The sequence below is a fragment of the Stutzerimonas stutzeri genome, assembly GCF_024448715.1.
GTDB classification, from domain to species: domain Bacteria; phylum Pseudomonadota; class Gammaproteobacteria; order Pseudomonadales; family Pseudomonadaceae; genus Stutzerimonas; species Stutzerimonas stutzeri_AR.
Genome location: NZ_JAMOHZ010000004.1, coordinates 1 through 56,141, shown reverse-complemented (window position 1 = coordinate 56,141; position 56,141 = coordinate 1). Strand labels below are relative to the sequence as shown.

Sequence of the window (56,141 nt, the reverse complement as noted above, 5' to 3'; positions counted from 1 at the left end):
ACGATCGCCAGCAATAGGCAGCAGGCCAGCACCAGCCCCAGCAGATTCCCAAGCGGCACCAGCTGCCAAAGGCCTTCGACCACCGCGCCACTGAAGGCCACGTAGATCACCAGCAGAATCGAGCCCTGATCGACGGTTTTCAGCCAGCCCTTGTTACGCGTCACCCAGGCACCGATCCAACGCCGCGCGATCTGTCCGGCAACGAAGGGCACCAGCAACTGCAGGACAATCTTGCCGATGGAGTCCAATGTCGAGCCGGCCTCGCCCTCGACGCCCATCAGAAGCAACACCAGCAATGGCGTGAGGAAGATACCGATCAGGCTGGAGGCGGCCGCACTGCAGATCGCAGCCGGAATGTTGCCACGCGCCAGCGAGGTAAAGGCGATGGCCGATTGCACGGTAGCGGGCAGCGCACAGAGATAGAGCATGCCCAAATACAGCTCATCGCCCACCAGCGGCGTCAACACCGGTTTTAGCGCCAGCCCCAGCAGCGGAAACATGACGAAGGTGCAGGCAAATACCAGCAGATGCAGACGCCAGTGGCCAGCGCCCGCCAAGATCGCCTCACGCGACAGCTTGGCGCCGTGCATGAAGAACAACAAGGCAATCGCCAGCGTGGTCAGCCAGTCGAAGAACACCGCGCCCCGGCCTTCGCACGGGAACACCGTAGCGATCGCCATGACCGCGAGCAGGGCGAGGGTGAAGTTATCGAACAGTATGCGGAGCTTGGACATCTCGAATCCTTGGTCTTGCGAGCAATGAGGATCGACCTTAACGTGGGCGCTATCTTCCGGCTAACGCCAAGCAGGCACTAAATGTCGCCAACCGGACAAAACATCGCATTGATCACCCGCCTCGGCGAGCTCAAGCAGCTGCCACGACCGGTGTACGGCCAACTGGATTCGCCGCCCAACCTCAAGCTTGGCTACCGTCACAGTCACCCTTGGGTGCAGCTGTCTCATGCGGTGGAAGGCGTGCTCGAGGTGCGCACCGACAGGGGTCGATTCATCGCGCCGCCACTGCGGGCAGTGTGGATTCCCGCTGGAATTACCCATCAAGTGTTCTGCGCGCCGGATACCTGCATTCGCAGCCTGTACATCGATCGTAGCGTAGCCGGCGATGCGTCCGAGCATTGCCGGGTCCTGCAGGTCAGCCCGCTGCTGCGCGAACTGATCCGCCACTTCAGCACTCTGCCCGAAGCTTACGCCGAAGAGGGCGCAGATGGACGACTGGTGCAGGTATTGCTGGACCAACTGGACAGCGCGCCGGAAGTCGAATTGGTACTGCCGCTGCCGGCCGAACCGCGCCTGCACCGACTGTGTAAGAGCCTGCAAGCACGGCCCGATTCACAGGAGGGCCTGGCCGACTGGAGCCAGACCCTGGGCGTGTCCGAGCGCACCCTGAGCCGGCTGTTCCTGCGCGAAACCGGACTGACCTTCCGGGCTTGGCGTCAACGCATGCGTCTGCTCAGCGCGTTGCCAGCGCTGGAGCGCGGCGAGCGGGTGACCGACGTGGCGCTGGGCTGCGGTTATGAATCTCTGTCGGCCTTCATCGCCGCGTTCCGCGAGCAATTCGGGGCGACGCCTGGCGAGTTCTTCCGCCCCGGCGTTCAGGGCGCGGATAGCCGTGCCAGTTGACGCGATCAATCAATCTTTTCGCCGGAAGCTTCCACGCTTACCGGCCCATCAGGAGACAAGCATGAACATCAGATCCCATCAGGGCCTTACACCGAAACTCGGCGAGCGCGTCTTTGTCGATCCCAGTGCCGTGCTCATCGGCGATATCGAGATTGGCGAAGACAGCTCCGTCTGGCCGCTAACCGTGATCCGCGGCGATATGCACCGCATTCGTATCGGCGCACGCAGCAGCATTCAGGACGGTAGCGTGCTGCATATCACCCACGCCGGCCCGTTCAACCCGGACGGGTTTCCGCTGATCATCGGCGATGAGGTTACGGTCGGCCACAAGGTGACCCTGCACGGCTGTACCCTGGGCAGCCGCATCTTGGTCGGCATGGGCTCGATTGTCATGGACGGCGCCGTGGTCGAAGACGAAGTGATCATCGGTGCTGGCAGCCTGGTGCCACCGGGCAAGACGCTGCAAAGCGGCTACCTCTACGTCGGCAGCCCGGCCAAACAGGCCCGTCCGTTGACGGACAAGGAGCGCAGCTTCTTCAGCTATACCGCGGGCAACTACGTGAAGCTGAAGAATCAACATTTGGCCGAAGGCCTTGGCTGATGAGCCGGCGATGCGCGGCCAAAACGCTCGCACCCGCGCAGAACCGGGGCGCAAAAGATCTGCGCCCGGATTGACCATCAGAGAAACATCCCGCCGGACGCCTCGATGCGCTGACCGTTGATCCAACGCCCGCCCTCGCCAAGCAGCGCGGCGACGGCAAGGCCGATGTCGTCCGCCTGGCCGACCCGTCCCAGCGCCGTGCTGCCGGCTACGAAGGCGTTGAGATCGGCGTTGTCGCGCACCGCACCACCGCCGAAGTCGGTCTCAATAGCCCCGGGGGCCAGCACGTTAGCGCTGATGCCGCGCGCACCGAGTTCACGCGCCTGGTAGCGGGTCAGCACTTCGATGCCGCCTTTCATCGCCGCGTAAGCCGCGTAGCCAGGCAGTGAGAAACGTGCGAGTCCGCTAGAGACGTTGAGAATGCGTCCGCCGTCGGCGATCAGCGGCAGCAAGGTCTGGGTCAAGAAGAACGGGCCTTTGAGGTGCAGATTCATCAGCAGGTCGAACTGCGCCTCGCTGGTTTCGGCAAAGCTGGCGTGCTGGCCGATACCGGCGTTGTTGACCAGAAAATCGAAGTCCTGCCGGCCGAAGCGCTCCGGCAGCGCTGCACGTAGCCGGTCGGCGAACCCGGCGAAGCTAACGCTATCGCCCACATCTAGTTGCAGCATCAGGGCCCGCGCGCCAAGGCGTTCGATCTCTTCGGCGACCGCCTGCGCCTCGGCGGCCTTGCTGTGATAAGTGCCGATGATGTCGACGCCCTCGACGGCCAGGTGCAGGGCGGAGCTGCGGCCGAGCCCACGGCTGGCCCCGGTGATCAATGCGATTTTGCCTTTCATGGTGATTCTCCTGAACGGTTTGGTTGGAGTCCCGGACACTCTATTGGCCTTTCATAGCCGGATAAATCATCGAGCAATGGATACACTGTTCGGGACTTCCGATTAATGGGGACAGCTCAATGAACCTGCTCGACCTGTTGCGCACCTTCGTCCGCGTCTATGAATTGGCTAGTTTTACTAGTGCCGCCGACCATCTTGGCCTGCCCCGCTCGACCGTCTCCGAGCAGATCCGCGCGTTGGAACAACGGCTCGGTGCGCGCCTGCTGCAACGCACCACGCGCAGGGTTCAGCCCACCCAAGACGGCCTGCTGCTATACGAGCGCTGCCGCGAAATGCTCGATCAGGCGGAAGAGGTCGAAGGGCTATTCCGCGACGGCAGTACGCTCTCTGGACGCTTGCGCATCGATCTGCCGGTCGCGCTCGCACGCAATTTGGTAATGCCGCGACTGGCCGAATTTCTCGATCGGCACCCGAACCTTGAGGTAGAAGTCAGTTCAACCGATCGTCGAGTGGATCTGGTGCGCGAGGGGTTCGACTGCGTGCTGCGCATCGGCGAAGTAACCGACACGGGGCTAGTGGCGCGGCGGCTCGGCAGCTATCCGCTGGTCAACTGCGCCAGCCCTGCCTACCTGAAGGCTCACGGCACGCCCAAAACACTCGGTGACCTGTCCCGCCATCAGTTGATCCATTACGTGCCGGTGCTAGGTGCCCGTTCGGCCGGCTTCGAGTACCAAGAGAACGGCAAGGCGATGTGCCTGCCCATGCAAGGTCGGGTAACGGTGAACAACAGTGACGGCTACAAGCAGGCCTGCCTTGGCGGTTTCGGCCTGATTCAAGTGCCGCTCGCCGGTGTGCGTGAAGCACTCGACCGGGGCGACCTGCAGCTGGTATTGCCCGACCATGTGCCGGCGCCGATGAGCGCATCGTTGCTCTATGCCCATCGGCGCAACCTGCCGCGGCGGGTTCGAGCATTCATGGACTGGCTGGGCGGCTTGATCGAGCAGGACATCGCCGCAGCGCAAGCGCTCGCGCAGCGTCTGCAAGCTACGGCGCGCTGACGCGACTCGCCACCTAGGCGCGCATTGCCCGGACGCCGAGGAGTGGGGACAATTGGCGGCCATCCAGCTGCCGGCCCTCCTCCATGCATCAGTCCACGATCCTCTTCGACCTTGACGGCACCCTCACCGACCCGCGCGAAGGCATCACCCGGTCGATCCAGTATGCGCTGGCCAGGCTCGATATCGACGAACCGGACCTGAGCAAGCTCGAACCCTTCATTGGCCCGCCTTTGTTGCAGGCGTTCATGCAGTTTTACGGCTTCGACGAGGCTCGGGCGTGGGAAGCGGTGGAGCATTACCGTGACCGCTTCAAGGCCACCGGCATTTACGAGAACCTGCTGTTCGACGGTGTGTTGGACATGCTCGAACACTTGCGCGGACAGGGCCGCACGCTCTACGTGGCGACGTCCAAACCCTCGGTATTCGCTCGCGAGATCGCTCGGCATTTCGCTTTCGATCATCACTTCAAGGTCATCTACGGCAGTGAGCTGGACGGCACACGCACCAACAAGGTCGAGCTGATCGCTCATTTGCTGAAAGAAGAGAAGCTGGAGGCGGGCCACACGCTGATGATCGGTGATCGCAAGCACGACCTGATCGGCGCCAGGGAAAACGGTTTGCAGGCCGCCGCGGTGGGTTATGGCTTTGGCAGCCACGCCGAGTTGATGGCCGAGTCGCCAGCCTATTACTACGCCACGCTGCAGGAGTTGCGCACGGCGTTCGCCTAATTCCGGAAGCCGCCGAGTCGCGCCTCAAGGATCCGCTGCTAATCGCGCTCGGGGGCGAAGCTCACCGGAGGCGAGCCATCGGCGTTGATCTGCTCGACGCGCGCCGGGCGACCTTCTGCATCGAGTCGAACCCGCCCGATACCCGCCCCGTTCCACAATCGCTCACCGGATCGGCTACGACTCGGCAGCCACGGCTGGACCCGCACACGACGGCGCTTGGTGAACCAGTTCAGCGGTGAGCGCGGCGAATAAAGCCAGCGGTTGAGCCGGTCGAAGATATCCAGCAGGCGGCGCGGAAATTCGTTCTTCACGCCGCTGCTGGTGATTTGCCACAGCCTGGGCCCCTCATCCCGGCCGCGAATATGCACCTCGTAGGCGAAGGAGTAATGCACGTCGCCGGAAAGGATCACGTAGTTACCCGGCGTGCGGGTATGGCGAAAAATGTTGAGCATGACCTGGGCAGCGCCCCGGTGGGCCATCCAGTTTTCGGCATCGACCAGCAGCGACTGCCCCGCCCAGCTGAACACCCGCTGCACGGTCTCGATCAGCTTCACGCCGAACATCGGCGCCGGCGAGACGATAATCACCGAGCGGTGGTCGAGCAGATGCTGCTGGAAGTCGGTCAGCGCTTCCCAATCCATCAGGCCCGAGGGGCGGCTGAGGTTACGCTCGTTGCGCCAGCGTCTGGTACGAGTGTCGAGCACCACCAGCGCCGGCTCGCTGGGCAGCACATAGCCCCAGTCGCCTCGCTGCAGCAGTTCATCGATCACCTCGTTGTGCAAGCCGCAGTCGAGTCGTCCATCCACTCCACTCGTCAGCAGATATTCGACCGCTTGCAACGCTGTACCGTAAGCCTCGGGCTCGTTGCCCCAGGCCTGGCACAAGAGGTAGCCGAGCAGCGCGTTGCCAATGATTCGCCGGGAAAAAGGATGGCCGTATGCGGTTTGCTCCCACCGGGCGCTGAGATTCCAGTCGTCGGTGATGTCGTGATCGTCAAAGATCATCAGCGATGGCAAATGCGCCAGCACCCGCTCGACCTGCGGCAACCCGGCGCGAAATGCTTCCAGGCAGCGCGCTTCGCGGGCGTACCGCTCGGCCAGTTCCTCGTCCAGTTCAGGAGGGCGTATCTCGATCAGCTTCCAGGGCTCCGGCGACCAGATCAGCAGGTACATGGCCAGCACTTCGGCCAGCGAAACCAGGTGGTTGTGCGCATTGGTCGTGGTGAAAACAGGCTTCTCAACGCCACCGAAGAAGCGCTCACGCAACGCCTCGTTGGACTTGAACGCTGGCAGCAGCTGCTCACGTCGATAGTAGGTCGCCGGGTGCGCCATCAGCTCGTCGCTGTCGGCGACCACTGCACCCTCCAGGCACTCGCCATACAGCCCAAGGCGGCGGATCAGCGCATGAATCGCTACCAACGTCGGGCCTGCCACATCATCGACATAGACCTGATCGCCGGTCATCAGCAACGCCGCCGGCCAGCGCTCGGGGGTCTGGCGCGCCTCGCCCAGCAGGGCGTCGGCCGCCGCCAGCCCGTCTGCCGCCGGGTGGTGCGGTTTGCGGCAGGAGCCATGCAGTAGATCGTCGTATCGCGAGCGGACAACGAACGCTGGCCGACGGGCACCGTCGTAAATCAGCTGTGGCGCCCAGTCGGCCACGCGCTGCTCTGAATCGTTGCGAATGATCAGCAGGTCGTATTCGATCAGTTGGTCGCAGGGCAGTGGTGAGTCGAGATGCACATCGATCAGATGCAGCCACGCCGCGGTGCCGATACGCAGATAACGGCAGGCATCGCCTTCCAGACTCCGTGTGCGTGGCGCCTCGCCGTCAGGGTGCAGTTCCAGGCGTAACTTCAGGGGCTCGCTGCCGACCAGCCACAGCACCAGCCGGTCCGCCTCCAGCCGGCGCAGCAAGGGGCCGGCGAGAACTGGCGGAAGGGATAGCGGCGCTTGGGATACAGCGGAATCGTTCATTCAGCGACTCGTTGGACTGCGGGCGAGGCTTGGAGTGTACCGAACGCCCCGCGCCACTCTCTAATTAGGGGAGACTGATGAATAGCTATACGAAGGCTATAGCCACTTTTTATTCTTTAAAGATATATAAATGTTATTAAACGATATTTTTAAGAATATCGCGCCTTGCCTAGTATCCGCTCTACGCCTCCTCACGCACCGGACCTTCGACCAGCAGGGAGACACGGAGAAAAACAATGAACACGCGCCTTCGCAACACAGAAGATCAGGACGAAGCCGGCATTCTGCGCGAAATCCAGCGCGCATTGACCGGCCTGATGTTCGGCTCGGTTGAAATCACCGTACACAACGGCCAAGCCGTGCAAATCGAGAGAAAGGAAAAACTACGCCTGCAGCCATCCGGCAAGCAGGCCTGACCCAACCCCAATCCCCACCCCGACCGGACCACCGGAGGGCGTGACATGAGCCAACGCCAGGAAAGCCAAACATGTACACGCCGACCCCGAACACCCTTCCGACGCAGCGCTGTCGTTGCCGAATGCGTTCCTGACGCACCTCAGCCACACGCCAGCCACCTCATTACGTCAACGCGTCCGCACGGATGCGAGAAGGAGCAATCATGTCCATCGGAAAATTCGCACTGGCCGTTCTGGCCAGTACTGTCATCGCTGGCCCAGCGGCCGCCGCCAGCGAACTGCTCAACGTGTCCTACGACCCGACCCGCGAGCTCTATGTCGATTTCAACGCCGCCTTCAACAAGCAGTGGCAAGCGCAGGGCCACGAGCCGCTGCGCGTCCAGCAATCGCACGGTGGCTCGGGCAAGCAGGCCCGCGCGGTCATCGACGGCCTGCGTGCCGATGTGGTGACACTGGCGCTGGCCGGCGACATCGACGAGTTGCACCGGATCGGCAAGCTGATCCCCGCCGACTGGCAGAGCCGCCTGCCGGATGCCAGTACGCCCTATACCTCGACCATCGTGTTCCTGGTGCGCAAGGGCAACCCGAAGGGCATCCAGGACTGGGCCGACCTGATCGAGCCTGGCGTCGAAGTGATCACCCCAAATCCGAAAACATCCGGCGGCGCGCGCTGGAACTTCCTTGCCGCCTGGGCTTGGGCCCGGCAGGAATACGGCAGCGAGGAAAAAGCCAAGGAGTATGTGACGCAGCTCTACAAACAGGTTCCGGTGCTTGATACCGGGGCGCGCGGCTCGACCATCACCTTCGTCAACAACGGGATCGGCGACGTGCTGCTGGCCTGGGAGAACGAGGCCTTTCTGGCGCTCAAGGAACAAGGCGGCGACCAGCTCGAGATCGTCGCGCCGTCGCTATCGATCCTCGCCGAGCCGCCGGTTGCAGTCGTCGACAAGAACGTCGAGCGCAAAGGCACCCGTGAAGACGCCGAGGCCTACCTGAACTACCTCTACAGCGACGAGGGTCAGCGCATCGCCGCCAGGCACTTCTATCGCCCACGCAACCAGGCGATCGCGGCTGAATTCGCCGAGCAGTTCCCGGCACTGAAGCTGGTGACCATCGATGACGACTTCGGCGGTTGGAAGACCGCGCAGCCGAAGTTTTTCAACGATGGCGGCATCTTCCACCAGATCTATCAGACCGAATGAAGCGACTGCGCTTGCTCCTACTGCGTTGAAGACCGGCTCGGGGCTGCTCATTTACCGCCCGTAAACTCCGCGGCCCTCGCCGGCCTTCGCCTTGTCTGAGCTGCGCTCGTGACGCTTCAGCCGACACATTGTTCGAATAGACAAGGCCGATCCATGTCCCGTCAAACCTCCCCCGTCATACCCGGCTTCGGGCTGACGCTGGGTTACACCCTGGTGTACCTCAGCCTGCTAGTGCTGATACCCCTGGGTGCCATGCTCGTTCATGCGGCGCAGCTTAGCTGGGCCGAGTTCTGGGCGATCATCACCGCGCCGCGCGTGGTCGCCGCGCTGAAGCTGAACTTCACGACCGCCCTTATCGCCGCCCTGATCAACGGCGTGATCGGCTCGCTGCTGGCCTGGGTGCTGGTGCGTTACCGCTTCCCCGGCCGCAAGATCATCGAGGCGATGATCGACCTGCCCTTCGCACTGCCCACCGCCGTGGCCGGCATCGCGCTGACCGCGCTTTATGCACCGAACGGGATGATCGGCCGGCTGGCCGCCGAGCTGGGTTTCAAGATTGCCTACACGCCCATCGGCATCACCCTGGCGCTGACCTTCGTCACCCTGCCCTTCGTGGTCCGCACGCTGCAGCCGGTCCTGGCCGACATTCCGCGTGAGGTCGAAGAAGCCGCCGCGTGCCTCGGCGCCAAGCCGCTGCAGATCGCCCGCCATGTGCTGTTGCCAGCGCTGCTGCCGGCCTGGCTGACGGGGTTTTCCCTGGCTTTTGCCCGTGGCGTCGGCGAATACGGCTCGGTGATCTTCATCGCCGGCAACATGCCGATGAAGACCGAGATCCTGCCGCTGCTGATCATGGTTAAGCTCGACCAGTACGACTACCACGGCGCCACGGCCATCGGCGTGCTGATGCTGCTGGTGTCCTTCGTGCTGCTGCTGGCGATCAATCTGCTGCAACGGAGGATTGCCCATGGCTGAGATGACCACCACCACCCTGTCCGCCCCGCTGGCCGCCAAGCCACGCCAGGGCAACCCGCTGGCACGACGTCTGCTGATCGTCGCCGCCTGGCTGACCTTCGCTCTGTTTCTGCTGCTGCCGTTGCTGGTGGTGCTGAGCGAAGCCCTGAAGCTCGGCCTGGGCACCTTCTTTAGCGCGATCTTCGAAGCCGATGCTCTCGCCGCGCTGAAGCTCACCCTGCTCGCGGTCGGCATTTCGGTGCCGCTCAACCTGGTCTTCGGCGTGGCCGCGGCCTGGTGCGTGAGCAAGTACGAATTCACCGGCAAGAGCCTGCTGGTGACACTGATCGACCTGCCTTTCTCGGTCTCGCCGGTGATTGCCGGGCTGATCTACGTGCTGCTGTTCGGCGCTCAGGGCTTCTTCGGCGAATGGCTGGCCAACCGTGACATCCAAATCATTTTCGCGTTGCCCGGCATCGTGCTGGCCACGGTGTTCGTCACCGTGCCCTTCGTCGCTCGCGAGCTGATCCCGCTGATGCAGGAACAGGGCACGCAGGAGGAAGAAGCGGCGCGGCTGCTCGGCGCCAACGGCTGGCAGATGTTCTGGCATGTGACCCTGCCCAACATCCGCTGGGGCCTGGTCTACGGCGTGGTGCTCTGCACCGCCCGCGCGATGGGTGAGTTCGGCGCGGTGTCGGTGGTGTCCGGACACATCCGCGGCTACACCAACACCCTGCCGCTGCACGTCGAGATTCTCTACAACGAATACAACCACGTCGCCGCCTTCAGCGTGGCCAGCCTGCTGTTGTTGCTGGCGCTGCTGATCCTGCTGCTCAAGCAGTGGAGCGAGTCCCGCCTTCAACGCCTCAAAGCCAACGCTGGCGAGGAGTAGTCATGTCCATCGAAGTGAACAACGTCAGCAAGCGATTCAACCAATTCAAGGCCCTGAACGAGATCGACCTGAACATCGCCAGCGGCGAACTGGTCGCCCTGCTCGGCCCGTCCGGCTGCGGCAAGACCACGCTGCTGCGGATCATCGCCGGGCTGGAAACGCCCGACAGCGGCCGCATCGTGTTTCACGGCGAGGACGTGTCCGGGCGCGACGTGCGCGATCGCAACGTCGGCTTCGTGTTCCAGCATTACGCGCTGTTCCGCCACATGACCGTATTCGACAACGTCGCCTTCGGCCTGCGCATGAAGCCGCGCCGCGAGCGCCCCACCGAAAGCCGGCTCAAGCAGAAGGTGCATGAGCTGCTGGAGCTGGTGCAGCTCGACTGGCTCGCCGATCGCTACCCGGACCAGCTCTCCGGTGGTCAGCGCCAGCGAATCGCCCTGGCCCGTGCCCTGGCGGTCGAGCCCAAGGTGCTGCTGCTCGACGAACCCTTCGGCGCGCTGGACGCCAAGGTGCGCAAGGAGCTGCGCCGCTGGCTGGCGCGCCTGCACGAGGAGGTGCACCTGACCAGCGTGTTCGTCACCCATGATCAGGAAGAGGCGATGGAAGTGGCCGACCGCATCGTGGTGATGAACAAGGGTGTGATCGAACAGATCGGTTCACCGGCCGAGGTCTACCGGCAACCGGCCAGCGACTTCGTCTACCACTTCCTGGGCGATGCCAATCAGCTGCAAATAGGGAATCGGCAAGTTCTCTTCCGCCCCCATGAGATTTATCTGGCGCGCGCTGCAGACGAAGGCCATCAGCCCGGTGAGGTTCGTGATATCCGCCCCCTCGGCGCGATTACCCGCGTAACTCTAAGAGTTTCCGGACAAAACGCCCCGATCGAGGCGGAAGTCGCCAGTGATCACGCCAGTCTGACCGATCTGATTCGGGGCGAGACGCTGTATTTCAAGCCGACCATCGCGGTTGCGCCACCTCATTCACATTGACTCTTGCGAGTAAAACGCTGCAGCAAAAAAAAGCGCGCCCAGAGGCGCGCCAAAGTTGAAGCGCACGCGGTATCTATTTGACCTGGGTAATCAGGTCCCGACGGATCAACGTCTTGATCTTTACCAGATGGTCATCCTCCTGGTCCTTCGCCTTTTTAAAGCCTTTGGCGATGTTCGGATGGCCGCCTGCTTCGGCCAGCTCGATGAGCAGCTCCCAGGCGGCGTTATCCTCCAACTCGATAGTGAGCAACGCGCCCATGCCTTGGGCGATGTTGGTGCGCGGGTCAGTAAGCACCTGCATCACGCCCATTGATTTGACCGCAGCGACATCCGCGCAAGGCGTCTGCGCCGTCGGGTCGGCACCCAGCGTTTCGATCGCTTCGGCGACCATGTTCATGTGTTCGAACTCTTCGTCGCGGATATGCTGGAGCGTCTGAATCAGGTCCGATTCGGCCGTGCCCAGAGCCTTGGCTTTGGCAATCATCGCGTCATACAGGCGCACGCCGCTACGCTCGAACGCCAACCGCTCGCCAAGCTTGTCGACCAGCAGCTCCGGGCTCTTGCCCAGCGCCATGTCGAAGGTGGACTTGAGCATGCCCTTGGCCGAGCCAGGGACCGGCACCGAGCCGATGCGGTCAGCCTCTTCGGCACGGGTGGCGCGCTCCAGCATGATTCCCTTGGAATCGCCTGGTACGTCCGGATGGATTTCGTTGACGGCGTCGAGCAAGAGCTTGGTGTCCTTCGGGGACATTTGTACGCCGGTAACGTTGGAGCCTAATTTCGCTGCAGTTGCCATGTCGATTCTCCTCAAGAAGCCTTGCGCATGCGCATGAGTTCACCACCCGGGGCCCATTGGTATCCGGCCGATACGATGTTCGACGCGATGCCCTCAGAGTTGAGCTGGTTGCGGTAATCCAGCGAGTTCTGCGGCTCTTCGCTCTTGTCGACGTACTGAGTGCCGCTGGTGCGCAGGTTGACCTCAGCGGCGAGGACCTGACGGACGAACTCGCGCTGGCTCTTGAACTCGATCATTTTCGGCAGCGGGCCGCCGAGAATTTCCGCCGGGTCGCGGCGCTCGATGTTCTTGAAGTGCTCGCAGGCGATGTTCAGGTGGCCCAGTTCGTAGTCGAGGAAGCGCTCCCACATCGCCTTGATGCGCGGATTGGTCTCCTGCTCGGCGCAACTGGCGTAGGCGTAAACTTCCATCGCCTCGTGCACCAGCCACTTCTCCATGAACGACTCCTGAGGGTCGGCCAGCGAGCCGTACTGGGTCACGTGCTGTTCTTCCACCGAGGCAATTTCGGCGTAGAGCTGACGAGCCAGCGGATCGGCGAACAGCGGCCCGACATTCATGTAGTAATCATGGGTCTGGAATTCCGCCGCGGTGATCATCGCGCAATGAATCTTGGTGATCAGTGCGGCCTCTTCCTTCGCGTAGCTGTCGCGAAGGTCGTTGGACGGATGGCGATGATGTTCGGACGTCTGCCGGCCGGGGACGATGTCGGTGTAGCCCTGAAGGATGTTGTTGGCATCCTTACCTTCGAGACGATCGAGCATCGCCGAGTAGCGATACAGGTGGTCGAAATCTTCCAGCAGACCGAAGCGATAGGTTTGCGCCTGGTAAGGATCGGGCTCGGTCTGCGCCACGGCGGCGGTGACTTCGATAGCGACCTGCTCGTAGGCGACCGTGGTCTCCAGCGGCGAGTGGTCAGCGGAAATCAGCCAGTTGATCATCGTTGCCTGGTGCTGCTCGACGCGGCGGATTTCCGCGAGCGGGCCGCGCAGTTGGCCGGTGATGCGCGCAATGCCGTGCTTGAGGCGTAGCGCATCGATCTCGATACCGTTCATCAGGATGATGCGCACCCGCGTAAAGGCGTCATCGTCGAGCTTGCTGATTGGCTTGCCGGCCATTTCCTTCCAGGTGAACTTCTGCTTTTCGAGCGGCGTGCCCTTGTTATCAAGAATGCCGGATAGGTTGTCCATGGAGCCTCCGTTTGAACGGCTTGTATTGGCTAGGCGTACGCATCCGTACGGCTAAATCACGGGTCAGCTGAGCTGACGGCCTAGAAAATGGACGAAGGCAAGCGGAAAAGAATTCCGCGGATTCTGTTGCGAAAACTCAAGGAGACGACAAGCGGCAGCTGCCAACCTCTTCGAACAAGCGCAGATCCATCGAGGCGAAATCGGGCGCGGCGCCTTGCCTGATCTGGCTTGAAACGAAGCGGCAGACGGCTTCAGCGAAGCGCTTCAAGCAAACGCTTCCGCTCGTCGGCGGGCAAGCGGCCCATGGCTTCGACACGTGCGTAAAAACGCTGCCAGTCGCTGTCGACCTGCTCGAATAACGCGGCGAAGGCAGGCACCCAACGATCATAGAGGCCGAACGGCACCAGGCTGGCGTTGTTCAATGGCTGGGCCATCCAGCGATCGAAACGGCTATCGCCCTTCCAAGGACCCTCACGCAGCTGCCGGTAGGCCTGACGCATCCGCTTGAATTCCGCACGCTTGGCAATCCGCATCTGGGGTTCGCTCAAATCGGACGCATACAAAGCGGCCAAGCGCTCTCGGGTCGCCAGCACCAGCCTGCTGAGATCCACGTAGTGGTCACGCGCCGCGTCGCTGGTCGGTGGCAGGCCCCGGCTAGCCCGCCACTGGCGCAGCCCTTCACGCTCGACAAAGGAGGCGAAGGATTCATTGAAGGCCGTGTCGTCGGTGACATACAGCTGCTGGTGTGCCAGCTCATGGAAGATCAGCCCGGCGAGGCGCTCGTCATCCCAGCGCAGCATGGAACTGAGCAGCGGATCGTCGAACCAGCCCAGCGTCGAATAGGCCTGCACGCCGCTCACCATCGTGTCGTAGCCTTCGGCCTTGAGCAGCGCAGCCGCACCCCGAGCGCGGCCTTGCTGATAGTAGCCGCGGTAAGCCACACAGCCGGCAATAGGGAAGCAGTGGGTCAGCGGCGCCACCGAAAACTCCTCGGTAGCGAAGACATTCCAGACGACATACGGCCGCTGGATGTCGGCATAGACCCGGTAACTGCCATTGTCCGGCAACGCCAACACGGTACTGGCGAAACGTCTGGCCTGCAGGGCGAGGGCGAGTCGCGTGCGCAATTTCGGATCGGATTCGGAATTGTCGATGATCGCGGCGATAGGTTCACGCTGCCGTAAAAGGTCCAGCTGGCCGACCGCCAGTTGCCCGTAATAGGTGCTGCAACCATTCAGACAAACGGCCAGCAATAGCGGAACCCAGAACAACCCTCGGGGGTCGACTGGGACGGTTTTCGGCTTTGAAATAAACAAACGCTCACCCGCCTACATGACCCACCGGGTCGGTGCGATGAGCCTACAACGACATCGAAGCCCACCCAACCACCGAGCACGCAGATGCCAAACAGCCAGACCGCCCACGGTCGGAGACTTTGTTCCATGCGAATCCTGATTCTTGCTCTCGCGCTAACCAGCCTAGGCGGTTGCGCCCTGTGGATGCCCAAGCCGGACCCCAACCAGGCCTGGGTCGAACTGGCTCCGCATGGCGAAACCGAACTGGTAGCCGTCGCGGTAGACCAAAAGCCGCTGGACGATGACCGCTATTTCCAAGTAACACCCGGCAGCCATCAGCTGGGCATGCGCTACCGCTTCGAAGTGGGGCCGGCCGATGTCGGCCGCGACAGCGAGGCATTGGAGCGCGACTGTCGCCTGACGCTGAGTTACGACAGCTTCGATGCCGGTGCCCGTTATCGCCTGGTCGCCGGAGGTTACGGTTTCCGACCCTGGGCCAAGCTCTACGACCAGCACGATCGACTGCTGGCCAAGGCGAGCGAACGCGGCTGTGGTGGTGTCGCCACGCGCTGATCGTCGCTGCACGTTGAAAAATCGGCCAGGCTGGCTCAGTCTCAGATGGCCGCGGCAGCGCAATGCTGAGCCAGCGGGCTTGCCGAGGAATCGTTCATGCGACTGCCGCTTGCTCTATCCGTGGCGCTTGGCCTGTCCGGCTGCGCCGGTCCCCTGCCCGCTCCCGATCCGAACATGGCTTGGGTCGATCTGACTGCACAACCCAGCGACATCTTCATGTCCGACCGCCTGGACGACAAACGCACGCCCGATGGTCGCTATTTCCAGGTCAGCCCCGGCGCGCATGAACTCGAAGCACGCTATGAATTCGAAATCAGCAGCGGCGGCTTCGGCATGTTCGGCGAAACCCAGTACCTGCGCTGTACCATGGTGATCCGCTATGACGATTTCCAGGCCGGGCGGCGCTACCTGTTCCAGGCGCGCTCGCTGGGCTTCACGCCACAGGGTTGGCTGCGCGACGAACAGCACAACGTCCTGGCGCGGGCCGAGGCCGAGCACTGTTACTGAGTCGTTCCGCCGGCCTTCCCTGCCAGCAAACCCGACAGCAAAGAGATAAACGATGTCCCGTATCGAACACACCCGTTTTTCCACACTCGATCTGGCGCCGATCCGTGATGACGGCGACGCCGGCCTCGCCCTACGCAACTCTCTGGCGCTGGCCCAACATGTCGAAAAGCTCGGCTTCGAGCGCTTCTGGGTCGCCGAGCACCACAACATGGACGGCATCGCCAGCGCCGCCACCTCGGTGCTGATCGGCTACCTGGCCGCCGGCACGTCGCGGATCCGCCTGGGTGCCGGCGGCGTGATGCTGCCCAACCATGCGCCATTGGTCATCGCCGAGCAGTTCGGCACGCTGGAAGCGCTCTATCCCGGCCGCATCGAGCTGGGGCTGGGCCGCGCGCCGGGCGCCGACCAGTTCACTGCCCACGCCCTGCGTCGCGATCGCATGGGCAGCGCCGACGATTTCCCAGCCGATGTCGAGGAATTGCAGCTGCTGCTAGGGCCGCGTCAACGAAATCAACGCGTGATCGCCATGCCAGGGGTCGGCAGCAATGTGCCGATCTGGCTGCTCGGCTCCAGCCTGTTCAGCGCGCAATTGGCGGCCGCCAAAGGCCTGCCCTACGCCTTCGCCTCGCATTTCGCGCCGCGTTACGCCCATGAGGCGATTCGCCTGTACCGCGAGAATTTCCGTCCGTCCGAGGTGCTCGACAAACCTTACGTGATGCTCGGCGTGCCGCTGATGACCGCCGACACCGACGAGCATGCCGAGTACCTGGCAACCACCGCCTACCAACGCATCCTGGCGTTGATCCGTGGCCAGAGCCTGGTTCTGGTGCCGCCGGTGAAAAGCATGCAGGGCAAATGGCTGCCGCACGAGCAGGACGCGGTGGGCAGTTTCCTCGGTATGGCATTGATCGGCGGACCGGAAAAGATTCGTGCGCGGCTGGACGTTCTGCTCGAGCAGACCCAGGCCGACGAACTGATCTTCACCTGCGATTTCTACGAGACCGCCGACCGCCACCGCGCCTTCGATATCCTCGCCGGGCTGCGCCAGGGCTGAAGAAAGGCTGGTGGGCTGAAGCCCACCCTACAGTGCTTAAGCGGAGCACCGCTCGACCCACCCTACAGGTCGGCGGCGTTCCGTTTCGTAGGGTGGGCCGGGCGGCGCTCCGCTTCAGCCCACCATTTGATCGTTGCTCTGCGAGGGAACGCTACTCCGGCGCTCCGCTTCCGTTTTCCGTTCGGCGAATGCAGCTGAACCCCGCCGAGCCACGCTGTTCGAACGTCCATGCGCAGTTCAGCGCGTCACGCTCGCTTCGGAAAACTGCATGAATTTCCTCCAATGGATGGCCGTGCTTGGCGTCCTGCTGTTGATCCTCGCCCTGGCGTCGGCCTATCTGCGCTGGCTACCGGTCACCACATCGCTGATCTACCTCGGCTTCGGCCTGCTGATCGGGCTCGGCATTGGCCTGTGGGAGATGGAGTTCATCCATATCGCCGGCTGGATGGTGCACCTCACGGAAGTCGCCGTGCTGGTGTCGCTGTTCGTCAGCGGCCTGAAACTGCGCATGCCGCTGCGCCACCCGGCTTGGAAAAGCGCCTACGTGTTGGCCGGACCGGTGATGCTCGCCTGCATCGCCGGGGTGGCGTTGTTCTGTCACTACCTGCTGGGCCTGAGCTGGGGCATTTCGGTACTGATCGGCGCGACTCTGGCCCCTACCGACCCGGTGCTTGCCAGCCTGGTGCAGGTAAACAATTCCCGTGACAGCGATCACTTGCGCTACGGCTTGTCCGGCGAAGCCGGTTTCAACGACGGGACCGCCTTCCCCTTCGTGGTGTTCGGCCTGCTGCTGATCGAACAGGGAGGGCTGGCGTCGGGCTGGGTCGGCGAATGGGCCGTGCATCGTCTGCTCTGGGCTGTCCCGGCGGGGCTGGTGTTCGGCTACCTGCTGGGCAAGCTGATCGGCAAGCTGGCGATCTACCTGCGCGCTCGATACGCCGATACCTCGATGTCGCCCAACGATTCGCTGGCGTTGGCGCTGATCGCTCTGGCTTACGTTGGTGCCGAGCTGATCGGCGCCTGGGGGTTTCTTGCGGTCTTTGCCGCCGGCCTGGGGCTGCGCCACGCCGAAATATCCGTGGCGAACAGATCCGAGACGCCCTCCGAAGAGCTCATCGCCCACGCCGTACCGCACTTGGCCGAAGGTGGCCTGGTGCCGCGTGAGCTACCGCTGAAAAACGACTCCATCGCCGAACCCAAGGTCGCCGCTGGCGTGATGATGGGCGATATCCTGACCTTCGGTGGGCAACTGGAGCGCAGCCTGGAAGTGCTGCTGGTCACCATGCTCGGCGTACTGGTGTCGGCGCACTGGGACTGGCGGGCAGTGCCGCTGGCGCTGGCGCTGTTCGTGGTTATCCGGCCGCTGAGCGTATGGGTGCTAATGCCGCGCCGCTATCTGGATCGCACCCAGCGGCTGACGGCTGGCTGGTTCGGTATCCGCGGCATCGGTAGCCTCTACTACCTGAGTTACGCCGTGACCCACGGTCTGCTGCCGGACGAGGCCGACGACATTATCCAATTGGTTATTTCGGTGGTGGTGTTGAGCATCGTCGTGCATGGGCTGAGCACCCAGCCGCTATTGCGGCGCTATGAACGCAGCCGCGGCCAGGCGCCAACGAACCATGTCTGATGCAGCGAGCGAGGCAGGCGCGCCGGGCAGCCGAATGGACCGCCGCTGCCGGGTGGCCTGAGCGATGACTCAGCTATCGGCGAGACGGAAGCCGACTTTCATCGTGACCTGGAAATGGCCGATCTTGCCGTTCTCGACGTGGCCGCGAATTTCGCCGACTTCGAACCATTCGACATTGCGCAGCGTTTTGCTGGCTTCGGCGATACCGTTCTGAATTGCCTCGTCCACGCTGGTGCGCGAAGAGCCGACAATCTCGATCTTCTTGTAGATGTGATGATCCGACATAGATTTCCCCTTCCGATCTGAAGAGCCTCCGCTCGGTAGTGACGCATCCTGTCTGCTTGAGGCCCGCGTAGCGTCCCGGAAGTTCAGCGCAACGCTTCAATAGAAGCCGTGATAAGGAACGTCGCAGGCGCGAAATAGCGTGTTCAGCAGGTGGGGTTTCGCTTTGCAGTAGGGTGGGCTTCAGCCCACCAGTGGTGTCAGCCAGTTGGTGGGCTGAAGCCCACCCTACTGCGGAACGTCGCCGGCCCGGCCCACCCTACCGAGCATCCCGGTCGATACGCTGATAGCGGTAGTGCTGCGGCTTGAACACCTGATTGAAATACCGTCCCAGCGAGTCCGCTTCGAGCAGCGCCTGTACCACCTCGGCCGGCACACGTTCGTAGCGGTACACCGAGCCGTTGTGGAATTCGACCTCCAGCGCCTGCTCGTCCGGGTCGTAACCCAGCGAGCGCAGGCTGCGGGAAGTCACTGCGACGCGCTTCATTTGGCGGTATCGGGCTGCCGCTTGAAGCCTTCGGCCTGCATTCGCCACAAGGCATCGAACTCACCGCCACGGCTGCGCAGCTCATGCGGCGGACCATCCTCGACAATGCGTCCGTCACGCAGAACGATGACCCGGTCGAAGCTCGCCAGGGTCGATAGCCGGTGCGCCACCGCGACCACGGTACGGTTATGCACCAGGTCGTTGAGTGCAACCTGGATTTCGGCCTCAGAATGGGTATCCAGCGCCGAGGTCGCCTCGTCGAGGATCAGGATCGGTGCATCCTTGAGAAACGCTCGTGCAATTCCGAGGCGTTGGCGCTGGCCGCCGGAAAGCATCACACCACGCTCACCGACCAGCGTGTCGTAGCCCTGCGGCAATTCGCGGATGAAGGCGTCGCAAAAGGCGCTGCGTGCGGCGGCAATCACTTCTTCATCGGTCGCGCCAGGGCGGCCATAGCGGATGTTCTCGCGAATGCTGCGGTTGAACAGCGCGGTTTCCTGCGGGACCACTGCGATCTTCTCGCGCAAGCTGTCCTGGCTGACGCTTCGGATGTCCTGTCCATCGATAAGAATGCGCCCTTCGTGCACGTCATCGAGGCGCTGGATGAGGTTGATCAGGGTCGACTTGCCAGCCCCGGAAGAGCCCACCACACCGACTTTCTGCCCGGCCGGGATATGCAGGTCGAGATGCTCGAACACCGCGCCGCGATCCGGATAGCGGAAGCTGATGTGCTCGAAGGTGATATCGCCTTCGGCCAGCAACAGCTGGGCGTCGCTGTCTTCCAGGCCATGCGGCTGGACGATGATGCGCAGGGTGTCGTCAATGGCACCGATCTGCTGGGTGGTGTCCACCAGCGCCAGTGCCAAATCGCGCGAGCCATGCAGGATGCGAAAGGTCAGCGCGCTGACCAGTACCACGTCGCCGGCCGTTACCGAGCCGCCGATCCATAAGTTGATCGCCCAGATCAGCATGCCGCCGGCCATGACCGACAAGCAGATGTCATGCATGACCCGCGCTTTCTCCAGATACATCCAGCTGCGGCGCTGAGCGCGGGCTTCATAGCCAATCTCTTGCGCCAGCCGTTCGGCCTCGCGGTCACGGGCGGAGAAGGCCTTGATCGTCCAGACATTGGAGACGGCATCGACCAGCTCGCCGCCGACCCGCGCCGACTGGGCGGCGAAGCGTTGATGCTTGGCGCGGCCGCGAATGCCGAAACCGGTGATCAGCGCGGCGACGATGGCGACGAACAGGATCAGCGCCACCGCCATGCGCACGTCGACGGTGAGCAGCACCACCACGGCGCCGATGAAATCGACGATGGGCGGCACGATCTTCCATGCCAGGCCACCATAGATCGCCCCGGCGGCCTGCCCCAGTGCCGAGATGCGATTGCCCAGCGAGCCGGCAAAATGCTCGGTGAAATAGCGCATCGGGTGGCCGGTCAGGTGCTTGAACAGGTCGACACGAATATCCACCACACTGGCCACCACCGTGCGACAGCCGAGCCAGCCGCCGAGGCGCCAGAACACGTTCTCGGTGACGATCAGACTGATGAACAGCCCCAGCGGAAACCAGACGTTGGCGGCACCACGGTCCGCGGTGCCCTGCGCCATGGAGTCGACCAGCAGCTTCATCCCGTACTGCACCGCCACCGCACAGCTGGCGGCGCCGATGATCAGCAACAGCAAGCCGCCGAAATGCCAAGGACGAACACAGATGTAATGCCAAAGAAAGGCGACCGGCCGGCTTGGAAGCGGCGCCTCCTGAGGCTTCGCTTTGGGCGGCTGGGCCGGTACGTTCATGGCAGGGCGTCGGCGAGCTGCAGTGCGGGGTTGAACTGGCTGAACCTCAGCTGCTGCAGACGCAGTTCATCGGCCAACCCCTCATGCACGCAGCGGTTGCCGTTGTCATCTGGAAAGCCCAGCAGCCCCACCGGGCAATGCCGGTCATCTGTCCAGCCTGGGTAATCCAGTACCGGATACAGGCAAATGCCTTCGACCGGAACCCCGCGCTGCATCGCCAGGCCCGCCTGCTCGCTGACGTAGCGCAGCCAGTCGCCGCGTACATCGCCCTCGGCACCGGTTTCGGCAATCAGCAATGGTCGTTTGTAACGCTGCCAGATCTCGCTGAGGATGCCCTTGAAGGGACGATAATCCGGGTTGTCGCGCTCGATGGTGCGGCCGTCGCCGAGGTACCACTGGTTGTCGGAGTAGTAATTGACGCCCAGCACGTCGAGGTATTCCGGCGCGCCGCCAAGGCCGGGCCAGACCTCACCGCAGAGCATGTCCCAGGCCTCGAACTGTGATTGACGAAAACGTTCGGCATCGCGTTGCGGACCGGGCCGGTCATTGGGTGCGACGACATGGATCGCCGGATCGACCTGGACGAATCGTGCCTGCGGTTCGACGTCCCGGATCGCCTCCATGGCAGCGATGGTCGCGCGCACCAGCTGATGCTTGAGCTCGAAGCCGCGCCCGCGCGCCATCGGGTTGAAGTAAGCCTCGTCGCCGCCGGCCCAGGACCAGAAGGAGATTTCGTTGAGCGGCGCATAGAAGGGCACCGCATCGGTTTCATCCTTGATCAGCTGCGCCGCCGCCGCGGCGTAGCAGGCGAAGCGTTCGACGAACTGCGGCCGCCAGATGTCGATATCGTCCGGCCAACCGTAATGACAAAGATCCCAGATCACCTGGGTGCCATGGCGCTGCGCCGCGTGCAGCATCGGCAAAAAGCTCGACCAGTCGTACTGGCCCGCCGTCTTTTCGATCAGATGCCAACGCAGACCGTCGCGCGCGCTACGCAGGCCGTGACGCTGGAGCACCGAATAGTCATGCGCCGCCCAACGATCATGCCCGGTAGCAGCGAGCAGATCGAGACGCCGGCCATCGCTACGACGATGGTTCGAGCATTCGAATCCACCCATGAAGAAACTCTTGAACAGCGTTGGCTGATACATTTCCGCCTCGCCTCAGGGTGCCTGCTCGGCCAGTGACTGGCTGTGTTCGGCGCTTTCGCCAGCCTCGGGCCCGCGTTCGGCTTCCTCGATGCGCTTGTACAGCGCCAGTGCCTGGCCGACCACCTGATCCATGTTGTAGTACTTGTAGGTACCAAGCCGCCCGACGAAGGTGACGCCGGGAGTTTCATCGGCGAGCTTCTGGTAACGCTTGTACAGCTCGGCGTTTTCCGGCCGCGGAATCGGGTAGTAAGGATCGCCTTCGGCAGAGGGATATTCGTAGGTAATGCTGGTTTTCGGATGCACTTGGCCGGTCAGGTGCTTGTATTCGCTGATGCGCGTGTAGGGCACGTCTTCGCTCGGGTAGTTGACCGTGCCGACCGCCTGGAACTGCTCCTGATCCAGCTGCTTATGCTCGAACTTCAACGAGCGGTACGGGAGCTTGCCGAAGCGGTAGTCGAAATATTCGTCGATCGGCCCGCAGAAGATCAGATGATCGTGCTGCACCTCGTCGCGGATCTCGCGGTAGTCGGTGTTGATCATCACTTTGATGTTGGGGTGCGCGAGCATCTTCTCGAACATCTTCGTGTAGCCGTATTTGGGCATCTGCTGGAAGGTGTCGGTGAAGTAGCGGTCGTCGGTGTTGGTGCGCGTGGGAATGCGCGAGGTCACCGACTTATCCAGCTGCGACGGGTCCAACCCCCACTGCTTGCGGGTGTAGCCACGGAAGAACTTCTGGTACAGCTCACGGCCGATGCCGTTGATCACCACGTCCTCGCTGGTCTGGATGTCTTCTACCGGCTCGGCTCGGCTGGCGAGGAAATCCGCCGCTTCCTGCTCGGTGGTCATGTTCAGGCCGTAGAGCTTGTTCAGCGTGGTCATGTTGATCGGAATCGGCACCTCCTGACCGTCCACCTGAGCCAGCACGCGATGCTCGTAGGGCCGCCATTCGGTGAACCGCGACAGGTAGTCGACGATGCGCTGGGCGTTGGTGTGGAAGATGTGCGGCCCGTAACGATGAATCAGCACGCCGGCTTCATCGTAATGGTCGTAGGCGTTGCCGCCGATGTGCGGTCGCCGGTCGACCACCAGCACGCGCTTGTTCAGCCCGGCGGCCAGACGCTCGGCGAGCACGCTACCGGCGAACCCGGCACCGACGATCAGGTAGTCGAAGCCGCGCCGGCGGCGTGAAGGATGATCGCTGGCGCCACCGCCTGCGTGTTCGGGATTGCTGTCTCGCAGGCTCAGATCGCGCATTGCATCTTCTCCTTCATCAGCGCCCAGGTGTGATCCCAGGACATGTCGCCGAGAATCTCGTCGGCGACTTTCAATAGACGGTCCCGATCTTCGGTATCGGCGAGGGCACGCTCCACCCCGGCAATGAACGCGTCGGGGGAATCGGCGATATGGACGATCTCGGTATCACCGTAAGTCCGCACCACATCCTTGATCGGAGTGGATACCACCGGGCAGCCGCCGGCGAGGTATTCCGGAGTCTTGGTCGGGCTGATGAAGCGGGTCGACTCGTTCATCGCGAAAGGCATGATCGCCACGTCCCAGCCCGACAGATACCTCGGCAGCTCGTCATAAGTCTTGGCGCCCAGGTAGTGGATGTTGTCGCGCTGCGGCAGGTCCGCCGGATCGATCTTGACCACCGGCCCGACCAGCACGAACTGCCAGTCGGGACGCTTCTGCGCGACATCGGCTACCAACTGGATATCGAAGCGCTCGTCGATCACGCCGTAAAACCCGAGGCGCGGATGAGGTATCTCGGCCTGGTCATCAGGATCGGCCTGCGTCCGGCGCGCCTCGGCGAAGTGCGCGACATCGACGCTGCTGGGGAAAGCATGCGCGTTGTCATGCAGTTCGCGTTTGGCTTCCCAGATGCTGTAACCGCCGGTGAATACCAGATCGGCGCGCTGGAGCAGTTCGCGCTCACGCTGTACCAGTTCAGGCGGCGCGCCGCGGAATGCGGAAAGCTCGTCCATGCAGTCGTAGACGGTGAGCTTGGGCTTCAGATGGCCGGCATAGCCCAGCGCCATCGGCGTGTAGTACCAGAGCATCAACTCACCGACGCCAAGTTTATCCAGGTAGCCATCGAGCAAATCACGTTGTATGCGCAACGCCGTTTCACCCTCGCAGCCCTGAGGCAGGCGCGGCACCAGCACCTGCACGCCGTTTTCCTCAGGACGCACTTCCAGCCAGGGCTGGGTGTCCTCGGTGGGGATCGGTTCTTCGAAGAACAGCACGTTGAAATCCCGCGCGAAACGCGACATCAGGTGCTGCGGACGCTGGTAGACGAAGCTCCAGCGAAGATGCGAAAGGCACAGCAGGGTTGGAACCAGCTCATCGAAGATGACTTCGGGCGGCGTTTCCTGCTTGTCAGGGGATTTTCCAATCTCGTATTGGTAAGGGCCGGCCCAGCTCATGGCAACCTCTTGCAGGATGGCGAAGTCCTTCAGAGTCCCTTCTGCCGCATCGCATAAGCCCACGCAGCCTGCGCAGGAAACAGAAAACCCGGGCCCGCTTGGACACCAACAACCGTCGCGACACCAAGCGCAACCCGCCGGCTATGGACGACGCCGGGTGAGCCAAGGTTCCCTTTGACGCAGCAAGCAGGTCGGTCATCGGCTGCCTGTCGTCTCGTTGGAACTTGGCCGAGCCTTCTTCGTCCTTATTCACAGGACGCCTGATTTACCCCGGCAACGGCGCTGCGTGCTCCGGCAGTAAAAAGCACCGCCGATTCGCCGAACCCAACCTTGGAGATGCATGCAGCGGCCGCGCTCATACGGTCAGCCGCAGACTCCGTGCGCGTCGAAAGAATAGCCATGCGAGGACGAAACATGATTCTGGTAACGGGAGGTGCTGGTTATATCGGCTCACACGCTGTTCTGGAGCTGCTCCTGGCGGGCCATGAAGTGCTGGTGCTAGACAACCTTTGCAACAGCTCGAAGATCGCATTGGATCGCGTCGAAACCCTGGCTGGCCGCAAGGTGCAGTTCGTCAAGGGTGACGTACGTAACCGCTCACTGCTAAATGCTTTATTCGCGTCGTATCCGGTCACTGCCGTGCTGCACTTCGCTGGCCTCAAGGCCGTCGGCGAAAGCGTGCGCGAGCCGCTGCGCTATTACGAAACCAACGTCAGCGGCAGCATCGCGCTGTGCCAGGCGATGGCCGAAGCCGGCATTTTCAAGCTGGTGTTCAGCTCATCGGCAACCGTCTACGGCGATTCGCCGAAGATGCCGATCACCGAGCATTGCCCGACCGGCATCCCGACCAACCCATACGGCCAGTCCAAGCTGATGGCGGAAAATGTGTTGAAAGGGCTGGCCGAGTCCGACCCGCGTTGGTCGATCGCCCTGCTGCGCTACTTCAACCCCATTGGTGCGCACGAGTCCGGCTTGATCGGCGAAGACCCCAACGGCATTCCCAACAATCTGCTGCCCTACATGCTTCAGGTAGCCGTGGGTCGCCGCAAACAATTGAACGTTTACGGCGCCGACTACCCGACCCCGGACGGCACCGGCGTGCGCGACTACATCCACGTGGTCGATTTGGCCAAGGGACACCTGAAGGCGCTGGAGCGGCTGAACCTGGTTCATGGTGTTTCCACGTGGAACCTGGGCACCGGCCGCGGCTACTCGGTGCGGCAGATGGTCACTGCATTCGAGGAAGTGATCGGGCGACGGTTACCGCACGTATTCAAAGCGCGCCGCCCGGGCGACATCGCGCAGTGCTGGTCGGACCCGGCTAAGGCCCGCGAAGAACTGGGCTGGAAGGCGGAACGCGACTTGTTGACCATGCTGACCGATGCCTGGCGCTGGCAGAGTCGTAACCCGCAAGGGTATGCCGTGGAAAAGCCCGCCGCAGCAACGGGCGCAACGGCCGACACCGCGCTGGCCAGCTGATGCGGCTACTCATGGCCGCGCTATGCGGTCCGAATAGCATCAGGCCGTTGCGGTGCTGCTAGATCTGTAAGGTGGGCTGAAGCCCACCCTACATGCTGCGGAGCGCCGCCCGGCCCACCCTACACAGCCGCTACGTGGTTACCTCCCCGCTCAGCAAGCCGATCGAGACCGTAGGGTGGGCTTTAGCCCACCGTTGCTAGCACTTTGCGGGTCGTCAGCCCTTTCCCTCCGGCAAGCCTCTTCGGTGGGCTGAAGCGGAGCGCCGCCCGGCACACCCTACATAGTCGCTACGTGGTTTACCTTTCCGCTCAACTCGTTGCGTAACCACTCGGCCAGTCGCTCCGCACGGCGATCCAGGCGGCGAGCCGGCACCCAGAGGGCCAGCCTGGCGCGGGTCTCGATAAATCCCCACGGCGCAAGCAAGCGGCCCTGACGCAGGTCATCCGCCACCAGCTGTTGCGGGGCGATGGCGACGCCCAGTCCAGCCAGCGCCGCTTCCAGCAGAAAGTAGAGATGTTCGAAACCCTGCCCCATCTGCAATCTCGCCGAGTCGAGGCCGCTGCCGTTCGCCCAGGCGGGCCAGGCCTGGGGACGGGATATGGTATGCAGCAAAGGCTCACCGAGCAGCTCGTCCGGCCGCGCCTGGCGTAATGCCGCATAGCGCGGATGGTGCGGACTCAGCACGGGTCCAATGCGCTCGACGGTTAGTTCATGCACCTGCATGTCCGCAGGCCAAGGCGGCTCGGCGTATAACAGCGTGGCGTTCAGGCCAGGTTTGCGTGGGTCCAGCTCACCCTCGCTGGCGGATAGCTGTAGATGTAGGTCCGGCAGCTCTCGATTGAGCCGATCCAGCCGCGGAATGAACCAGCGCGCCAAAAGGCTGCCCGGGCAACCGAGCACGAACGGCGCGTCCACTGTTTGCTGACGTAGTTCGGCGCAGGTGCTGCGCAGCCGTTCGAAGGCCTCGCCCGCCGAGTCGCGCAGCCGCAGCCCTGCATCGGTGAGTTTTACGCCGCGCCCTTCCTTGCTGAACAGGGCCAGACCGAGATCATCTTCGAGCAGGCGGATCTGCCGGCTGACGGCACCGTGGGTCACGCTGAGCTCGGCTGCCGCTTGGCTCACGCTCTGCAGGCGAGCAGCCGCTTCGAAGGCGCGCAACGCATTGAGTGGAGGAAGACCTTGGCTCATCGGTGAGATTTCCTGACAGATTGCAGCGATCTTATCGCTTTTTATCCGGGCGCAACTCGGTTAATTTCCAGCTCATCGCGCAATTTCTGGAATCGATTGCCGCCACCCATTCCCCGCAGGAGATGACCATGACCTCATTCCGCAGCGGCCCTGATGCCAAGGGCCTGTTCGGCCACTTCGGCGGTCAGTACGTCGCCGAAACCCTGATGCCGCTCATTCACGAGCTGGCCGCCGAATATGAAAAAGCCAAGCAGGACCCCGAGTTCGCCAAAGAGCTGGCCTACTTCCAGCGCGACTACGTCGGTCGCCCTTCCCCGCTGTATTTCGCCGAGCGCCTGACCGAGGCCTGCGGCGGCGCGAAGATCTATCTCAAGCGCGAAGAACTCAATCACACCGGCGCGCACAAGATCAACAACTGCATCGGCCAGATCCTCCTGGCGCGGCGCATGGGCAAGCAGCGCATCATCGCCGAGACCGGTGCCGGCATGCACGGCGTGGCCACCGCCACCGTCGCCGCGCGCTTCGGCATGCAGTGCGTGATCTACATGGGCACCACCGACATCGACCGGCAGCAGGCCAACGTTTTTCGCATGAAGCTGCTCGGCGCCGAAGTGATCCCGGTCACCGCCGGCACCGGCACCCTGAAGGACGCGATGAACGAAGCTCTGCGCGACTGGGTGACCAACGTCCACAACACCTTCTACCTGATCGGCACCGTCGCCGGCCCGCACCCCTACCCGGCCATGGTCCGCGACTTCCAGGCGGTGATCGGCAAGGAAACCCGCGATCAGTTGCAAGCCCAGGAAGGCCGCCTGCCCGACTCGCTGGTTGCCTGCATCGGCGGCGGCTCCAACGCCATGGGCCTGTTCCACCCCTTCCTCGATGACCAGAGCGTGAAGATCATCGGCGTCGAGGCGGCCGGTCACGGCATCGAATCCGGCAAGCATGCCGCCAGCCTCAACGGCGGCGTGCCCGGTGTGCTGCACGGCAACCGTACCTTCCTGCTGCAGGATGAAGACGGCCAGATTATCGACGCCCACTCGATTTCCGCCGGCCTCGACTATCCCGGCATCGGCCCGGAACACGCCTGGCTGCACGACATTGGCCGCGTCGAATACACCTCGGTGACCGACGACGAAGCCCTGGCCGCGTTCCATAAATGCTGCCGCCTGGAAGGCATCATCCCGGCCCTGGAAAGCGCCCACGCGCTGGCCGAAGTCTTCAAACGCGCCCCTGGCCTGCCGAAGGATCACCTGATGGTGGTCAACCTCTCCGGCCGCGGCGACAAGGACATGCAGACCGTCATGCACCACTACGACGAACAGGAAGAACACATATGAGCCGCCTGCAGACGCGCTTTGCCGAACTCAAACAACAGAACCGTGCCGCGCTGGTGACCTTCGTCACTGGCGGCGATCCTGATTACGCCACCTCGCTGGCCATCCTCAAGGGCCTGCCGGAGACCGGCGCCGACGTGATCGAACTGGGCATGCCCTTCACCGACCCGATGGCCGATGGCCCGGCGATCCAGCTGGCCAACATCCGCGCCCTCGCCGCCAAGCAGGACCTGGCCAAGACGCTGCAGATGGTTCGCGAATTCCGCCAGGGCAATCAGGACACGCCGCTGGTGCTGATGGGCTACTTCAACCCGATCCACAAAATGGGCGTCGAGCGCTTCATCGAAGAGGCGCTGGAAGCCGGCGTCGATGGTCTGATCGTCGTCGACCTGCCGCCGGAACATAACGAAGACCTCTGCGACCCGGCCCAGGCCGCGGGCCTCGACTTCATCCGTCTGACCACCCCGACCACCGATGACAAGCGCCTGCCCACCGTGCTCAACGGCAGCTCGGGCTTCGTCTACTACGTCTCGGTGGCCGGCGTGACTGGCGCCGGTTCCGCGACGCTGGAACACGTCGAGGAAGCCGTCGCGCGTCTGAAGCGTCACACCGACCTGCCCGTCGCCATCGGCTTCGGCATCCGCACCCCAGAGCAGGCCGCAGCGATCGCTCGCCTGGCTGATGGCGTCGTAGTCGGCTCCGCCCTGATCGACCAGATCGCCAATGCCAAGAGCAGCGAGCAAGCGGTCGAAGGCGTATTGGGGTTGTGTCGCGAGCTGAGCGAAGGAGTTCGGAAAGCTCGCGGCTGAAGGCTTTGGTGGGCTGAAGCCCACCCTACAGGAGCATCATGTGCGTGCTCCAAACCGTAGGGTGGGCTTCAGCCCACCTTTGCCCGTACACACCATCCGCATCACCCATGAAGGCAAGGAGGCCTCATGTCCAACTATCGCCGCAGCCAGGTGCCCGGCGGCACGTGGTTTTTCACCGTGACCTTGGCCGACCGCCAATCTCGGTTGCTGATCGAAGAAATCGCTCTACTTCGCCATGCCTACCGCCAGGCTCAACGCTCCCACCCCTTTCAAACCCTCGCCATTTGCGTCCTGCCCGATCACCTTCACGCCATCTGGACGCTTCCTGAAGGCGACGCCGACTTTGCCGGTCGCTGGAGTTTGCTTAAGAGCAGCTTCTCTCGACAGCTTCCGGCCACGCCCCGAAACCCGAGCCAGCTGCGCAAGCGAGAGAAAGGCATCTGGCAGCGCCGGTATTGGGAGCATCAGATCCGTGACGCACTGGACCTGCAGCGCCATGTGGACTACATCCACTTCAACTCGGTCAAGCATGGGCTGGTTGAGCGAGCCGCGGACTGGCCCTATTCGAGCTTCAATCGGTACGTCGAAAAGGGCCTGTTACCGCACGATTGGGCCGGTGGAACTGGGGCGGACGGCTCATTCGGAGAATAATCCAATGAGTGTGCGACGAGGAACCTGGTGGGCTGAAGCCCACCCTACGGGGTTGAAGCCCACGTTACATCTATCGGGTATCAACGACGCCACGTCCCGTTGCAGCTCGTAGGGTGGGCTTTAGCCCACCACATGCCACCCATCCCGTGCTTCGTTCCGCCCTCTGCACCGGACCAACCGCCCCCGGTGGGCTGAAGCCCCACCCGGCATAGCCTTAGACGCTGCGGCTCCCGTAGGGTGGGCTTCAGCCCACCGTGGAATACGCGGAGGGACGGACAATGCCAACCCTCCACCGTCGATGACCAATATCAACCGGCTCGATTTCGACCGAGCCGTCTGAGCGCGTAGGATGCCCTACACATCCCCAGTACCCAAGCGAGGAGATTGTCTATGCCCGATACCACCTATGCACCGCCAAAGGTCTGGACGCACGACGCACCGTCGGGCGGCAAGTTCGCCAGTATCAATGCCCCGACCGCCGGCGCGCGGGAGGAACGGGCGCTCCCGGTCGGCAAGCATCCGCTGCAGCTCTACTCGCTGGCCACGCCCAACGGCGTGAAGGTCACCATCATGCTCGAAGAGTTGCTCGCCCTCGGTCATACCGGTGCCGAGTACGACGCCTGGCTGATCAAGATAGGCGACGGCGATCAGTTCGGGAGCGGCTTCGTCGAGATCAACCCGAACTCCAAAATCCCCGCGTTGACCGACCACAGCCTCGACACACCGGTACGCGTGTTCGAGTCCGGCTCGATCCTCGTCTACCTCGCTGAGAAATTCGGCGCTTTCCTGCCCACGGAAACCCGCGCACGGACCGAAACCCTGAACTGGCTGTTCTGGCAGATGGGCTCGGCGCCCTTCCTCGGCGGCGGTTTCGGGCATTTCTATGCCTACGCGCCGGAAAAGTACGAGTATCCGATCAACCGCTACGCGATGGAGGTCAAGCGCCAGCTCGACGTGCTCGACCGCCAGCTGGCCGAAAACCGCTACATCGCGGGCGACGAATACACCATCGCGGACATGGCGATCTGGCCTTGGTATGGCGTGCTGGCGCGCGGCGAGCTGTATAACGCTGCCGAATTTCTCTCGGTGCAGGACTACAAGCATGTGCAGCGCTGGGCCGCTGAAGTGGCCGAACGCCCTGCCGTAATCCGCGGCCGCAAGGTCAATCGTACCTGGGGCGACGAGTCGGAACAGGTGCCTGAACGGCATAGCGCCTCGGACCTCGACTGATTGGCCCGATCGACGCGTAGGGTGGAAAACGGCATCGCCTTTTCCACCGTCACCCCGGGCCTCGCCGTAGCCAAGAGAACGTAGGATGGGCCGTGCGGCGTTCCGCTTCAGCCCACCAATGCGTCTACCTCTGGTGGGCTGAAGCCCACCCTACCCTTACCACTAGCACCGCTCGCCTCGGCGGCCGGCCGACGCTCATCGCAACCGGCGTTGCCTGCCGCCAACCCCAGGCAATCTTCGACAAAAACACCTACGCCACTAGCCAAGCCAGTCGCGTAGTGTGGGCCGGGCGGCGTTCCGCCACCAACATCCCGTTCACCTCTGATGGACTACGGCCCTCCATAGAGGATCGCTCGGTCAGGGTTTAAACCAAGGCAGTGGCTCGATGGGTTGCACCCAACCTACGGAGCGGGTGTCCGAGCCAGCGAACTGCCATAGCGCTCGTGCAAGGCGAGTCTGACCGCTGATCCTCCAGTTCTGAACTATGGCAGTACGGCCTGACCCAATGTTCATGAGCGTTGCACGTGAGACCGGTGACGCAGCCATCATTCATGGCTGCTCCACCCCGACCTTTCGTCAGGCCATCCTGATAAGCGCAGCGCTCCAGATACCTAGTTGTTCAACACAACGCGAGGTGAACCATGAAACACACACTGGTAGCAGCGTTCGCAACACCAACCGACGCCAGCCGCACCTATGGCGACCTGATGTCGAGAGGCATTGCTCGGGAGCAGATTCATACCGTGGGCGCCGATAGCGCGGAAATACATGGCTACGACGCACCCTACTCCACCGCCAACAGCACGGTAGACCGGACACATCACGAGTCCAAAGTAGCCCACTTCTTCAAGTCGCTTTTTGGCCATGAGCCGCACGAAGATCATCGCCGCCACGCCACGGCCTATCCAGAGGCCGTGCGCCGAGGCGCCACGGTGATCGCAGTCGACGTGTACGACGACGATCAGTTGGTCAGGGCGCGCGATGCGCTGGAGTACAACGGCGCCATTAGCATTGACGAGAGCGGAACCGGTGCCAGCGGTACGGCGGCCACGCAGGGCTATGCCGGGCCGACCAGCCCTTATGCCGGTGCGACCGGCGGCGACAGTCATCTCGACAAGCATTTCGTTGGGTCAACCACCACGACCTCCAATACCCATTCCGACAGCGAGCGCCTCGCCCACGCGGCGGGCGCCGGCCCGACTGGCGACCCGTCCGCTACCAACCATGACAGGACAGCTACTGTCGATACGGACCGATACGATGTCGGCAGCAGCGCCAAACGAGCCGGTACGGATTTTCCAGACACCTTGGCGACCAACCCCGTGACCGGCGGCGGAAACACCGTGCACGAATCCGGACAGGCCGCGAGCTGCAGTGACCGAATCTGCGTGATCCAGCGACCAAGCTGATTCCCGACGTGAACCCTGTGCTGCACGAATGCACGCCACGGCTCGAAGACTTTCGGGCCGTGGCGTACGTAGGCGAGCCTTTGTGCGACATCCGATGGAATAGTCGTGATGAGTGTCAGCAGCAACGTCATCCAATTGCGGAATAGGGAGCCCGTGATTGGACCGCTTATCCACGACAGGACGGGAGTGGCAACGCTACTACCTGCCGCTCCGTTGCGCGCGGGCACATTCCGCTCTGCTTTCAGCGCCGTTCAGCCCAAAGCGCGTCGTAATCCAGCGCTCCCGATCGTCCACGCCACACAATCTTCAGTCAGCCCCAACGCGGCATTAGCCAGCGAATTGCTCTGGTAAGGCTTGCGCAGCTTGAGCCCGATCTCTGACGCGACCAGCGCTGCCGTCGCCCCTATCAGCGCGGGTAGCCATACCGGCTCCCGTCGTGCACCGGCCAATGCCGCCGCGGTCACGCCACCCGACAACGCACGAAACATCATCGAAGGCAAAATCGTCCGATCCGGCGCAAAGGGCATCTTGTCGCCCAGCAGCTCGGCAGCAGCCATGGGTATCAGAAATTGCTGGGCGCGGTGCGAGGCCAGCGTACACGCCGGCTCGTCTGCTTCATCGATGTCGTCATGCGCGCCCAGTGCCCGGCTGGCCATCGTTGGCGCCAGTGTGCTGCGCATGCCTGTCACCAAGCCCAGCGCCAGGGCACCCCAAAACAGACTGCTGGATATCGTCATCTTCAAATCTCCCGGTGGTTGTTAATACCGACCGGCCTCGCACCGCAGGCGTTCACCTGGGGAGATCGACTGTCGATGCAACCCAACCGCTACCTACTGGTCAGCTATCACCACTGGTAGAACCCATAGATCACCACGCCAAGGCCGAACCCCATCTGCGCCAGTAGCAGCGCACGGATAGCGAAGGTATAGCTGATGACCGGGTTCTGTCCCTGCGCATCGTTGGCAAAGAGCCGGTAGCTGGCAGGAAACACGGACTCGATCTCCTTGAGCGCCGTGATGGTCAGTTGCAACAGCTGGCGGCTGCGCGCATCGACGAGCCAGAACACCATCGCCAACAAGACGGTGAACGCGCCCAGCAATACCAGTAATCCTGGCGAGAAGCCCCGCTCCAACGCGGCCAGCACACCGCCATCAGCAAAGATCGCCAGCACGACGAAGAAGTTGAACCCCCGCAGACGCTGCTCGGCATTGAGTTTGAAATGGGCCCAAACGAACCCTCGACTGTCCACGCGATTGCCCTCCATCGAAAGGTCGGCCATGTGACCCGTTCAAGCCGTGCCGTGCAGAATCGCTTTATCGGCCGTCAAGCCCGCGGCAACCCACGTGCACATCAATCCTGAACCAAGGATGGCATCGAGCGAAGCGTACCCACCGGGGCAAACCTAAAGCCCTGCCCGTCTTACCGATACCGGTAATTTTCGATCATTCATATGAGAGCGTCGCCGTGACGATAAATCCCATCGCCGGCGGTTGGATAGCGGAGCAAGGGCTTCCCGGTAGGGTGGGCTTCAGCCCACCGCGCACAACGGCACCGCCCCGGTGGGCTAAAGCCCACCCTACGTGCCGATCTTCCATCGTCGTCGGTCACTCGACGCCGACAAACCCGCCCGTCTGGTGCTGCCACAGGCGCGCATAGAGGCCGCCGCGCTCGATCAGTTCGGCATGGGTGCCGGTCTCGATCACCTGGCCCTTGTCGATCACCACCAGGCGATCCATGCGCGCGATGGTCGACAGCCGGTGAGCGATGGCGATGACCGTCTTGCCGTCCATGAGGGTATCCAGGCTCTCCTGAATCGCCGCTTCGACTTCCGAATCCAGCGCCGAGGTGGCTTCGTCGAGTACCAGGATCGGCGCGTCCTTGAGCAGCACCCGGGCAATGGCGATGCGTTGGCGTTGCCCACCTGATAACTTGACGCCCCGTTCGCCAACCATGGCCTCGAAGCCCAAGCCACCCTGGCTGTCGTCCAGCGTTTTGATGAACTCGTCCGCACGGGCCTTGCGCGCCGCTGCCCAAAGTTGTTCTTCGCTGGCGTCAGGCTTGCCGTAGCGCAGGTTGTCGCGAATCGAGCGGTGCAGCAGCGAGGTGTCTTGGGTGACCACGCCAATGTTGGCGCGCAGGCTCTCTTGGCTGACGTCTGCGACGTTCTGGCCGTCGATCAGGATGCGCCCGCTTTCCAGGTCATAGAGGCGCAGCAGCAGGTTGACCAGCGTGGACTTGCCGGCGCCTGAAGGCCCGACCAGGCCGATCTTCTCGCCGGGGCGGATGTCGATGCTGAGGCCGCTGATCACGCCACCCTTTTTGCCGTAATGGAAATGCACGTCATCGAAGCGCACGCCGCCCTGCTCCACCTGCAGCGGCTTGGCGTCTTCGCGGTCGAGCACGTGGCGCGGCTGGACAATGGTCCGCATGCCGTCCTGCACAGTGCCGACGTTTTCGAAAATGCCGTTGACCACCCACATGATCCATTCGGCCATGTTGTTGATGCGGATCACCAGGCCCAACGCCAGGGCGATGGCGCCGGTGCTGATCAGCGCCTCGCTCCACAGCCACAGCGCCAGCGCGCCGGTGCCAACGATCAACAAGCCGTTCAGGCAGGTGATCAGGAAGTCCAGGCTGGTTATGGTGCGCGACTGCAGGCGGAACTTGCCGAGCAACTCCTGCATGGCCTCACGTGCGTAGCTTTCTTCCTCCTTCGAATGGGCGAACAGCTTGAGCGTGGCGACGTTGCTGTAACCGTCCACCACCCTCCCCATCACCTTCGAACGCGCCGCAGAAGCCGCCGCCGAGCGCGCCTTGATGCGCGGCACGAAGTACCAGAGCGCCGCGCTGTAACCGATGATCCACAGCGACAACGGCACGATCAGGCGCAAGTCAGCGGCGGCGAACAGATACAGCGCGCTGCCGGCGTAGACCACCACATGCCACAGCGCATCGATCACCTGCATGGCCGAGTCGCGCAGCGACGGGCCGGTCTGCATCACGCGCTGGGCGATGCGCCCGGCAAAATCGTTCTGGAAGAAATTAAGGCTCTGCTTGAGCACATAACGGTGGTTCTGCCAGCGAACCAGATTGGTCAGCCCCGGGTTGATCGCCTGATGGGTGAGCAAGTTATGCAGGCCGAACACCAAGGGCCGGATGATCAGCGCCACCAGCGCCATCCACAGAAGCTCATTGCGGTGTTCCACGAAGAAGGTCTGCGCATCGCGGGTGGTCTGCGCCATGTCGATCAACTGACCGAGAAAGCTGAACAGCGCTACCTCGATCAAGGCCGCGAAAAAGCCGATCACCAGCACAGCGGTCATCAACGGCCAAACCTGCTTCAGGTAATGGGCGTAGAACCGCAGCATGCCGGCGGGCGGCGCTATGTCAGGGCTGGGCTTGAAGACGTCGATCAGGTTTTCGAAACGGCGGAACAACATGGGGTGAGGTCTGCTTTGGCGAGGGGGTGGGTTTGGTGCTTGGCTTTGTTGGACGTCAGCCGCCCAGCGGCGTTTCCGCATCACACGCTGAGCCTGCTCCCGCCTGTCGATTAGGCTACGTTGGGCGCCGCGTCTTAATGATCACGTAGGTTGGATTAGCCGAAGGCGTAATCCGACGTTCGGGTGGTTGGTGCGGTTGTGGGGCGGGGCGACGGATACAACCGTTTCGCGGTAAACGACGGAAGCACCTCCGGCGATTCCATCCTACGGAAAGCAATCCGCCATACCGAGATGCTCGCGGAGGCTGACAGCTCTGTGGGTGTCGTGGCGAAAGGGGCAAACGGAGCTTGAGTGAGAGGCAATCCCGCGTCGGTTGTCTATGACGCCCTGCGCGGCGCCAAATAAAGGAAGCCCGCACTAGGCGGGCTTCCAGCGGTGCACGATTATTAGAACGCGAGCTGGTAAGAGGCGGCTATCCAAAGATTGGGCATGTCGCTGCGCGAGGTGCCGTTCAACATGAACGAAACGGTACCGGGGCCAACCAAGCCCTCCACACCGGCGCCAGCCTTTACCCAGTCATTGGTGACTTCCTCTCCCTTCACTTTGAAAGTGAAAAGACCAGTCACATCACCGCTGACGCCAGCGGTACGGTCTTCAAACCGATGCGCGCCTTCTAAGTTCGTGACGAAGTCGAAACCTGGAATTGGAAGAGGCGTTTTGGTATTGAAGCCAAGGCGAGCTTCAGTGTATCGGTCAGTCTGGCTATCAAAACGAGCAGGAGCATTGCCGCTCTTTTCGATGTACCCGTCGACCTGGGCATTCGTATAGCTAAAGTCCACATACGGGCTGATGCCAGTTTTATGAAGGGTAAGCGCATTTACCCAATCCAAACGAGCACGAGCACCCCAAGTATCGGTATCGGCTTTGCCGCGGGACGAGTCAAGGGCGTCGCCATAAATATAGCCACGGCGAATTTCACTCTCACCCCAATGGCCGAAACCGCCAAACGTTGCATACACGCTGTGCTGCTCAGATACTGGGATGATCGCTTCCAGCATCACGTATTGGCCATCTGCATCGATGTCGCCGCTGTATGCGAGATTCTGCTTCGCCCAGGTCTGGCCAATGGAAACGTTGATCTGCGCAAAGCCGAAGTTCCTACCAAGTCCAAACTCAGCTACGCCATTGGAGCCATCGCGTTCGCCGTGGTCATCATGACCCCAGTCTCCGCCTATCCAGAAGGTATTCTTGCCAGGCTCGACTAAGCGTGCGATTGGGCGGCTATGCGCGCCGTTAATCAGGACGTTGACATTACTAGTAACGGAATTGATACCAGAGGAGGCAGAGATCAGGCTGTCTACCGAGGACGCTAGCGTGATCATTTCTTTCTCAATTACCTCCGGCGGTAACGGCGCTTCAGGTACCTCGGGCGTTTCTGGAATCTCAGGCGTTACTGGCGATAGAGCAGTTCTCGTGGCGGTCGCGTAGGAGTACGAGTCATCTACCCTCGGGCAACTAGTTGGGCAGTTGATGACTGATCCTTGGTAGTAGTCGATCGAGACGTATCCATTGTTCAATCCATAGCCGAACAGTAGAAAAGGCGCGCCTGGTAGCTGGTCGGTAATCAATCCGGACAAAGCAAACGACAGTGACTGGTTTCCCCACCAGTATTGGGATTCAAGCAGAGACGACATATCGGTATAGGACGTGTACGCGGACCCAATGGTGTATTTATAACCGTCGTATTCAACGTCCATGGTACCGGGGGCAGCGTGAGCGGCAGATATGCAACCCATCAACAGCGCGCTAAAGATAGTGTTGGGCAAAAGCTTGTTGAAGCGACGCATGAAAATCCTCTCCGAAAAAACGCCCCAAAACAGATCGCGACTCGCCATCCAGCGAGCGGCGCGGAAATCTATGCCTCGCAGAGGCTAAACGCCATCAAAATCTTACAGGCGGTAACGCCTCAAAGACTTATCGGCGTTCAGTAGCCCATCTGAAGGTAAAACGAAGCTTGGCGACATACGGTACGTTGCAGGGACATTTGCGGTACCTGTATTGGCACACCGAAACCTGCACAGGTTAAGGAGCTAATGCGTATGTCTCAGCCGGTGTTTTCATGCCGAGAGCCGGATGCGGTCTGCGGTTGTTATCAAGCCTTTTATCGTTCTGTCGGCGTGCTGTAGCGTCTCAAACCGATGCTGGGGAGAAAATAAATCTGTCCCCTTTTCAGAAAATAAATCTGTCCCCTTTTCGGTCTGTCCCCTTTTCGGTCCCCTTTTCGATTTGATCCGACGTTCGAGAGAGTTGGTACGGCGCGTGGAAGTTGCTTTTGCGTGATAAGACGAACGAGCGGACAGCAAAGTGAACGATGTTTGGATTTGAGTGAGAACGACCAGCAAGCAGAGAGGACGGATAAATAAATCCGCCTCCCCTTTCTGCGACCTCGCTAGCCCTTTGGAATCGACTCAGGACGCAGATAAGGCAGCATATGAGCCACGTAGTCCGCTTTGCCGAGATTGATCCCTTCTTTACGCAATATCGAATAGGCGGTCATGACGTGGAAATAGAACTGAGCCAGCGTCCAGTCACGGGCGTATTGCTCCGCCGTCAGGTCGAAAATCATCCGGTTTGCCAGTTCGTGGGCGATTGGCTTATCCGCGTTTGCATCCAGCGCATCGGCTGTGAGCCCGTCGAGCAACGCGACCGTCTCATCGATCCGGGCATAAGCATCAGCAAGAGAGCCCGGCCGCTCGCCAGCGTGCCGCCCCTCATCCAGCAGCTCGTTGATGGCAGCCGGAACCGCCTCTCCTTTCAGACGGCACATGGCTTCTCTGGCCTGCACGCACGCAAAGCGAATCTGAGTCGACAGCGGAAACATGTCCGGCGCCAGCCGCGCCGATAGCAGCGCTTGCGCCTCTGCTTCCGGTAGCTGGGCCTGCGCCTTCTTCAGCCAGCCTGAGAGGGTTTTGAGCATTTGCGTGTAGGTTGGGACGAGGAGTGTCGTTAGCAGCATGGCTTCCTACCTTGTGGGGATTAATGGCAAATTTACGCCGAAGAAGGTGTCAGGGTGTGATGAAGCTAGCCACCTGAAAGGTAGATAAATCTGTCCCCTTTTTCTCTTTTTCCTTATTTATTAAGGCCGATCAAGTGCAGGCAGAACGTTACTCTCTACCTCCCTAATCCCCAGCGGGGATATGACAACTATCTCGTCGTTTTTATCGTATTCTACAAATCGGGACTCATGAAGTTTTTTTAATACGTTTGACTTAAACAAGCTGCTATGAAAATTCATATGACGCTGCAGGCCTGAGTACAGGGAAGTTCTGTGAATCAGTAATTCGTTTGATGCAGAATGAAATATTCGGATCATATACGCTTTTCGATACGCATATCCCTAATTTTGCAGAGGAATGCAGAAAACTTGTTTCCGCACCAAAATCTAATGGCAATGAATCTCTAAGAATAATAGTGCCAAGGGCGTTGGTATTTCTTTATACAGTAAGAGGGAAGCGCGGCGTAGGTCATGTTGGGGGTGACATTCAAGCAAATATCATCGATCTGACCGCAACAGTTAAAGTCTGTGATTGGGTGATATGTGAGCTTATTAGAATTTATCATAAACTACCTCTCGAAGAGGCTCAGAGTATCGTTGATAGCATCGCCTTGAAAGCTGTTCCTGCTATTTGGGAAGTTAGAGGAAAAAGGCGTGTGATGAGCAATAAATTAAATTTTAAGCAAAAGACGTTACTGCTCTTGTATGCCGATCTTCACCAAGGGGTCCTGACTGAAGACCTATTTGAATGGGTAGAGTATTCACGCCTAGCGACTTAATATATCTAGCTTTAACCTCTAGATAGCTATCTATAATCTTGTCTCGCAACTCTTCACTAACCGCCGCCAAACACTCTTCTAAGGTCTCTTTATTTAACTGCTGTGTACTCATACTGCCCGTTTTCATCCTTGCTTCTTGAGAGGAGATTGCTTCTCGTGGCTCTCGTTAATGATGAAGACAGATCGGTGACCTTGTATGTATAAGCGAGACTTTCTTTACAATGTTCTATGATTTTATCAATGGTTTTGGATGTGCTAAAAAACCCATCACTAGTTAGATTTTTAATAAGTTCTCCAGGCCCAGGCCTACTGTTTGGATTTTTGGCTGGATTCGAAATTTTAGATCCCTGTTTATCCCCACTTGGAGCACCTCGTTTTTTGGTCCTGGTTTTTGACTTAGCTGATAATGAGCTAAAGAATTCACCTATATCGTTTGAACGTAATCGCTCAATGAGTTCTTTGGCAGATTTTTTCCCGGTACTGTCAGCTTTAGAGTGGCTGACTTTCCAGCGCCAGAGTCGATCATTAATGTATTATAGGCTCGCATATACGAGGCGAAATGTTTGGCGTCCATACAAGCATGCCTTACGCATTCAGCACGAATATTTTCAACTAGCACATACTCATTCCCAGCTATAGATTCTGCAAAAGCGAGGAGAAGTGCAACGCCAACGATTTTTTCTTTTAAATTTTTCCCAGGTACATCTTGGACTATATAAGTTTTATTGTCGTGCACTTCAAAAATATCTTCATATGAAACGCATTCACTTTCAACAACCTGCTCAGCTGCGTTCTTATTACTTATCCTCTCGCCTGGAACGCTAGCCTCGAACTTCTGCACCGAGGTTGTTTTTAAAAGCTGTTGCTTTATCTCATGTTCAAAACGCGTAATCTGCTTATCTACAAAATCCGAGTCGCCCTCAATATCAACAACACCGCTTGAAAGATCGATATTTATTCTAACTCTAGTCATATCTAACCACCAATTTATCAATTTATATTATTGTTTCGTTAATCTGACAGGCAACTTCGCCTAGCTCGCCTTCGCAGCAAGCAACGAGGTGAACAGCCCGATCCGCAGCGACTCAGTTCGGGTAACGCGGGGGCGTGCTCGGAAAAGCGGCGCTCACCGGGAGTATCGAACTGACATTGCGACCGAACGGGTGAAAAGCGGACCATCTGTACCTGTCCTTGGTGCGGGCGTGGTGCCCGTTGTGCTGGCCGCTGGGCTTAAGCCGGGGCGGGAAGTGTAATTAGATGCGCAATCCTGATGCGTTCGGTCACGTTACCGGCGGTGCCGAATCCGGTAAAGCATCCGATAGGCTTAATCACCACTTTTTATGGGGTTACCGAATTACGGCTTCGCTTAGCGGACGGCGAGGGCGGGCGCAGACCTTAGCCGGCCTGAACCCCCAAAATCTCCCTTACCTTGGCGGCGAGGGCATCGATGGCGAAGGGTTTGGTAATCACAGCCATGTCTGGGCCAAGAAAGTCGCTGGCGGTGGCGCTTTCGGCGTAGCCGGTGGCGAACAGCACTTTCAGGCCGGGGCGGTGTTGGCGGGCGATTTCCGCCAGCTGGCGGCCGTTCATGCCGGGCAGGCCGACGTCGCTGACCAACAAGTCGATGCGCTGGGCGCTTTCGATGATGGGCAGAGCTTCCGAGGCGTCTCCGGCTTCGAGGGTCTGGTAACCAAGGTCGTCGAGCACTTCGATCACGAGGGAGCGGACAACGGGCTCGTCCTCGACCACCAGGATGGTTTCGCCCATGCCCTGGGTGGCCAACACCGGTTCCGCCGGCATGGATGCTGTCTCGCCCTTGTAGACGGGAAGGTACAGGTAAATGCTCGTACCGCTGCCGGGCTTGGATTTGATGTGAACATAGCCTTTGGCTTGCTTGATGTAGCCATACACCATGGACAGCCCGAGCCCGGTGCCCTGACCGATGGGTTTGGTGGTGTAGAAGGGCTCGAATGCCCGGTGTTTGACTTCCGGCGTCATGCCCGTACCGGTGTCGGTTACGGTCAGAAGGATGTAGTCGCCCTCGGTCAGGACTCGCTTTTGCGGGTCCGGCTTTTTACCCATGTGAAAGCTGCTGGTTGTGAGGGTGATCTTGCCCCCGTGAGGCATGGCGTCCCGCGCGTTGATGACCAAGTTGAGCAGGGCGCTTTCAAGCTGGTTGATATCCATGCAGGCGGGCGGCAAATCGGGAGCCAGCGCCGTGACAACGGTGATGTTTTCGCCCGTGGTGCGGTGCAGCAGATCTTCGAGCGAGGCCACCATCTGGTTGACATCAATCGGCTTGAGATCCAGTGCCTGCCGACGGGAAAAGGCCAGAAGCCGTTGCGTCAAAGCCGCAGCACGCTGGGCGGAGCTGGCCGCTGCGTTGATGTAGCGGTCGAGATCCAGCGGCTCGCCGCGGCGGTGGCGTCGCTGCATAAGGTCGAGGCTGCCGACGATACCGGTGAGCAGGTTGTTGAAATCATGGGCGATGCCGCCGGTGAGCTGACCGACGGCCTCCATCTTCTGCGCCTGATGCAGCGCTTCTTCGGTTCTGCCGCGCTCGGCCACTTCCTCGGCTACTCGCGCTTCCAGGTTCTCGTTGAGCTGCCGCAAACGGTGCTCACTGATGCGCAGGGCCTCTTCGGCATGCCAGCGCGCGCTGATATCGGTACAGGCCCCGGCCACGTGAGTAGGATCGCCCACCGCATTGCGGAACACCTTGGCCTTGCACGCCAGCCATTGCTCGGGGCCTGCGCGCGCCAACCGAAACTCCACCGAGAAGTCCTGGCGGTCGGCGTAATGCTTCATTGCCTGGCATATCCGCTGTCGGTCCTCGGGGTGGACGTGCTGCAGAAAGGCCTCGACGGTATCGAGCTTCTGGCCCAGCGGAAGATTGAGAATCTGCTCCATGGCACTATCGAAGTGAAGGATGCCGTCGGGCAGGTACCAATTGAATGTGCCCGTTCCGGAGGCCAGCAGCGCTGCGCGAAAGCGCTCGTCGAGATAGTCCATCCGCTGCCTGGACTCTTCTCGGCTGAGGAGCCGTTCGGTTACGTCCTCGGTCTTATGGACGATGCAGTACATCTTTCCCTTCTTGTCGAAGATCGGGACGTTGACCGGACTCCAGTAACGCACTTGGTAGCCTTCGCCTTCGAGTTCCGGTCTGGGAATGTCGTACTTGATGATCGACATGCGGTCGGCCATCCCGGTTTGCAGGACGCGATCCAGCGAAGCGCGCAATGCACAGCTGCCGAACTCATCCGGCTCATCCGGATTCTTGCCGAACACATCGAATATCGAACGGCCGATGCAATCCTCGCGGCGCTTGTTGATGGCACGCAGATGGGCATCGCTAATTGCCAGAATGATGAAACCCGGGTCGGCAGACAGGACCAGATTGGGTGCGGGCAAGGCTTCGAATACGGCCTTGAAATCCAGTTCTTGCTTCATCGGTTTCAGCATCGACCCCCGCTGAGGGCACTTTCCACTGAGACAGATGCGGTATTCGGAGGTGCGGCGCGATAAGTCGTGCTACACGCCTGAAACGCCCGGTTTGCGGGCCGAAACGGGCTGAAAGGGGCTGGCTAAAGCGGCCGTACCGACTGTCGGCTGCCGTGCGCAACCGAAGCCGGACGACGACCGGCTCAGGCGAAGTTTACGGATGAGCCGTCACAACCCGGCAGCGCGCCATGACGCGTCCGCCGGATGCTCGCCGCGCCGCCGGCTAGGGACGCCGAACCGATCCGCGATGCAGAGGTTATGGCTCGACCTTCAGCATGATCTTGCCGATGTGCCGGCTGCTTTCCATCAGCCGATGCGCTTCGGCGACCTCTTCGAGTGGGAAGGTGGCGTGAATCACGGGGTGGCACAGGCCCTGGTCCAGTAGTGGCCAGACCTTGTCGTGCAACGCCTTGGCGATGGCCGCCTTTTCCTCGCGGCTGCGTGGGCGCAGCGTCGAGCCGGTGAAGGTCAGGCGCTTGCGCATGATCGGTGAGGTGTCCAGTTCAACGCGGCTACCTTTGAGGAAGGCGATCTGTACCAGTCGCCCTTCCACGGCGAGGGATTTGACGTTGCGGGAAATGTAGTCGCCGCCGACCATGTCGAGAATGACGTTTACGCCGTTGCCGTCGGTGGCTTGGGCCGCGGCTTCTACGAAATCCTCTTCGTGGTAATTGATGACCCGATCCGCTCCGGCGCGCAGGCAGGCCTCGGCCTTCTCGCTGTTGCCGACGGAGGTGAACACGGTGGCACCGAATTGCTTGGCCAGCTGGATCGCAGTCAGGCCGATGCCACTGGAGCCGCCATGTACCAGAAAGATTTCACCGGGCTGCAGACCGCCACGCTCGAACACGTTGCTCCATACCGTGAAATAGGTTTCCGGTAACGCCGCCGCCTCCAGCAGGGACAGCCCTTCGGGCACCGGCAGGCAGTGTTCAGCCGGCGCCACACAGTATTCGGCGTAGCCACCGCCCGGCGTCAGGGCGCAGACCTGATCGCCCAGTTTCCAGCCGCTCACTTCAGTACCGAGCGCGACGATCTCGCCTGAGACTTCCAGGCCGAGCAGGGGCGACGCGTCCGGCGGAGGCGGGTAGCTGCCGGAGCGCTGGAACACGTCTGGCCGGTTGATCCCGGCGTAGGCCACTCGCACCAGCACATCGTGCGGGCCCGGTTCGGGGATCGGTCCTTCGACCAACTTCAGACATTCTGCATCGCCGCCCGGACGATGCTCCACATGACGCATGGTTTCCGTAGTCATCAGTTCGTGTTCCTCCAAAACAAGACAGCCGCGCTTTACGGGCGGCTCGCCGTAACACGGTAGTGCGCGCCGACCGCAGCGCCAACCCCTCGCTGGGGCAAGGTATGGATTTGTTTCGCTGAGGCAGCCATCGGCCCGAGCGGGTCGACGGCTGTTCTGATCGACCGATGCAGTCGTTCGGCGCGGCAACCTCACTCCTTCGAGGGTTTCGGCATGGGAATCGCCACGCTGCTTTCTACGCTGCCAGCGGTGGGGTCACCTTCTTTGTAAAAGGGTTCCATCTCATCGCGGGCCTGCTTCCAGTGCTCGCCTTCCTGGCCTTCAGGTCGGCCTTTGGCTTCCCATATTTCGTATGCCCTGTCACGAATACGTTGTTCGTCGTCGTTCATGTTGGTCACCTCTTTTTATACGGATTAAGCCGGAGCGCGTCGGTCGCCAGCAGCGCTCGGCTGCCTTGACGTGACGACCCAGCTTTTCAGCAGAGGCAGGTAGCGTGAGGATGGTTCCGGCATTCTTTTTCGCAGCCGACGAATCGACTGTTCGGTAGCAGGCTATTCGGGCTCAGCGCGGTTGCGGTTGGCGAAAGCAAAGGGTGCGAGACCTTCTTCCGCCTCGATGGGTATATTCCACTCTCGGCACTGGGATGGCCTCACCGATGAACAGAATCAGCACTGACCGCGATTGGCTTGCGCGCGCGACCCCGTCGACGAAGATGGAGCGCATCGAAGCCTATTTTCGTGGGCACGGCTATACGCCCCATCGGCACGACACCTATGCCATCGGACGTACGCTATCGGGTGTGCAGAGCTTCCATTACCGGCAATCGAAACGGCATAGCTTGCCGGGCGGCACGATGGTGCTGCATCCCGACGAGGTCCATGACGGCGAGGCGGGCACACAGGCCGGCTTTCACTACCGAATGCTCTACATCGAACCCTCCTTGATTCAAGAAGTGCTGGGCGGCGAGCCGTTGCCTTTCATACCAGGCGGGCTGTCGCAGGATGCTCGGCTGTTTTCGGCAACCAGTCGTTTGCTGTACAGCCTGGAAAGCGCACTCGATCCGCTCGAGGAAGATGACGCGATTTACGATCTGGCGCAGGCACTCAGGCTGGCAGCGGGAAAGCGTTGTGGCCGTCAGTCGGTGGATTACGCAGCGGCAGAGCGGGCACGCGCATTCATTCATGACGCCCTTGACCGTGCCATTACGCTGGATGATCTGGTGCAGGCGAGCGGTCGCGACCGCTGGAGCCTGTCGCGGGATTTCCGTGCGCTGTACGGCACCAGCCCGTATCGCTACATCACCCAACGGCGCCTGGCAGAGGTGCGCAATCGGCTGGCGACAGGTCAGTCGCTGACCGATGCGGCGTTGGAGAGCGGTTTTTTCGATCAAAGCCACATGACCCGTCTGTACACGCAAACCTACGGCATATCGCCTGCACGCTGGCTGAAAATGCTCAGGAGCCAGTAGCCGCTACAGCGGGACTTGCACGATCATGCAAGACGGGCGACGGGCGCGACGCTAGCGTGGTGGTCATTCACCGCAACCGAGAGCGAGCCCCGCCATGGATTCCCAAGAGACGCGCACTAGCTATACCGCTATCAACTTCGCCCAGAAATATGCGCTGTTCCATGAGCAGTGGGCGCCGAAGGTCGTGGCCGAGATGAACGACTACCAGTTCAAGATCGTCCGGCTCGAAGGCGAGTTCGTCTGGCACACCCATGCCGATACCGATGAGACCTTCATCGTGCTGGAGGGCGAACTGGTCATTCACTTTCGTGACGGCGAAGTAACCGTGGGAGCGGGCGAGATGTTTGTGGTGAAGAAGGGAATAGAGCACAAACCCAGCGCGGCGCAGGAGACCAAGCTGCTGTTGATCGAACCGCGGGGCGTGTTGAACACCGGCGATGAGACCAACGACCGGACCGCCGTGAACGATATCTGGATCTGAACTACTGCGCCGTCGGCACGCGAACGGCGCCGTTCGGCGCGCACTATAGCCGCGCCGGACAGCGCGGCGAAGGGCCAGTCACGCCCATTCGCCGGCCTTAAAGCACCGGTGACGCAGCGCTCACCACCCGCAGAGCCAAACCTTCATACGGGTCGAGGTTGAACGTCATTTCCCCGTTTTCAGTCAGATCGCCCTCGACCCGCTCATGGATGATATCGACCACCGGGCCGGGTGCGATGCCGGGGAGAATGATCATTTCGCTAATCGGCTCGGCGCTGAAGTTCAGCGCGGTGATTTGCACGCCTTTGCCAGCCGGCAGCTCATGCACCATCACCAACAGACCCGGTGATTGCACATCCGGAATCAGGATCTGCTTGCTCGCCGCGATGTCGTAGGCCCGGCGAACGCTGAGAATACGCTTGAGCTGGCAGGCGAAGGAGCCGGTGTTTTGCAGCTGCTCGACCAGACTGCCGTAGAGCGAACGCGCCTTCGGCAAGCCTTCCGCGGAGGTTTCGGCCTCGGGGGCGAGGTCGGCCAGGTCGTAGGCGCCGCGGTGCAGCCAGCGGGTGTCGCCATCGCCCATCAGGTGCTCGACCTGTTCTGCCTCAAGCGGCAGTGCGCCGACAAGGTCCCAGCCGGAAAGGGCGAAGACGCCGGGCTGCATGGCGTTGAACATCACCAGCAGGATATGCAGCCGCTGGATCTGCTCGATCTCGGCGGCGCCGATGGCGTTCAGGTCGCGAATACCCAGCGCGGCGGTGATGACGCTGACGGTGGTACAGGCCACCCCATTGGTGACGAACTTGAGGTTGTAGGGCGCGTGTTCGCCGGTCAGGCGTTCGTACATTTCCTCGCGAATGTGCTCGCGCAGAATGCCGCCCGGCAGCGTCTGGCCATGGTAGTGATAGTGGTCGTAGGCGTGCAGGGTCCAGAAATGCACGAGCTCGAGGGTCAGCTCATCGTGATTCTGCATGGCGTGTATCAAGGAGGCTGGATCGATCCCGAACGCATGCACCTCGCGCAGCATCAGCCGCAGGAACTCGGTGTCGCCGGTCAGCAGCGCATGGTGATAGGCGGGGCGGGTGATGAAATCGTAGGACAGGTCAGCACCGCCATGGGACATGCTGGCAATGTCGTCGATGGTCAGGTTCAGTTCCTGGAAACTGAAACCGCCAGCCTTGCGGATAGTGCTGGCGATCAGCTGGTTGCCGGTCACCGACAGCGGATGGCTCTCGGACCAGGCGGTGCCCTCGGCGCGGCGCTCGACGCCGAGGAAGCCGTTGGCATCCAGGCGCAGCACGCGCGCACCGGACACGTCGATGGCGTGCAGGGCATCGCCGATGATGAGTTGCTGGGCGGCAAAGGTCGGGTCCAGCCAGTTCAGCGAGGGCTGACCCTCCTTGAAGTAGTGCAGATAGACCCAGCGTCGGCGCTTGCCGTCTACGCCCGTCACAACGCCGGTCGCGCTCCAATCGGTGTCCTTGATGCCGGGCTCGAAGAAAATCACCCGCTGCAGTTGGCCGACTATGTAGTGCTTGTCCTTGAGTTGGTCGACCACGACTGGCGACAGGTTGACCGAGTCGCGCCCTTTGGGCACCTCGGGCAGCAAGGGCCAGTCTTCTTCGTTGATCTCGATCATGTGGTACAGGCCCGGGTAATCGCCATAGGCCATTTCTGCGAGACGGAAATCGGCGCCTTTGCCGGTATGCGCCGGGACGATGTCGTCGATGACGATGGCGTTGTGCGCAGCGGCCATGCGGCTGAGCTGCAACATCTCCGCCTCGGTGCCGAGGTTGGGGTCGATGTCGAAGCTGATGCGGTCGAAGTTGCCATCAATGGTCGGGGTGAATTCGCGCCCGCGCAGGCCGCCGGAGCGTTTCATCGGGCCGTTGTGGATGCCCTGGACGCCCAGTTCGGACAGGGCACTCCAAAGACGATCGTCGCCCAGCGCCTGGAGCACCGAGCCACCCTCGGGGGTCATGATCGCGGCGGGGTAGGCGGTGAACCACACGGATGAGATTGCACTGGCGTCGCGCGGTCGGGCCTGGGCGTAGGGCCGTTGCCAAAGCCGGGCCTGGCCTGCGTAAAGCCGGGCCCGCTGGCGGGCGGCGTGAAGCATGGACTGGCTTTCCAGCCATTCGATATAGGTGTTGTCTGGTGTACTCATACGACGTTAGGTTCCCGGTGCGCTGAGGGAAGATGTAGTCGTTTGAGTCGGACGCACCGGCATCGTTGCATTGAGCGATGCGTCGATGCGGTGGAGAGGCGGTTTTTAGCTCAACGCCTTGCTCAGCCAGGGGTGAGCTTGCTGGCGGTGTGCGACGTGCGGTCCTGTTCGCGAGCAAGCTCGCCCTTACGGGGCGATTGTGTTTGTTGTAAATCCCGCCTTCGTCTTAGACCGACGCGTTTCGCCAGCGAGCGAGTGTTCCAGTTCGTCGTGCCGCTTCAACGCGCTTCGGCCACCGCAGCGTTGCCCGGTTGTCCGGCCAGCTGGCGCTGCGCCATTTTCTGCTGTTTATAGGCCAGCGCGGCGGGTGCCACGGGCGTCACCTTGCCGGTCTCCAGCCATTTCTTCAGACGGCTGGCATCGGCCATGTGGGTGTATTTGCCGAAGGCATCGAGCACGACGAAGGCCACCGGGCGCTGGTTCATCACGGTGCGCATCACCAGGCAATGCCCGGCGGCGTTGGTGAAACCGGTCTTGGTCAGCTGGATGCTCCAGTTCGGTTTGCGTACCAGCGCGTTGGTGTTGCGAAAGCCCTCCGTGTAGTTGGGCTTGCGGAACGCCACGGTCTTTTCCTTGGTGGTGCTGAACTGTTCGATCAGCGGGTAGGCCTGGCTGGCTTTGAGCAATTTAACCAGGTCGTTGGCGCTGGAGACGTTCTGCTCGGACAGGCCGGTGGGCTCGACGTAATGGGTGTGAGCCATGCCCAACGTCCGAGCTTTGGTGTTCATCGCCTGAATGAAAGCGCGGTAGCCGCCCGGATAATGGTGGGCCAGGCTCGCGGCGGCGCGGTTTTCGGAAGACATCAGGGTCAGCAGAAGCATTTCCCGGCGGCTGATTTCGCTACCGATTCGCACCCGGGAAAAGACACCCTGCATTTCCTTCGCTTCACGGATAGTGACGGGAAGACGCTGATCGAGCGGCAACTTGGCATCGAGCACGACCATCGCCGTCATCAGCTTGGTCACCGAAGCGATGGGCACCACCATGTCCGGGTTGCTGGAATAGAGCACTTCGTTGGTCTTGAGGTCTACGAGCAGTGCGCTGCCGGAGGCCAGCACCTGCTGCGGCAAAACCTTGGGTGCAGCCGTTACGGAGGGAGACAGCATGACGCTGCCGCATGCGAGCAGCAGGCCGAGGATGGAATGACGAAATTTCAAAATAGACACCGATGAATTGGCAGTTGAAAAAGACGCACCGATACAGACGGGACGCAGCGCGCATTATAGGTAAACGCAGGTCTCAAATAAGACCCTGACGGCTTTTATTTCGGTGCGTTCGGCTCCGGTTCGGCTCCTTTCGGGGCAAGCCGCTACGCTCGTTACACACAGGGCGCCCGAGCAGTCTCTGTGATTCCGCAGCGCGCAAGCGCCTCTGAAGTGTAGACGAGCATCAGTTGCCCGGCTTCAGCGCCGGCCCGGCGTGAAGAAAGGCCTTGCGAGTTCCAACAGCAATCGCGAGGCGCTTATCGTGCTATCGGCAGACGGCGCGCTTATACGCAATCAGGCCGACGGACGGGAACCTCGCACGTGCTGTGCTGGTCCGCTACCTACCAGACTTGGCCGTATCGAAGGCGCAACAGGCCGCACCTTCGGTAGATCAAGAGGTCCAAACAGCACATTTCAAAAGGGGAGAACGATCATGTCCCGCTTCAGCCGCAAGCCCACCACACGCGACGAGATAGAGCGCGAAATTCACGACCTGATGGCCGCCCTCGACGAGCTCAAGCACGACGCGAACCGTGGAGCACGGCATCGCTTCGACTCCCTGCGCGCACGCGCCGAATCACTGTGGAACGACGCCAATTGGGACGAGCACTGCCGCGATCTGTCCAAGCGAAGCCGCGATGCCGGCCGCATGGCCAAGGATTGCGCGCGCGAGCATCCGCTGAGCACCGTGGCGCTGGCAGCCGGCGCTGTCGCGCTGATTGGCTATCTGGTCACGCGCCGTTAATCGGATCACCGCTCATGCTCAACGCCGAGACACCGAGACTCAAGTTCGCCCTGTACGGGGCGCACTCGAGCCTGGGCAATGCCTTGATGTGCGAGTTTCTGAGCCGACAGCACGAAGTCGTGGCACTGGTCGACGATTTCAATTCGATGACGGCACGCCCAGGTCTGCGCACCAAGACCGGCGACCTGTTCGATGCCATCAGCGTGTCGCAGAGCGTCGCCGGGATGGATGCGGTGATCTGTCTATACGGCAGTCCATCTGTGCCCACCGCGTCGGGCGCTGCAGCAGAACAGCAGCCGCACGATCTGTATCAGGCGGTCGACGCGTTGTTGTCCGGGCTACCGAAAGTAGACGTCGAGCGGCTGATGCTGGTCGCCGACTTTTCCGCAACGGGTGATGAACCGAACGTCGCCGCCGCGCTGCAGCGCATCGCCGAGCATCCGTTGCGATGGACGCTGGTGGATGTCGACGCTGATGGTGACGATCTATCAATCGAGGATTTCAGCAACATCGAAGACCTCGACGCCAGCGATCGGCGTGTCCAGTTAAGGCGGGTTGCTGCTGGAATCGTCGACGAGCTGGAAACGCCGCAGCATCTGCATCAGCAGATTCACTTCCGCTTCTGATCCGCTTTATTCAGGCTCAACCTGCGAGCTGACGGCGCAGCTCCGATAACACCTGCGCCGATTCGGGCCGCACACCACGCCACAGTTCGAAGGCGGCGGCGGCCTGCTCGACCAGCATGCCAAGACCATCGCGCGTCGTCGCGCCCAGGGCGACAGCCCACTGGCAGAACGGCGTCGGCGCCGCGCCGTACATCATGTCGTAGCAGAAAGTCGCGCCAGGGTTGACCAATCCCTCGGCCAGCGGCGGCAGTTCGCCGCTAAGACTCGCCGAAGTGCCATTGATGATCAGATCGAAGGGGCCTTGGAGTTGCTCAAAGGCAGCGGCCGTCACAGGTCCCAGTTCGGCGAATTCGCCCGCTAGATGTTCGGCCTTGGCCAGCGTGCGATTGGCGATGACCAGTGCGCTCGGGCGCTGCGCCAGCAAGGGCTCGAGCACACCACGCACCGCGCCGCCTGCACCCAGCAGCAGGATGCGCTTGCCTTGCAGCGCGACGCCGGCATTGTCGAGCAGGTCGCGGACCAGCCCGACGCCGTCGGTGTTGTCGCCCAACAGCGTGCCGTCGTCGAGCTTCTTCAGAGTGTTCACCGCACCGGCACGCTGGGCGCGCTCAGTCAGTTGATCAGCCAGGCGATAGGCCTGCTCCTTGAACGGCACGGTGACGTTGGCGCCCAGGCCCTGTGCGAAGAATTCGTGAGCGAAGCCGGTAAATTCGTCCAGCGGCGCCAGTAGGGGTTCGTAACTGAGCGTTTGGCCAGTCTGCTGTGCGAACAGACGATGGATCTGCGGCGATTTGCTGTGGCCGATGGGGTTGCCGAAGACGCCGTAGCGGTCCATGAATATTCCTCGAAACTCGTCAGCGATTACAGGCGGTGGCGTGGAACGGTCAGAGCTGCTCGCCCAGCCAGTCGCGGTCCTGTAGAAAGTATTCGGTCAACCGCGCCTCCGGCGTGCCGGGCTCGGGGTGCTTGTCGTAGCCCCAGCTGACCTGTGGCGGCAGCGACATCAGGATCGATTCGGTACGTCCACCCGATTGCAGACCGAACAGGGTGCCGCGGTCGTAGACCAGGTTGTATTCCACGTAGCGGCCACGACGCAGCGCCTGGAATTCACGCTCGCGCTCGCCGAACGGCATCGCTTTACGCTCACGGACGATGGGCAGATACGCTTCGAGATAGGCATCGCCGACGGCGCGCATGAAGGCGAAGCTGGTATCGAAGTCCCACTCATTCAGATCGTCGAAGAAAAGCCCGCCAACCCCACGCGGCTCGTTGCGGTGCTTGATGTGGAAATAGCGGTCACACCATTCCTTGTAGCGCGGGTAGACGTCTGCACCGAAGGGCGCGCATGCGTCGCGGGCGACGCGGTGCCAATGCACGCAGTCTTCTTCGTTGCCGTAGTAGGGCGTCAGGTCGAAGCCGCCACCGAACCACCAGACCGGCGCTTCGCCTTCCTTTTCGGCAATAAAGAACCGCACGTTTGCATGGGACGTCGGTACGTAGGGGTTTTCCGGATGGATCACCAGCGACACGCCGAGCGCCTCGAAGCCGCGACCGGCCAGCTCGGGACGCTGGGCGCTGGCCGAGGGCGGAAGGCCGGTGCCATGTACGTGAGAGAAGTTCACGCCGCCCTTTTCGATCAGCGCGCCGTTCTCGATCACTCGAGTCCGACCACCGCCGCCAGCCGGGCGGGTCCAGGCGTCTTCGACGAAGCGGGCGCCACCGTCTTCAGCTTCGAGGGCGGTGCAGATACGGTCCTGCAGGTCGAGCAAATAGGCTTTGACGGCTTCGGTACGCTCGTTCACGAATTCACCTTGGCAAGTAACGGCACCACTCGTGGCAATGATCAGCCCGGCAGTGCTTCAGCAAAAGGGCCGGCAAGCATATCACCCAGCCGATTGACGGATGCGCTCTGGAAGCGTTGGATAGGCTCTTTGCATAAGCCAGGAGTCGATATGTCGCAGCGCATCCAGTTCAGTCAGCATGGTGGTCCCGAGGTTCTCGAGCGGATCGACGCACCCATTACCGCCCCCGGCACTGGTGAAGTCCGGGTTCGCAATCACGCGGTTGGCCTGAATTTCATCGACACTTATTTCCGCAGCGGGCTCTACGTTCCGCCGAGTCTGCCGTCGGGACTGGGCACCGAGGGTGCCGGGGTGGTCGAAGCGGTGGGCGAGGGCGTCCAGGACTTCCAGATCGGTGACCGTGTCGCCTATGCCACCGGCCCGCTGGGCGCCTATGGCGAGCACCACACACTACCGGCGCGGCATCTGGTGAAACTGCCGGAAGCCATCAGCTACGAACAGGCCGCGGCCGTCATGCTCAAGGGCCTGACCACGCAGTATCTGCTACGCCAGACGCACGAACTGAAAGCAGGCGAAACCGTGTTGTTCCATGCGGCAGCCGGTGGCGTCGGTTCGATCGCCTGCCAGTGGGCCAAGGCCATCGGCGCCAAACTGATCGGTGTGGTTGGTTCGGCGGAAAAAGCCGAGCGGGCCAAATCACTCGGTGCCTGGGCGACCATCGACCGCACCCGGGAAGACGTCGCGCAGCGGGTGCTGGAACTCACCGATGGCAAGAAGTGCCCGGTAGTCTACGACTCGGTGGGCAAAAGCAGCTGGGAGATTTCGCTGGATTGTGTGGCGCCACGCGGCCTGCTGGTCAGCTTCGGCAATGCCTCAGGCGCGGTGACTGGGGTCAATCTAGGGGTGCTGTCGCAGAAAGGTTCGCTGTATGTCACCCGACCGACGCTCGCCGGCTACGCGGATACCGCCGAGCGCCTGCAGACCATGGCTGCCGAGCTGTTCGAGATGATCGCCAGCGGCAAGGTCACCGTGGAGATCGGTCAGCGCTATCCGCTCGCCGAAGCGGCCGAGGCACAGCGCCAGCTCGCGGCGGGCAAGACTACCGGCTCAACCATCCTGCTGCCCTGAGGCTGTGTCAGCTAGCCCGGCTCCCTGACGCCGGTGGGCGTCAGGACGCGCGAATGACCTCGCCGTCGCGTATATCGCGAATGGTACTAGGGTTGCGTCGCCCACCCAGGCGGCCACCAAGCACTCCATCCAGTTGGCCGGGGAAGTATTGCTCGACGCGCAGACGCGACCGCGCCGAAGGACGACCGGCCGGGTTGGCAGACGTGGACACCACCGGGCCGGTCAAGGCGCAAAGCCTGGCCACCAGCGGATGATCGGTGACGCGCAGGGCCACGCTGTCGTGTTTGCCGGTAATCCAGTCCGGCAGACGGTCGCGGTGCGGCACCAGCCAGGTGTTCGGCCCCGGCCACGTACCGGCGAGCCGATCCAGCCAACGCTCAGGCAGATCTTCCAGAAGGAAATCGAACTGTTCGATACGGCCAGCCACCAGGATCAAACCTTTCTCCACCGGACGCTCTTTAAGCGCGAGTAATCGGTGCACTGCCTCGCTATCCCAAGGATCGCAACCCAGCCCCCACACGGCTTCGGTCGGATAGGCGATCACCCCGCCGTTTCTGACGACCCGGGCCGCCTGCTGCACGCGCCAGTTACCGACCATTGCGACCTCCACCAAGACTGATCGGCGCAGTTTACCCAAGCGCTTATGGCTGCACAGCTGCGCTTAGCTTGCTCGTGCGATCCAAAAGCCGTTTTCGCATGCGACCAGCCCCTCGATTTCCAACTCGGTTAGTTCCGCCAGCACCTGCGTCAACGGTTGTGCGACCGCACCGGCGAGGGTCTCGCTGCTCATCGGCGCAGCGTGCAGCTGGTCGAGGAGTGCATGTGCCGGTCTGGCAGGCTTCGGTTGGCTCGCTACAGTCGTCTGCTGCCAGCCGCGTAACGCCTGGAGTATGTCCTCGACACTTTCCACCAACGCTGCGCCCTGGCGGATCAATTGATGGCAGCCGCGCGCACCGGGATGGTGTATCGAGCCCGGTATCGCATAGACCTCGCGGCCCTGTTCGGCCGCGAGCCGGGCGGTGATCAGCGAACCGCTAGACGGACTGGCCTCGACCACCAGTACACCCAGCGACAGGCCACTGATGATGCGGTTGCGACGCGGAAAGTTGGAGGCATGCGGCGCGCAATCCAGCGGCAGCTCGGAAACCAGCGCGCCACCAGCTTCGACGATGCGCGCGGCAAGGCCCAGATGGCGACGCGGATAAAGCTGCTGCAGACCCGTTCCGAGCACGGCGATAGTCTTGCCGCCGACATCCAATGCGCCCTGGTGCGCTGCGCCATCGATACCCAGCGCCAGACCGCTGGTGATCACGAATCCGCCGGCGGCCAGGCTCCGCGCGAAGGCCTGGGCATTGTCCAGGCCCGGCCGCGAAGCGCGGCGACTGCCCACCATGGCCAGTTGCGGGCGCTCCAAGAGGCTTGGCTCACCTTCGACGAACAGCAGCGGGGGAGCATCGGGCAATTCTGCGAGCAAAGCAGGATATTCAGAATCGTCCCACATCAGCAGGTGATGGTCGGGTTGTTCCAGCCAACTCAGCGCCGTGCCGGCTCGCTCACGTATCACCGGGCTACGCCTGGGTTCAGCACAGCTGGCCGGCAGCCCCAGCGCCCGCCAGGCAGTAGCCGGCGCGCTGAGCGCGGACGAAGCGTCGGGAAAGGCACTGAGCAATTTGTGCAGACGCCGCGGTCCCAACTCCGGCAGCAGATGCAGGCGCAGGCGGGCTTCAAGTTCGGCAGGAGAAATTGCAGGCATGGTGAACATTCCTTGTCTTGTCGCACCGCATCCATGCGGTGGTAACCGGCAGAAAGAACGAGCCCCGCATTCAGGCTGCGTGAAAACGTAGCGAGCG

At 61.6% G+C, this 56,141-nt stretch carries 53 protein-coding genes (1 of these 53 running past the window's edge); 25 read left to right on the top strand and 28 right to left on the bottom strand.

Going from position 1 to position 56,141, the window contains the following annotated elements:
• Positions 1–734, bottom strand: the 5' portion of a protein-coding gene (locus NAV33_RS09815) for a bile acid:sodium symporter family protein (RefSeq protein WP_255979449.1). The gene continues 256 nt to the left of window position 1, outside the view; only the first 734 of its 990 coding nucleotides appear in the window; the start codon lies at positions 732–734; its stop codon lies beyond the left edge, outside the window.
• An 81-nt stretch (positions 735–815) separates the two neighbouring features.
• Here NAV33_RS09815 and NAV33_RS09810 point away from each other — a divergent pair, with 81 nt between their 5' ends.
• Both NAV33_RS09810 and NAV33_RS09805 read left to right on the top strand, forming a co-directional pair.
• Positions 816–1,637: an AraC family transcriptional regulator gene (locus NAV33_RS09810; protein WP_255979447.1), complete on the top strand. Its 822-nt coding sequence runs from the start codon at positions 816–818 to the stop codon at positions 1,635–1,637.
• Between the two features lie 61 nt (positions 1,638–1,698).
• Complete coding sequence (locus tag NAV33_RS09805; protein ID WP_255979445.1) at positions 1,699–2,238, top strand: gamma carbonic anhydrase family protein; 540 nt, start codon at positions 1,699–1,701, stop codon at positions 2,236–2,238.
• 77 nt (positions 2,239–2,315) lie between these two features.
• Here NAV33_RS09805 and NAV33_RS09800 read toward each other — a convergent pair whose 3' ends face one another.
• A complete protein-coding gene (locus NAV33_RS09800; RefSeq protein WP_255979443.1) occupies positions 2,316–3,074 on the bottom strand; it encodes an SDR family NAD(P)-dependent oxidoreductase in 759 nt (252 codons plus the stop codon).
• Between the two features lie 119 nt (positions 3,075–3,193).
• Between NAV33_RS09800 and NAV33_RS09795 the strand changes: the two genes are divergently transcribed.
• Together NAV33_RS09795 and NAV33_RS09790 are read left to right on the top strand one after the other, a co-directional pair.
• Entirely contained in the window at positions 3,194–4,132 is a 939-nt protein-coding gene (locus tag NAV33_RS09795; protein ID WP_255979441.1) for a LysR family transcriptional regulator, read from the top strand.
• 83 nt (positions 4,133–4,215) lie between these two features.
• Positions 4,216–4,860 carry an HAD family hydrolase gene (locus tag NAV33_RS09790; protein WP_255979439.1) on the top strand — a complete coding sequence of 215 codons (645 nt, stop codon included), beginning with the start codon at positions 4,216–4,218 and terminating at the stop codon, positions 4,858–4,860.
• Between the two features lie 38 nt (positions 4,861–4,898).
• Here NAV33_RS09790 and NAV33_RS09785 read toward each other — a convergent pair whose 3' ends face one another.
• Positions 4,899–6,833: an alkaline phosphatase family protein gene (locus NAV33_RS09785; protein ID WP_255979437.1), complete on the bottom strand. Its 1,935-nt coding sequence runs from the start codon at positions 6,831–6,833 to the stop codon at positions 4,899–4,901.
• Between the two features lie 236 nt (positions 6,834–7,069).
• On the opposite strand from NAV33_RS09785, the gene oscA reads away from it, so the two are divergent.
• The 5 genes from oscA to NAV33_RS09760 all read left to right on the top strand — a co-directional run bounded on the left by oscA (position 7,070) and on the right by NAV33_RS09760 (position 11,286).
• The gene (gene oscA, locus NAV33_RS09780; RefSeq protein WP_255979435.1) at positions 7,070–7,249 is read left to right on the top strand and encodes a sulfur starvation response protein OscA; all 180 of its coding nucleotides are present in this window, start codon (positions 7,070–7,072) and stop codon (positions 7,247–7,249) included.
• 203 nt (positions 7,250–7,452) lie between these two features.
• Complete coding sequence (locus NAV33_RS09775; RefSeq protein ID WP_255979433.1) at positions 7,453–8,451, top strand: sulfate ABC transporter substrate-binding protein; 999 nt, start codon at positions 7,453–7,455, stop codon at positions 8,449–8,451.
• Positions 8,452–8,604: 153 nt separating this feature from the next.
• Positions 8,605–9,423 carry a sulfate ABC transporter permease subunit CysT gene (gene cysT, locus NAV33_RS09770; protein WP_255979431.1) on the top strand — a complete coding sequence of 273 codons (819 nt, stop codon included), beginning with the start codon at positions 8,605–8,607 and terminating at the stop codon, positions 9,421–9,423.
• 1 nt (position 9,424) lies between these two features.
• Entirely contained in the window at positions 9,425–10,294 is an 870-nt protein-coding gene (gene cysW / locus NAV33_RS09765) for a sulfate ABC transporter permease subunit CysW (protein ID WP_255980205.1), read from the top strand.
• Positions 10,295–10,296: 2 nt separating this feature from the next.
• Entirely contained in the window at positions 10,297–11,286 is a 990-nt protein-coding gene (locus NAV33_RS09760; RefSeq protein ID WP_255979429.1) for a sulfate/molybdate ABC transporter ATP-binding protein, read from the top strand.
• Positions 11,287–11,359: 73 nt separating this feature from the next.
• On the opposite strand, the gene NAV33_RS09755 is transcribed toward NAV33_RS09760, so the two are convergent.
• The 3 genes from NAV33_RS09755 to NAV33_RS09745 form a co-directional block, all read right to left on the bottom strand.
• Positions 11,360–12,082 (bottom strand): ferritin-like domain-containing protein, encoded by a 723-nt coding sequence (locus NAV33_RS09755; protein WP_255979427.1) that lies wholly within the window; start codon positions 12,080–12,082, stop codon positions 11,360–11,362.
• Between the two features lie 11 nt (positions 12,083–12,093).
• Positions 12,094–13,269, bottom strand: coding sequence for a hypothetical protein (locus NAV33_RS09750; protein ID WP_255979425.1), 1,176 nt, complete (start codon positions 13,267–13,269; stop codon positions 12,094–12,096).
• Positions 13,270–13,520: 251 nt separating this feature from the next.
• Positions 13,521–14,579, bottom strand: coding sequence for an aminopeptidase (locus NAV33_RS09745; RefSeq protein ID WP_255980203.1), 1,059 nt, complete (start codon positions 14,577–14,579; stop codon positions 13,521–13,523).
• Positions 14,580–14,711: 132 nt separating this feature from the next.
• Here NAV33_RS09745 and NAV33_RS09740 point away from each other — a divergent pair, with 132 nt between their 5' ends.
• The 4 genes from NAV33_RS09740 (at position 14,712) to NAV33_RS09725 (ending at position 18,328) form a co-directional block, all read left to right on the top strand.
• Entirely contained in the window at positions 14,712–15,137 is a 426-nt protein-coding gene (locus tag NAV33_RS09740) for a hypothetical protein (RefSeq protein ID WP_255979423.1), read from the top strand.
• A gap of 96 nt (positions 15,138–15,233) precedes the next feature.
• Positions 15,234–15,644, top strand: coding sequence for a hypothetical protein (locus tag NAV33_RS09735; RefSeq protein WP_255979421.1), 411 nt, complete (start codon positions 15,234–15,236; stop codon positions 15,642–15,644).
• Positions 15,645–15,696: 52 nt separating this feature from the next.
• Positions 15,697–16,698, top strand: coding sequence for an LLM class flavin-dependent oxidoreductase (locus tag NAV33_RS09730; RefSeq protein ID WP_255979419.1), 1,002 nt, complete (start codon positions 15,697–15,699; stop codon positions 16,696–16,698).
• Positions 16,699–16,966: 268 nt separating this feature from the next.
• A complete protein-coding gene (locus NAV33_RS09725) occupies positions 16,967–18,328 on the top strand; it encodes a cation:proton antiporter (protein ID WP_255979417.1) in 1,362 nt (453 codons plus the stop codon).
• A 69-nt stretch (positions 18,329–18,397) separates the two neighbouring features.
• On the opposite strand, the gene NAV33_RS09720 is transcribed toward NAV33_RS09725, so the two are convergent.
• From NAV33_RS09720 to NAV33_RS09695, 6 genes are all read right to left on the bottom strand, one after another.
• Positions 18,398–18,613 (bottom strand): dodecin, encoded by a 216-nt coding sequence (locus NAV33_RS09720; protein ID WP_255979415.1) that lies wholly within the window; start codon positions 18,611–18,613, stop codon positions 18,398–18,400.
• Between the two features lie 256 nt (positions 18,614–18,869).
• Entirely contained in the window at positions 18,870–19,097 is a 228-nt protein-coding gene (locus tag NAV33_RS09715) for a KTSC domain-containing protein (protein WP_255979413.1), read from the bottom strand.
• Complete coding sequence (locus tag NAV33_RS09710; protein WP_255979411.1) at positions 19,094–20,899, bottom strand: ABC transporter ATP-binding protein; 1,806 nt, start codon at positions 20,897–20,899, stop codon at positions 19,094–19,096. Before NAV33_RS09710 ends, NAV33_RS09715 begins: the two co-directional genes overlap by 4 nt.
• Entirely contained in the window at positions 20,896–22,050 is a 1,155-nt protein-coding gene (locus NAV33_RS09705; protein ID WP_255979409.1) for a beta-glucosidase, read from the bottom strand. Before NAV33_RS09705 ends, NAV33_RS09710 begins: the two co-directional genes overlap by 4 nt.
• 12 nt (positions 22,051–22,062) lie before the next feature.
• Positions 22,063–23,304, bottom strand: coding sequence for a UDP-galactopyranose mutase (gene glf / locus NAV33_RS09700; RefSeq protein WP_255979407.1), 1,242 nt, complete (start codon positions 23,302–23,304; stop codon positions 22,063–22,065).
• The gene (locus tag NAV33_RS09695) at positions 23,292–24,476 is read right to left on the bottom strand and encodes a glycosyltransferase family 1 protein (RefSeq protein WP_255979405.1); all 1,185 of its coding nucleotides are present in this window, start codon (positions 24,474–24,476) and stop codon (positions 23,292–23,294) included. Before NAV33_RS09695 ends, glf begins: the two co-directional genes overlap by 13 nt.
• Positions 24,477–24,890: 414 nt before the next feature.
• Here NAV33_RS09695 and galE point away from each other — a divergent pair, with 414 nt between their 5' ends.
• Entirely contained in the window at positions 24,891–25,955 is a 1,065-nt protein-coding gene (galE, locus tag NAV33_RS09690) for a UDP-glucose 4-epimerase GalE (RefSeq protein ID WP_255979403.1), read from the top strand.
• 276 nt (positions 25,956–26,231) lie between these two features.
• Here the strand turns inward: galE and NAV33_RS09685 are convergent, their stop codons facing one another.
• On the bottom strand, positions 26,232–27,143 hold the full coding sequence (locus NAV33_RS09685) for a LysR family transcriptional regulator (RefSeq protein WP_255979401.1): 912 nt from the start codon (positions 27,141–27,143) through the stop codon (positions 26,232–26,234).
• Between the two features lie 122 nt (positions 27,144–27,265).
• On the opposite strand from NAV33_RS09685, the gene trpB reads away from it, so the two are divergent.
• From trpB to NAV33_RS09660, 5 genes are all read left to right on the top strand, one after another.
• Positions 27,266–28,483: a tryptophan synthase subunit beta gene (gene trpB, locus NAV33_RS09680; protein ID WP_272887299.1), complete on the top strand. Its 1,218-nt coding sequence runs from the start codon at positions 27,266–27,268 to the stop codon at positions 28,481–28,483.
• Entirely contained in the window at positions 28,480–29,289 is an 810-nt protein-coding gene (gene trpA / locus NAV33_RS09675; protein WP_255979398.1) for a tryptophan synthase subunit alpha, read from the top strand. The genes trpB and trpA overlap by 4 nt, the downstream gene beginning before the upstream one ends.
• 126 nt (positions 29,290–29,415) lie before the next feature.
• A complete protein-coding gene (locus NAV33_RS09670; RefSeq protein ID WP_255979396.1) occupies positions 29,416–29,940 on the top strand; it encodes an REP-associated tyrosine transposase in 525 nt (174 codons plus the stop codon).
• A gap of 390 nt (positions 29,941–30,330) precedes the next feature.
• On the top strand, positions 30,331–31,170 hold the full coding sequence (yghU, locus tag NAV33_RS09665) for a glutathione-dependent disulfide-bond oxidoreductase (RefSeq protein WP_255979394.1): 840 nt from the start codon (positions 30,331–30,333) through the stop codon (positions 31,168–31,170).
• Positions 31,171–31,811: 641 nt separating this feature from the next.
• Positions 31,812–32,579 (top strand): hypothetical protein, encoded by a 768-nt coding sequence (locus NAV33_RS09660; RefSeq protein WP_255979392.1) that lies wholly within the window; start codon positions 31,812–31,814, stop codon positions 32,577–32,579.
• 251 nt (positions 32,580–32,830) lie between these two features.
• Here NAV33_RS09660 and NAV33_RS09655 read toward each other — a convergent pair whose 3' ends face one another.
• The 5 genes from NAV33_RS09655 to NAV33_RS09635 all read right to left on the bottom strand — a co-directional run bounded on the left by NAV33_RS09655 (position 32,831) and on the right by NAV33_RS09635 (position 39,035).
• Entirely contained in the window at positions 32,831–33,316 is a 486-nt protein-coding gene (locus NAV33_RS09655) for a DUF4126 domain-containing protein (protein ID WP_255979390.1), read from the bottom strand.
• A gap of 107 nt (positions 33,317–33,423) precedes the next feature.
• Entirely contained in the window at positions 33,424–33,828 is a 405-nt protein-coding gene (locus NAV33_RS09650) for a hypothetical protein (RefSeq protein ID WP_336605373.1), read from the bottom strand.
• Between the two features lie 355 nt (positions 33,829–34,183).
• Entirely contained in the window at positions 34,184–36,019 is a 1,836-nt protein-coding gene (locus NAV33_RS09645; RefSeq protein WP_255979386.1) for an ABC transporter ATP-binding protein, read from the bottom strand.
• A 446-nt stretch (positions 36,020–36,465) separates the two neighbouring features.
• Positions 36,466–37,866: an autotransporter outer membrane beta-barrel domain-containing protein gene (locus NAV33_RS09640; protein WP_255979384.1), complete on the bottom strand. Its 1,401-nt coding sequence runs from the start codon at positions 37,864–37,866 to the stop codon at positions 36,466–36,468.
• A gap of 602 nt (positions 37,867–38,468) precedes the next feature.
• Complete coding sequence (locus NAV33_RS09635; RefSeq protein WP_255979382.1) at positions 38,469–39,035, bottom strand: DUF1993 domain-containing protein; 567 nt, start codon at positions 39,033–39,035, stop codon at positions 38,469–38,471.
• Positions 39,036–39,367: 332 nt separating this feature from the next.
• Between NAV33_RS09635 and NAV33_RS09630 the strand changes: the two genes are divergently transcribed.
• Positions 39,368–39,853, top strand: a complete 486-nt coding sequence (locus NAV33_RS09630) for a hypothetical protein (RefSeq protein ID WP_255979380.1) — start codon at positions 39,368–39,370, stop codon at positions 39,851–39,853.
• 424 nt (positions 39,854–40,277) lie between these two features.
• On the opposite strand, the gene NAV33_RS09625 is transcribed toward NAV33_RS09630, so the two are convergent.
• From NAV33_RS09625 to NAV33_RS09610, 4 genes are all read right to left on the bottom strand, one after another.
• On the bottom strand, positions 40,278–40,826 hold the full coding sequence (locus tag NAV33_RS09625; RefSeq protein ID WP_255979378.1) for a hypothetical protein: 549 nt from the start codon (positions 40,824–40,826) through the stop codon (positions 40,278–40,280).
• Positions 40,827–41,248: 422 nt separating this feature from the next.
• Complete coding sequence (locus NAV33_RS09620; RefSeq protein WP_255979376.1) at positions 41,249–43,303, bottom strand: hybrid sensor histidine kinase/response regulator; 2,055 nt, start codon at positions 43,301–43,303, stop codon at positions 41,249–41,251.
• 307 nt (positions 43,304–43,610) lie between these two features.
• On the bottom strand, positions 43,611–44,609 hold the full coding sequence (locus tag NAV33_RS09615) for an NAD(P)H-quinone oxidoreductase (protein ID WP_255979374.1): 999 nt from the start codon (positions 44,607–44,609) through the stop codon (positions 43,611–43,613).
• A gap of 191 nt (positions 44,610–44,800) precedes the next feature.
• Positions 44,801–44,998, bottom strand: a complete 198-nt coding sequence (locus NAV33_RS09610) for a DUF2934 domain-containing protein (protein ID WP_255979372.1) — start codon at positions 44,996–44,998, stop codon at positions 44,801–44,803.
• 266 nt (positions 44,999–45,264) lie between these two features.
• Here NAV33_RS09610 and NAV33_RS09605 point away from each other — a divergent pair, with 266 nt between their 5' ends.
• Both NAV33_RS09605 and NAV33_RS09600 read left to right on the top strand, forming a co-directional pair.
• Entirely contained in the window at positions 45,265–46,077 is an 813-nt protein-coding gene (locus NAV33_RS09605) for an AraC family transcriptional regulator (protein WP_255979370.1), read from the top strand.
• 94 nt (positions 46,078–46,171) lie between these two features.
• Positions 46,172–46,558, top strand: a complete 387-nt coding sequence (locus tag NAV33_RS09600; RefSeq protein ID WP_255979368.1) for a cupin domain-containing protein — start codon at positions 46,172–46,174, stop codon at positions 46,556–46,558.
• Positions 46,559–46,655: 97 nt separating this feature from the next.
• Here NAV33_RS09600 and treS read toward each other — a convergent pair whose 3' ends face one another.
• Both treS and pbpG read right to left on the bottom strand, forming a co-directional pair.
• Positions 46,656–48,725 carry a maltose alpha-D-glucosyltransferase gene (gene treS / locus NAV33_RS09595; RefSeq protein WP_255979367.1) on the bottom strand — a complete coding sequence of 690 codons (2,070 nt, stop codon included), beginning with the start codon at positions 48,723–48,725 and terminating at the stop codon, positions 46,656–46,658.
• A 278-nt stretch (positions 48,726–49,003) separates the two neighbouring features.
• Entirely contained in the window at positions 49,004–49,942 is a 939-nt protein-coding gene (gene pbpG, locus NAV33_RS09590) for a D-alanyl-D-alanine endopeptidase (RefSeq protein WP_255979365.1), read from the bottom strand.
• Positions 49,943–50,423: 481 nt separating this feature from the next.
• Here pbpG and NAV33_RS09585 point away from each other — a divergent pair, with 481 nt between their 5' ends.
• Positions 50,424–50,735 carry a glycine zipper domain-containing protein gene (locus tag NAV33_RS09585; protein WP_255979363.1) on the top strand — a complete coding sequence of 104 codons (312 nt, stop codon included), beginning with the start codon at positions 50,424–50,426 and terminating at the stop codon, positions 50,733–50,735.
• A gap of 14 nt (positions 50,736–50,749) precedes the next feature.
• On the top strand, positions 50,750–51,361 hold the full coding sequence (locus tag NAV33_RS09580; protein WP_255979361.1) for an NAD(P)-dependent oxidoreductase: 612 nt from the start codon (positions 50,750–50,752) through the stop codon (positions 51,359–51,361).
• A 16-nt stretch (positions 51,362–51,377) separates the two neighbouring features.
• Here NAV33_RS09580 and aroE read toward each other — a convergent pair whose 3' ends face one another.
• Together aroE and hemF are read right to left on the bottom strand one after the other, a co-directional pair.
• Positions 51,378–52,196 carry a shikimate dehydrogenase gene (aroE, locus tag NAV33_RS09575; RefSeq protein ID WP_255979359.1) on the bottom strand — a complete coding sequence of 273 codons (819 nt, stop codon included), beginning with the start codon at positions 52,194–52,196 and terminating at the stop codon, positions 51,378–51,380.
• A gap of 49 nt (positions 52,197–52,245) precedes the next feature.
• Positions 52,246–53,163 carry an oxygen-dependent coproporphyrinogen oxidase gene (gene hemF / locus NAV33_RS09570; RefSeq protein ID WP_255979357.1) on the bottom strand — a complete coding sequence of 306 codons (918 nt, stop codon included), beginning with the start codon at positions 53,161–53,163 and terminating at the stop codon, positions 52,246–52,248.
• Positions 53,164–53,313: 150 nt separating this feature from the next.
• Between hemF and NAV33_RS09565 the strand changes: the two genes are divergently transcribed.
• Positions 53,314–54,291, top strand: coding sequence for a quinone oxidoreductase family protein (locus NAV33_RS09565; protein ID WP_255979355.1), 978 nt, complete (start codon positions 53,314–53,316; stop codon positions 54,289–54,291).
• Positions 54,292–54,331: 40 nt separating this feature from the next.
• On the opposite strand, the gene NAV33_RS09560 is transcribed toward NAV33_RS09565, so the two are convergent.
• Both NAV33_RS09560 and dprA read right to left on the bottom strand, forming a co-directional pair.
• Entirely contained in the window at positions 54,332–54,889 is a 558-nt protein-coding gene (locus NAV33_RS09560; RefSeq protein WP_255979353.1) for an L-threonylcarbamoyladenylate synthase, read from the bottom strand.
• A 63-nt stretch (positions 54,890–54,952) separates the two neighbouring features.
• On the bottom strand, positions 54,953–56,044 hold the full coding sequence (gene dprA / locus NAV33_RS09555; protein WP_255979351.1) for a DNA-processing protein DprA: 1,092 nt from the start codon (positions 56,042–56,044) through the stop codon (positions 54,953–54,955).
• Positions 56,045–56,141: the final 97 nt, after the last annotated feature.

Bases quoted from the DNA above. Each gene is read 5' to 3' on its own strand.
- NAV33_RS09725 (WP_255979417.1), top strand. From the start codon at position 16,967: ATGAATTTCCTCCAATGGATGGCCGTGCTTGGCGTCCTGCTGTTGATC.
- NAV33_RS09790 (WP_255979439.1), top strand. From the start codon at position 4,216: ATGCATCAGTCCACGATCCTCTTCGACCTTGACGGCACCCTCACCGAC.
- NAV33_RS09580 (WP_255979361.1), top strand. From the start codon at position 50,750: ATGCTCAACGCCGAGACACCGAGACTCAAGTTCGCCCTGTACGGGGCG.
- NAV33_RS09655 (WP_255979390.1), bottom strand. From the start codon at position 33,316: ATGACGATATCCAGCAGTCTGTTTTGGGGTGCCCTGGCGCTGGGCTTG.
- NAV33_RS09660 (WP_255979392.1), top strand. From the start codon at position 31,812: ATGAAACACACACTGGTAGCAGCGTTCGCAACACCAACCGACGCCAGC.
- oscA (WP_255979435.1), top strand. From the start codon at position 7,070: ATGAACACGCGCCTTCGCAACACAGAAGATCAGGACGAAGCCGGCATT.
- NAV33_RS09685 (WP_255979401.1), bottom strand. From the start codon at position 27,143: ATGAGCCAAGGTCTTCCTCCACTCAATGCGTTGCGCGCCTTCGAAGCG.
- NAV33_RS09640 (WP_255979384.1), bottom strand. From the start codon at position 37,866: ATGCGTCGCTTCAACAAGCTTTTGCCCAACACTATCTTTAGCGCGCTG.
- NAV33_RS09695 (WP_255979405.1), bottom strand. From the start codon at position 24,476: ATGAGCTGGGCCGGCCCTTACCAATACGAGATTGGAAAATCCCCTGAC.
- NAV33_RS09715 (WP_255979413.1), bottom strand. From the start codon at position 19,097: ATGAAGCGCGTCGCAGTGACTTCCCGCAGCCTGCGCTCGCTGGGTTAC.
- NAV33_RS09755 (WP_255979427.1), bottom strand. From the start codon at position 12,082: ATGGCAACTGCAGCGAAATTAGGCTCCAACGTTACCGGCGTACAAATG.
- aroE (WP_255979359.1), bottom strand. From the start codon at position 52,196: ATGGACCGCTACGGCGTCTTCGGCAACCCCATCGGCCACAGCAAATCG.
- NAV33_RS09645 (WP_255979386.1), bottom strand. From the start codon at position 36,019: ATGTTGTTCCGCCGTTTCGAAAACCTGATCGACGTCTTCAAGCCCAGC.
- NAV33_RS09800 (WP_255979443.1), bottom strand. From the start codon at position 3,074: ATGAAAGGCAAAATCGCATTGATCACCGGGGCCAGCCGTGGGCTCGGC.
- NAV33_RS09785 (WP_255979437.1), bottom strand. From the start codon at position 6,833: ATGAACGATTCCGCTGTATCCCAAGCGCCGCTATCCCTTCCGCCAGTT.
- NAV33_RS09630 (WP_255979380.1), top strand. From the start codon at position 39,368: ATGCAGAATGAAATATTCGGATCATATACGCTTTTCGATACGCATATC.
- NAV33_RS09605 (WP_255979370.1), top strand. From the start codon at position 45,265: ATGAACAGAATCAGCACTGACCGCGATTGGCTTGCGCGCGCGACCCCG.
- NAV33_RS09735 (WP_255979421.1), top strand. From the start codon at position 15,234: ATGCGACTGCCGCTTGCTCTATCCGTGGCGCTTGGCCTGTCCGGCTGC.
- trpB (WP_272887299.1), top strand. From the start codon at position 27,266: ATGACCATGACCTCATTCCGCAGCGGCCCTGATGCCAAGGGCCTGTTC.
- NAV33_RS09670 (WP_255979396.1), top strand. From the start codon at position 29,416: ATGTCCAACTATCGCCGCAGCCAGGTGCCCGGCGGCACGTGGTTTTTC.
- treS (WP_255979367.1), bottom strand. From the start codon at position 48,725: ATGAGTACACCAGACAACACCTATATCGAATGGCTGGAAAGCCAGTCC.
- galE (WP_255979403.1), top strand. From the start codon at position 24,891: ATGATTCTGGTAACGGGAGGTGCTGGTTATATCGGCTCACACGCTGTT.
- NAV33_RS09560 (WP_255979353.1), bottom strand. From the start codon at position 54,889: ATGGTCGGTAACTGGCGCGTGCAGCAGGCGGCCCGGGTCGTCAGAAAC.
- NAV33_RS09625 (WP_255979378.1), bottom strand. From the start codon at position 40,826: ATGACTAGAGTTAGAATAAATATCGATCTTTCAAGCGGTGTTGTTGAT.
- NAV33_RS09615 (WP_255979374.1), bottom strand. From the start codon at position 44,609: ATGACTACGGAAACCATGCGTCATGTGGAGCATCGTCCGGGCGGCGAT.
- cysW (WP_255980205.1), top strand. From the start codon at position 9,425: ATGACCACCACCACCCTGTCCGCCCCGCTGGCCGCCAAGCCACGCCAG.
- NAV33_RS09740 (WP_255979423.1), top strand. From the start codon at position 14,712: ATGCGAATCCTGATTCTTGCTCTCGCGCTAACCAGCCTAGGCGGTTGC.
- NAV33_RS09710 (WP_255979411.1), bottom strand. From the start codon at position 20,899: ATGAACGTACCGGCCCAGCCGCCCAAAGCGAAGCCTCAGGAGGCGCCG.
- glf (WP_255979407.1), bottom strand. From the start codon at position 23,304: ATGCGCGATCTGAGCCTGCGAGACAGCAATCCCGAACACGCAGGCGGT.
- cysT (WP_255979431.1), top strand. From the start codon at position 8,605: ATGTCCCGTCAAACCTCCCCCGTCATACCCGGCTTCGGGCTGACGCTG.
- NAV33_RS09775 (WP_255979433.1), top strand. From the start codon at position 7,453: ATGTCCATCGGAAAATTCGCACTGGCCGTTCTGGCCAGTACTGTCATC.
- NAV33_RS09795 (WP_255979441.1), top strand. From the start codon at position 3,194: ATGAACCTGCTCGACCTGTTGCGCACCTTCGTCCGCGTCTATGAATTG.
- NAV33_RS09805 (WP_255979445.1), top strand. From the start codon at position 1,699: ATGAACATCAGATCCCATCAGGGCCTTACACCGAAACTCGGCGAGCGC.
- NAV33_RS09730 (WP_255979419.1), top strand. From the start codon at position 15,697: ATGTCCCGTATCGAACACACCCGTTTTTCCACACTCGATCTGGCGCCG.
- NAV33_RS09610 (WP_255979372.1), bottom strand. From the start codon at position 44,998: ATGAACGACGACGAACAACGTATTCGTGACAGGGCATACGAAATATGG.
- NAV33_RS09720 (WP_255979415.1), bottom strand. From the start codon at position 18,613: ATGTCGGATCATCACATCTACAAGAAGATCGAGATTGTCGGCTCTTCG.
- trpA (WP_255979398.1), top strand. From the start codon at position 28,480: ATGAGCCGCCTGCAGACGCGCTTTGCCGAACTCAAACAACAGAACCGT.
- NAV33_RS09565 (WP_255979355.1), top strand. From the start codon at position 53,314: ATGTCGCAGCGCATCCAGTTCAGTCAGCATGGTGGTCCCGAGGTTCTC.
- yghU (WP_255979394.1), top strand. From the start codon at position 30,331: ATGCCCGATACCACCTATGCACCGCCAAAGGTCTGGACGCACGACGCA.
- NAV33_RS09750 (WP_255979425.1), bottom strand. From the start codon at position 13,269: ATGGACAACCTATCCGGCATTCTTGATAACAAGGGCACGCCGCTCGAA.
- dprA (WP_255979351.1), bottom strand. From the start codon at position 56,044: ATGCCTGCAATTTCTCCTGCCGAACTTGAAGCCCGCCTGCGCCTGCAT.
- NAV33_RS09620 (WP_255979376.1), bottom strand. From the start codon at position 43,303: ATGAAGCAAGAACTGGATTTCAAGGCCGTATTCGAAGCCTTGCCCGCA.
- NAV33_RS09600 (WP_255979368.1), top strand. From the start codon at position 46,172: ATGGATTCCCAAGAGACGCGCACTAGCTATACCGCTATCAACTTCGCC.
- NAV33_RS09760 (WP_255979429.1), top strand. From the start codon at position 10,297: ATGTCCATCGAAGTGAACAACGTCAGCAAGCGATTCAACCAATTCAAG.
- NAV33_RS09585 (WP_255979363.1), top strand. From the start codon at position 50,424: ATGTCCCGCTTCAGCCGCAAGCCCACCACACGCGACGAGATAGAGCGC.
- NAV33_RS09810 (WP_255979447.1), top strand. From the start codon at position 816: ATGTCGCCAACCGGACAAAACATCGCATTGATCACCCGCCTCGGCGAG.
- NAV33_RS09705 (WP_255979409.1), bottom strand. From the start codon at position 22,050: ATGTATCAGCCAACGCTGTTCAAGAGTTTCTTCATGGGTGGATTCGAA.
- NAV33_RS09635 (WP_255979382.1), bottom strand. From the start codon at position 39,035: ATGCTGCTAACGACACTCCTCGTCCCAACCTACACGCAAATGCTCAAA.